The following is a 56,141-nucleotide window of genomic DNA, read 5'->3' as shown; positions in this document are numbered from 1 at the left end:
GAGGCAGCCGAGGCCGAGGACGCCATCGCATGGCATCCGCGCGCCGAAGTCACCGCGCGTGACCGCAGCCCGCACGGCGTATCTGCCACGCTGGCCGACGGCACGAAGCTGGAAGCCGCGCTGATGATCGCAGCCGAGGGGCGCGGCAGCCCCACGCGCGACAATGCCGGCATCACCATCGCCAAGTGGGATTACAGCCACCGCGCCATCATCGCGGGCCTCTCGCACGAGCGTCCGCATGACGGGACGGCGTGGGAAATCTTCTATTCCGACGGCCCCTTCGCCCTGCTGCCCCTGCTGGACGACGAAGACGGCACGCATCGCAGCGCGCTGGTCTGGACTGTATCCGAAAGCGATGCGGCAGGCGTGCTGAAGCTGGGCGAGCGCGCCTTTGCGGCCGAAGTGGCCAAGCGCATGCATGGCGTGTTTGGCGCGGTCGAGGTCACCTCGGCGCGCAGCTCCTATCCGCTCGGCTTCCACCATACGGCCAAGATTACGGGCGACCGGCTGGCGCTGGTGGGCGACGCGGCGCACGGCATCCACCCGATTGCAGGGCAAGGCCTGAACCTTGGCCTGCGCGATGTGGGTGCATTGGTCGAAGTGCTGTCCGACGGCCGCCGCATCGGGCTGGAGCCGGGCGATGCGCAATTGCTGGACCGTTACGAGAAATGGCGCGGGCTGGATGCATTCAGCGTGGCACTGGCAACCGACGGGCTGACCCGCATCTTCGGTATTCCCGGGCGCGTGCCATCGGCCATCCGGCGGCTGGGCATGGGCGCGATCCAGCGCACGCCGCGCCTGAAAAGCTGGTTCATGGATGAAGCGCGCGGCGTGACCGGCGATGTGCCAGAGCTGCTGAAAGCTTGAACTGAGTCGGCCTCAGCTGCGCGGCAGGGTCTGCGCGGCGCCCGGCGTTTCCACCTCTTCGCCGCTGCCATCCTTCAGCCCGCGCGTTTCCAGCACGGCTGCCGTTTCGATCACGTCCAGCGCCTGCTGCACACGCCCATAGCGCCCGGCATCGGAAATCCAGTCTGCCGCCGCCACGGCATTGGGCAGGGCCTTCACCTCAGCCACCGCCTTATCAACATCGCCCACTTCCAGATACATGCGCGCCCGCTCCAGCCGGCGCTGCGGCAGCGGTGAGGGCGTATCCTCGCTGCGGATCCTGAAGAGCGAGCCCATCTCGCGCGAAAGCCAGGGGAACACGCCCTCATCGCCCGGCGATTCCTGCAGGGCGGCGGAAAGGCTGTCCAGACGGGTCAGAAGGTCGGTCTTGGTGACCGGGTCCTGCTCGAAATCCAGGATGGCCTGCACGGCATTGGGCTTGCTCTCACCAAAGCGCAGGCGAAGCTGGTCGGCGAGGTAGCCGAGCGGTGCGCCGCGATCGAGCGCGCGGCGGGTGGCAAAGGCGATCAGCAGCCCCTCCGCGCGCGCGGCATTGCCGGCGGCAGCTTCTGCCCGAAGGTCCAGGCTGGACAGGCGCTGCTCCAGCGCGGCGAGCCGCTGGTCCAGTCCGCCCTGCTGGGTGATGACGTTCTCGACCAGCGCATCGTCCGTGGCGCCGGTCCGGGCAGGCAGCGTCGCAGCCGCAGCGGGCGACATGCCATCGCTGCGCACGCGGAAGATCGTGCCATCGCCGAAATGATCGGAATCCCATGTCATCACGCCGATGGCGACAGCGCCGAGCAAGAAGCTGCCCAGCGCGACCAGCGTCATCAGGCGCGCGGTCCCGGCTGGGCCACGTTCACGGGCGGCACTCGGCCGCGCACTGCTGGCGGAATACATGTCCATACTTCTCTCGCGACCCCTGGCTGCCGTTATGACAGCGGCGCGTTTAGGCCCGATGAATGGCACATTTGCGCCACCAGCGCCAACAAAGCCTGATCCGAAGGTGTGGATGCGATCGCGACTTCGGCCCAGCCCGGTCCAGCCGCCTGCGCAATCCGCTGGCCCAGCGCGGCGATGCGCACATCCCCGCGCCGGCCGCCGATCCGCTCGAGCTGATCGGCGAAATGGCTGGCAGCGCGAGCCGAATGCAGCATCACCACCGGATTCTCACCCATCCTGCCTGCGGCGTCATCCGGCAAGGACAGCGCGCGGCTGCGATAGACGACCGCCTCCTTCATGCTGACGCCGTCCGGCAGGTCCAGCGGGACGCGGTCCTCGCCGGCCAGCCGCAACAGTCGCCGCGCTTCTGCGGCTTGGCTGTCCAGCACGCCCTGCAATCCGCCCTGCCCGGTCGCCTCCACCGCGAAGCCCGCGTCTTCGGCTGCCTGCGCCGTTGCCTTACCCACGGCGAGGACCGGAAGGCCCGTCAGCACGCCAAGTCCCTCGCCGCCATGGCGAAAGGCATTCGCGCTGCCTGCGAGCACGGCATCGAAGGCCGCCGGCTCCGGGACATCCCAGGCGACGGGCTCCACAGCGAACAACGGCAGCGCGGTAATCTCCAGTCTCAGCTCCCGGCCCGCCGCCACGCTGGCCGCGCATCCCGGCTCCGGACGAATGCAGAGGATGCTGCCGGTCACGGTTCGCCCCCGAACAGGGCGCGGATTGCAGGCGTGGCGCGTGCGAGCAGGTCGCGGCCCAGCGCACGCGGCGCGTCTAGGTCGCCAGCTGCAAAGCGTGCCTCGCCCTCTGTCCGGTCCGCACCATCCGCGCTGTAAATCGCGGCCCGCATGGCCAGCGCGTCACCATCCTGCTCGCACAGCACGGCGATGGGGCTGTGGCAGGTGCCGCCAAGCGCCTCCAGCAGGGCGCGTTCCGCCAGCACTTCGGCCCGCGTGGCAGCGTGATCGATTGCCGACAGGAGGGCGCGCACCTCCTGGTCATCGCTGCGGCATTCCACGGCAATCGCACCTTGCGATGGCGCGGGCAGCCAGTCCTGCGCATCAAGGGGCGTGCCGACACCGCTCTCGCCCAGCCGCTCCAGCCCGGCGGCGGCGAGGAAGGTTGCATCAGCCTCTCCCGAAGCCAGCTTGGCCATGCGGGTCGCCACATTGCCGCGAAAGGTCACGACCTTGCAGTCCGGCCTTGCATGCAGCAGCTGCGCGGCGCGGCGCGGTGCGCTCGTCCCGACCACTGCGCCCTGCGGGATGGCCCGGATGGAGGCTGCGCCCAGCAGCCGGTCGCGCCGGTCGGCCCGCTCCAGTATCGCTCCGAGCGTGAACTGCTCGGGCCGCAAGGTCTCGACATCCTTCAGCGAATGCACGCTGGCGTCGATCTCGCCGGCTGCCAGCCAGGCATCCAGCTCTTTCGTCCACAGCGCCTTGCCGCCGATTTCGGCCAGCGGACGGTCCTGGATCTTGTCGCCGCTGGCCACCACGGGGACCAGCTCCACGGCCCCTTCCGCCCAGCCATGCGCGGCGCACAGGCGGTTGGCGGTCTCGCGCGCCTGCGCCATCGCCAGCGGGCTCTGCCGGGTCCCAAGGCGCAGGACGGGGTGGTTGCGGGGTATATCGGCCATGTTCGCGGCTTGCCCTAACGGCGCTTTTTGTCCAGTGGAACCCTCATGCCAATAGTGCTCGGGATCGAGAGTTCATGCGATGAAACCGCCGCCGCCCTCGTGGACGGCGATCGGCGTGTGCTGGCCCAGCGTATTGCCAGCCAGGACGATCACCATGCGCCCTATGGCGGCGTGGTGCCCGAAATCGCCGCCCGCGCCCATGCGGAGCGGCTCGCGCCGCTGGTGCAGGCCGTGCTGGACGATGCGGGCAAGGAACTGGCCGATTGCGACGCGATTGCCGCGACGGCAGGCCCCGGCCTGATCGGCGGCGTGATGGTGGGGCTGGTGACGGCCAAGGCGCTGGCCATGGCGAGCGACGTGCCGCTGCTGGCCATCAACCATCTGGAAGGCCACGCGCTCAGCCCGCGCCTGGCGGACGCGAAGCTCGACTTTCCATACGCCCTGCTGCTGGTGAGCGGCGGACATTGCCAGATCCTGCGCGTCGGCGGGGTCGGCCAGTACACCCGTCTTGCTACCACGATCGACGATGCGCTGGGCGAGGCTTACGACAAGACCGCCAAGATCCTGGGCCTCGGCTTCCCGGGCGGCCCGGCGGTGGAGAAGCTGGCGCGCGAGGGCGATCCGCACGCCGTTCCCCTCCCCCGACCGTTGAAGGGCAGCGCGGAGCCGCATTTCAGCTTTGCTGGCCTGAAGAGCGCCGTAATGCGCGCGCACCAGTCCGGCGAGCACGCGGCGGCGGACATTGCCGCCAGTTTCCAGCAGGCCGCAGTCGACTGCCTGATAGACCGGATGACGCGGGCGCTGGACACGATGGAGCCTGTCACCGCGCTGGTGGTGGCCGGCGGCGTGGCGGCAAACGCCACGGTTCGCGGGGCGCTGGAAGGGCTGGCCGAGAAAAACGGCCTCGATTTTGTCGCCCCGCCCTTGGCGCTGTGCACGGACAATGCGGCGATGATCGCATGGGCCGGGATCGAGCGCCTGCCGCTGGGCGAATTCGCGCCGCTGGACGTATCCGCACGCCCGCGTTGGCCACTGGACCCGGATGCGGAAGCGGTGCGCGGAGCAGGGGTAAAGGCATGACCGACGAACGGCGCAACCGGGACCGCGAAGGCCGCACCGTCGGCGTGATCGGCGCAGGCGCGTGGGGCACGGCGCTGGCGCAGATGCTGGCGAGCGACGGCCGCGATGTGCTGCTGTGGGCGTTCGAGCCCGAAGTGGTCGAGCAGGTCAATTCGGCGCATCGCAACGCGACATTCCTGCCCTCGGCCGAACTTTCGCCATCGATCAAGGCCACCGGCAACCTAGAAGACCTCGCCGCGCTGGACATCGCCCTGGTGGTAACGCCCGCACAGCTGATCCGCCGCGTCCTGGGATCGATGGAGGGCACGCCGCGCGACCTCGTAATCTGTTCCAAGGGCATAGAGGCCGGGACGCTGCTGCCTGCCAATGACGTGGTCAGCGAGGTCAAGCCGGACGCCGAAGTGGCCGTCCTGTCCGGCCCCACATTCGCGCATGAGGTTGCCGCAGGACTGCCCACCGCCGTCACGCTGGCCTGCGGCGGCGCAGAGGAGCAGTGGCAGCGCCTCGCCCCCGCGATCGCCCGCCCGGCCTTCCGCCCCTATTACAGCGACGATGTTGCCGGTGCGGAAATCGGCGGCGCGGTGAAAAACGTGCTCGCCATCGCCTGCGGCGTGGTGGACGGTCTGGGTCTTGGCCAGAACGCCCGCGCCGCCCTAATCGCGCGCGGCTATGCGGAAATGACGCGCTTCGGCCTGGCGCTGGGCGCGCGCTCCGAAACGCTGGCCGGCCTGTGCGGCATGGGCGACCTCGTCCTCACCTGCTCCAGCACGGCCAGCCGCAATTTCTCGCTCGGCAAGGCGCTGGGCGAAGGGCAATCGCCTGCCGACCTGCTGAGCAACCGCGTGACCGTGGCCGAGGGCGCGCACACCTGCCCTGTGCTAAATGAACTGGCGGCCAGGCACGGCGTGGAAATGCCCATCGCCGCTGCCGTGGCGCAGCTGCTGGACGGCGCCCCTGCGCGCGATGTCGTCTCCGACTTGCTGGCCCGCCCGCTCAAGCCAGAAGGGGCGCAGAGGTGAGCACGCAGCCCCCGGCCCAGCCGCCCGGTGCGCCCGCAGCGCCCGGAAATGGCACTGACAATGGCGAGGATATCGCCACGCTGGCCAAGGGTGGCCGCACGAATTTCTTCGGCTTCCTGCTGCGGCTGGCTGCGCGCCTGCCCTTCCTGTTCATCGCGGGCCGGCTTTACGGGCCAGAGAACCTTGGCCGCTTCGCCAGCGCGCTGGTGGTGGTCGAACTCATCGCGCTCGTCTGCGCGCTCGGCGAAAAGCGCGGCCTTGCCCAGCGGCTGAGCGAGGCGGAGGATGTGCGCCCGGCAAATACCGTGTTCGACGGCATCCTGCTGACCACGGTCCTCTCCGTCCTCGCAGCATTGTTCTTCTGGGCCGTGCCTGCACCCATGTTCCCCAACGGCATGAACGGCCCGCTGGATATCTGGCTTGTCACGGGCATTCCGGCGTTTGCGCTGACGGAGATCCTGCTGGCCGCGCAGGCCTGCCGCCACGATATCGGCACCACCGTGCGCAGCCGCGCCATCGTGGAGCCGTGGACCATCTCCATCATGGCAGGCGTACTGTATTACATCGTGCCCGATAGCGGGCTAGCGCTGGCTTACATCGCCTCGGTCTATGCCGGGCTGATCGTGGCCGTGATCCCCTTCCTGCGCGATTATGGCTTGCCCCGGGGTTGGCGGCCGCATCCTGTCGCGCTGTGGAAGCAGGCGAGCCGCGCCTTCCCGCTGGCCACTGCCGACGCGGTGGAATGGGGCACAAGGCGCGTCGACATCTTCATATTGGGCCTGTTCGCATCGCCCGTCGCGGTGGGCATCTATTATGTCGCCCAGCAGGTCGCCAGCCTGCCGCAGAAGCTGAAGACGAGCTTCGAGCCGATCCTCGGCCCGGTCATCACCAAGAACCTGAAGACGAAGAATTACCAGGCCATCGCCAAGCAGGTCAGCCAGGTGGGCTTCTGGATCATCGCCGCGCAGGCCGGCATCGGGCTGGCGCTGCTGCTGCCGGGCGAGGCGGTGATGCGTCTGGTGGGTCCGGACTTCGTAGGCGGCACGGGCGCGCTGACATTCCTGCTGACGGCGGAAGTCGTGGCGGCCACCGCCGTCGTGTCCGAAGCCGTGCTGGTTTACATCGCCCGCAAACGGAATCTGGCCCTTTCGCTTGGGACAATCGCCTTTCAGGTGGTCCTGACGATCGGGCTGATCAAACTGGTCGAACACCTCGGGTATGACGAGGGATACAAGGCGGCCGCTGCGGCCATCGCCCTGATGGTGGCGCTGGGCACGGCATCCTTCGTGAAGGCGCGCCTGCTGGCTCGCCTGCTGGAAGCGCCAATCAACAACTTCCGCTGGGCGCTGGTCTGGGCAGCGGCTCCCGCTGGCCTGGTGGGCTGGATCGTCACCCAGTTCCCGGACTGGTTCGAGCTGACCATCGGCATCCCGGCCATCCTGGTAGCTTACGGCATCGTCATCTGGAAACGCGGCTTCGGGCCGGAAGACCGCGTGCTGTTTCGCAAGGGGAACACGCCGGACAAGGACCTGCCCGAAGACCCGGTTGCCAGCACACCTTCGGAGGTGCGGTAGATGCGCGCGATAACCCATTTCCTGCAGCGCCCGACGCTGGCGCTAGCCCTGGGCGTGTTCGCCGTTTTCATGCTCGCCATTCTCGGCGGGAGGCTGACCGGCGCGCCCATTGCGGCAGCGCTTGAGGAGGAGGCCGCACGCGCCATCGCGGCAGTGGACGGCACGCCCGTGAAGGCCGAGTTTGCCTCCCCCAATGGCCTGCCCTCGCGCCACCCGCGTCTGACGGGCGGCGAAGACCTGGCCGAGAGCAAGCGCGCGGAGATTGCCCGCGCCGTGGCGGCCGTGCATGGCGTCGGCGGCCCGGTATGGGCGGACGGGACGATGCAGGCCGAAAGCAGCGTGCCGCAAGTCGATCCGCTGCATTGCCAGGACGATGTGCAGGCACTGCTGCGCGCACGCTCCCTGCGGTTCGAGGAAGGCAGCGCCCGTATCGACGAAGGCAGTAGCGCGCTGGTGGCCGAAGTCGCCGATGCGCTGCGGCCCTGCCTAGGCGCGATCATCGCCATCACCGGGCATACGGACAGCTCCGGGCCTGAGCCGGGCAACCTTGCCCTGTCGCGCGAACGGGCCGACGCCGTGCGGCAGGCGCTGATCGCGCGCGGCATCCCGGCCGACGGCTTGCGCGCCCGCGGTGTCGGCTCGCGCGAGCCCGTGCCGGACCTGCCGCCGCAGGACCCGGCCAACCGCCGCATAGAATTTCGCGTTGTGGCGACCAATCCCATCGTGCCCACACCCGTAGATACGCCCGGCCCGCGCTGAGCGCATAACGGGGCTTGGCGCGGCGGCACGCTTTACCTAGGAACATTGCGCAATGCCCATCTGGCTCGAACTGTTCGTGATACTCCTGCTCGCCTTCGTGGCGGGCCTCGCGATCGGCTGGGCCATCTGGGGCCGGGGTAGCCTGTAGGGGAACGAGGCAATGGAACAGATCCTGATGGAAAACTGGTGGCTGGTGGTCATCGCACTGGTCATCGGCCTGCTGGTCGCTTGGTGGATTTTCGCCGCGACGCGCAAGACGACTGTCGAGAGGCAGGACGAAGACGGGGGCAAGGACGGCGGCGAAGCAGCACCTGCCAAGCGCAACCAGGCGCTGATCGATGCGCCATCGGCCATGTCGGTCCAGCCCACCGTTCCGCCCGCCACCCCCGCCGGCCTTGCCGGGGCGGGAACAGCCGTGGCCGCAGCGGCGGACGAGGCCGCGCGCGAGGCCCAAATGGCAGAGGCCGAGGCAGAACCTGCGCCCGCTGCAACACCCGAACCCACACCTGCGCCAGCGCCCGCGCCAACCGCGGCAGCGTCGGACGATCTCAAGCGCATCAAGGGCGTAGGCCCGAAACTGGAAACCATGCTCAAGGACATGGGCGTCACCAGCTACGCGCAGATTGCCGCCTGGGACGATGCGGAGATCGACCGGATCGACAGCCAGCTCGGCCGCTTCGAGGGGCGCATCCGCCGCGACAATTGGACGGAGCAGGCACGCTTCCTGGCCGCCGGTGACGAGGCAGGCTTTTCCGGCAAGTTCGGCAACGGCTGAGCCAGCTTGATATTAGTTGGGAACGCTCCCGCGCGATGCCCGTTGACTCCCCTGCCCACGCGACCGGGCGAGACAGACGGGGACCTGACATGGCAAGCCAAGCGGCAACCGGCGAACAGCCGAACGTTCTTATCGTGGAGGACGAGTTCATCGTCGCCCTCGACTTGTCCGAAACCGTTCGCGACCTCGGCTACAAGGTCGAAGGGCCCTTCGCCAACAAGGACCACGCCTTCATCGCCATCGACCAGCGCATGCCGGACATTGCGATCCTGGACGTGCAGACTGCCGATGGCGAGGTGTATCCGCTGGCCGATGCGCTCAGTGAGGCAGGTGTCCCGCTGGTATTCCACAGCGGCCATGCCACGCCCGAGGAACTGCGCGAACGCTATCCCGATGCCATCGCCTGCAGCAAGCCATGCCCGCCCGACCAGCTGATCGGCATGCTGGCCCGCGCCAAGGAAGGCGCGCACTGAGCAAGCAGCCCGCTCTGGGCTTTTCCGTCGACACATTGCTGCCCTTCGCCCGTGAGGGCGGACGGCTGAAGATGGGCCTGAAGGCCCTCACCGAGCACGACTGGCTACAAGGCGAACCCGATCTCGCCGCACGGCGAGCCGCTTTCGCCGCCCATCCCGGCAGCGCGGCGCTGCTACCGCAGGCAGAACCGGCAGGCGCGGAACTGGCAGCCATGCTGGGCGTGGACGGCAGCCTGGCCGATGCCGCACTCACCACCTGGGAGGACATGTGCCTGCTGCTGCGCTCCGATGGCGAGGACATGTACCGCCTGTCAGGCGCGGCCGTCGCCTTCCCGACCGACTGGCATCCGGCGGAGAAGCTGGGCCTGCCGCTGATTGCGCTGCACGCGCCGATCCATGGCTATGAACAGCAGCTGGCCACCGGGGTCGACCGGTTCATGGAGACGCTGAAGCCGGGGAAGATCTATGGCCGCGCGAACTGGTTCGTCGCGCCAACAGGTGCCCCGCGCTGGATGGCGGACGAGCTGCCTGCCGATCCCTTCGCCGGTGTAACCGCCGAAAATGCGGGCGCGCGCCTGTTCGTGCGCTGCGAGCGGCAGACCCTGCGAAAGCTGCCGGAAAGCGGCGCGATCCTTTTCACGATCGGCATATATACGAGTGCGCTCGGTGACCTCACGCTTGCCAATATCACGCGCATGTCCCGCGCCATTGCGACCATACCCCGCGAGGAAGCCGAGCGGCGCGGGTCCGGCGATTACGCCCTTGCCTTGGCGACCTATGCTGCGTCACGATGCGGACCGGACTACGACTTGCCGGAGGGGACCACCACGCCATGACCACGCTTGCAACGCTCACGCTTCTCATCGCCGCCGCGCCTGCGCCTGCTCAGGAATGGAATTGCGAAAACCCGCTCACCCAGTCGGAAATGAATTACTGCGCGCATCAGGATTACAAGAAATCCGATGCGCGGCTGAACGAGGTCTGGTCCAGGGCCGCTGCCGACGCGAAGGCGCGCGATGCTGACAATACCGACATGGACGATGGCCGCCCCGGCTATTTCGAGACCCTGCTGGAAGGGCAGCGCAGCTGGCTGGCTTACCGTGACGCGCACTGCCGCATGGAAGGGTATGAGGCGCGCGGCGGATCGCTGGAGCCGCTGCTGGTGGCAACCTGCAAGGATCACCTGACCCAGCTGCGCAGCGCAGAGCTGGAAGCCCTGCTGGAAACCTATTAGGCGACAGCCTCTTCGGCCGGCACGTAATCGTAGCCGAGGTCGCGCGCGACGGCTTCGTAAGTGACTTTCCCGTTCCACACATTCAGGCCCGCCAGCAGGTGCGGATCGTCGGCCAGTGCCTGCTTCCAGCCCTTGTTGGCGATGCGCATGGCGTGCGGCAGCGTCACATTGTTGAGCGCATAGGTGCTGGTGCGGCAGACCGCGCCAGGCATATTTGCGACGCAGTAATGCACGATGCCATCCACGGTGTACGTCGGGTCCGCATGCGTGGTGGCCTTGCTAGTTTCGAAACAGCCGCCCTGGTCGATGGCAACGTCCACCAGCACTGCGCCCGGCAGCATCGTGCCCAGCATTTCGCGCGTCACCAGCTTGGGTGCGGCCGCGCCGGGGATGAGGACCGCGCCGATCACCAGGTCCGCATCGGCCACGCTGTCTGCAAGGTTGGCGACGCTGGAGAAGCGCGTCTTGGCGCGGCTTTCGAAATGGATCGCCAGCTTTTCAAGCACGGCGGGATTGCGATCGAGGATGGTGACGTCCGCACCCAGCCCGGCCGCCATCTGCGCCGCGTTGAAGCCGACCACGCCGCCGCCGATCACGGCAACCTTGGCCGGCAGCACGCCGGGCACGCCGCCCAGCAGCACGCCGCGGCCGCCCTGCGCCTTCTCCAGCGCGGTGGCACCCGCCTGGATGGACATGCGCCCGGCCACCTGGCTCATCGGCTTCAGAAGCGGCAGGCCGCCATCGTCATCGGTAACCGTCTCATACGCAATGCAGATCGCGCCGGACTTCACCAAATCCTTCGTCTGCTCCGGATCGGGGGCGAGGTGGAGGTACGTGTAGAGGATCTGGCCTTCGCGCAGCATGGCGCGTTCCACCGCCTGCGGCTCCTTGACCTTCACGATCATTTCCGCACGCTCGAAAACCTCGGCAGCCGCCGGGACCAATTCCGCGCCGGCATTCTCGTATTCCGCGTCCAACGCGCCGATGCCATGGCCCGCGCCCTGCTCCACGAGCACCTGGTGGCCATGCGAGGTCAGTTCCCGCGCGCTCTCCGGCGTAAGGCCCACGCGATATTCGTGGTTCTTGATTTCGCGTACGGTGCCGACGATCATTTTGCGCTACTCGTTTCGATTGATACCGGTCACGGCCATAAAGCTGGCTTTGCGGCTTGTCCCGCGATTTTGGCCGGACGAAACGATAGGTGCGCGCAGACGTTGAGCGCGCAAGGAAAGGAAAGCCCATGACCCTGATAATTCGCGGATATTGGCGCAGCGGAACCTCCCACCGCACGCGAATCGCGCTGGAGCTGAAGGGGCTGGAATACAGGCAGGAGCCGGTCGACCTGCGCGCCGGGGCGCATAAGGACGAAGGCTTTACCGCGCAAAATCCGCAAGGGCTGGTCCCCGTGCTGGAGACGCCGGACGGCGCGCAGCTGAGCCAGTCCATGGCCATTATCGAATGGCTGGAGGAGACGTATCCAGAACCCGCGCTGCTACCCGCAGGCACCACGGAACGAGCGATTGCCCGCGGCATGGCGGACCTGATCGCTTGCGACGTCCACCCGCTGAACAATCTACGCGTGCTGAAGCAGCTCGTCGGCCCGCTGGGTGCGAGTGAGGAGCAGAAGCTGGAATGGATCGCGCGCTGGATCCAGGATGGGTTTGCCGCGCTGGAGGTGCTGGTGGAGCGCCACGGCGGCGCGTTCTGCTATGGCGATACGCCGGGCATCGCCGATTGCTGCTTGATCCCGCAGATCTACTCCGCGCGCCGTTTCGGCGTGGACCTCGGCGCATTCCCGCGCCTGCTGGCAATCGACGCGCGCGCGGCCGAGCACGAGGCCTTCATCCGCGCCGCGCCGGAAAACCAGCCCGACGCGGATTGAGGCAAAAGGTCAGGCTTCGACGACTGTCTGGTCGATCTCGCCGAAGATGGAATTGCCATCGGCATCGTCCATCCAGATCTTCACCGTGTCGCCGGGCCGCATGAAGCGGGTCTTGGCCTCGCCGTCATAGATCGTCTCGATCATGCGGATTTCGGCGATGCAGCTGTAACCACGGCCGCCTTCGGCCACCGGCTTGCCCGGGCCGCCATCCTCGCCCTTGTTGGAAATCGTGCCGCTGCCGATGATGCAGCCTGCACCCAGGTTCCGCGTCTTGGCCGCGTGGGCGACAAGGTCGGCGAGGTTGAAGGTCGCATCGTCTTCCACCTGTGCGCGGCCGAAGGGCTCGCCATTGTAATCGACCTTCAGCGGCAGGTGGATCAGGCTGTCGTTCCAGGCATCGCCCAGCTCGTCCGGCGTGATGGCGACAGGGCTGAATGCCGTGGCAGGCTTCGACTGGAAGAAGCCGAAGCCCTTGGCCAGCTCGCCCGGGATCAGGCCGCGTAGCGAAACGTCGTTCAGGACGACCAGCAGCTTGATGTGCTTCGCCGCTTCTTCGCTCGATACGCCCATGGGCACATCGTCGGTGATGCAGGCGACTTCGCCTTCCATGTCGCAGCCCCATTTCACATCGCCCAGGGGGATGTCGGCACGCGGGGGCAGGAAATCGTCAGAACCACCTTGGTACATCAGGGGATCATGATAGAAGCTTTCCGGTACAACGGCATCACGCGCCTTACGCACCAGCTCCACGTGGTTGATATAGGCGGAACCGTCCGCCCACTGGTAAGCGCGCGGGAGCGGGGAATGGGCCTGCGCCTGGTCGAATGGCTGGCTCTTCACCTCGCCATCGTTCAGCATTTCATACAGGGCCTTCAGCTTGGGCTCTGCTTCTGCCCAATTATCCAGCGCCGCCTGCATGGTGGGGGCGATATCGCCGGCATCGGCGTAGCTGGACAGGTCCTTGCTGACCACGACGAGCTTGCCGTCGCGGCCATGTTTCAGGGATGCGAGTTTCAAAGGTTATGCTCCTTGCGGGCAATTTCGTGCAGCCAATCCGCATGGCGCGGGGCTTTCTTGGTTTCAGACCATTCGTCCAGCATCGGCATGGCAACACGTTTCAGCTCGGCATATTGCTCGTCCGTGCCGATATCGGCGGCGAGCTCCACGCGGTGGCCGTTGGGATCGAAGAAATAGATCGACTTGAAGATGCCGTGATGCGTCGGGCCGAGCACATCGATACCGAGGCCTTCCACATGCTCCTTCGCGGCCAGCAGCTCCTCTTCGGAGGCAACGCGGAAGGCCAGGTGCTGCACCCATTTCGGCGTGTTCTCGTCCCGGCCCATGTCCTTCTGGTTGGGCAGTTCGAAGAAGGCCAGGATGTTGCCGTTCCCGGCATCCAGGAAGACATGCATGTACGGATCGTACTCGCCCGTGGAAGGAACGTGGTCTTCGGAGAATGCGCTGGTGTAATCCATGCCCAGCACGCGCTGGTACCACTCCACCGTCTCCTTGGCGTCGCGGCAGCGATAGGCGGCGTGATGGACGCCGCCCAGCTTGACGGGATGGTTTGCCAGGTCGTTCATTCGGCAGGCTCCTCGATGGGCTGCGGCTTCACGCCATCGCCCAGCACGCCGCGCTTCACCTGGTCACGCTCGATGCTTTCGAACAGCGCCTTGAAGTTGCCTTCGCCGAAGCCATCGTCACCCTTACGCTGGATGAATTCGAAGAAGACCGGGCCGACCTGAGCTTCTGCGAAGATCTGCAGCAGCAGGCGCGGCTGGCCGCCTTCCGTGGTGCCGTCCAGCAGGATGCCGCGCATCTTCAGTTGGTCCGCCGGCTCGCCATGGCCTGGCAGGCGTTCGTCCAGCATTTCGTAATAGGTTTCCGGCGGCGCGGTCATGAAGGGCACGCCGAGGTCCTTCAAACGGTCCCACGCGCCAAGCAGGTCGTCGGTGATCAGGGCGATGTGCTGGATACCCTCGCCGTTGAATTCGCGCAGGAATTCCTCGATCTGGCCCTTGCCGCCCTCGCCTTCCTCGTTCAGCGGGATCTTGATCTTGCCGTCCGGCGCGGTCAGCGCCTTGGACGTCAGGCCGGTATATTCGCCCTTGATGTCGAAGAAGCGGATTTCGCGGAAGTTGAACAACGTCTCGTAGTAATCGGCCCAATAGGCCATGCGGCCCGTGTAGACGTTGTGCGTCAGGTGGTCGATCAGCTGGAAGCCCGCGCCTTCCGGGTTCTTGTCCACGCCGGGCAGATATTCGAAATCGATGTCATAGATCGACAGGCCCTCGCCATTCTCGTCCGGATAGCGGTCAATCAGGTAAAGGATAGCACCGCCGATGCCGCGGATGGCGGGAATGGCCAGCTCCATCGGGCCGGTTTCGACCTGCACCGGCTCTGCGCCCGCATCCATCAGGTGCTCCCAGGCGGAGGCGGCATTCTTCACGCGGAAGGCCATGCCGCAGGCGCTGGGGCCATGCTCACGCGCGAAATACCATGCGGCGCTGCGCGGTTCGTAATTGGCGATCAGATTGATTGCGCCCTGCCGCCACAGGTGCACATCCTTGCTGCGATGCGTGGCGACGTGGGTGAAGCCCATCGCTTCGAAGACCGGTTCCAGCATGCCCTTCTCGGGCGCGCAGAATTCGACGAATTCGAAGCCATCGAGGCCGGCGGGATTTTCAAACAGATCGGACATGGAAACTCCTGAGACGATTTAGTTACACTTGTAACCAATATCGCCCGCAAATTCAAGCGTGCCCTTTCTGAATGACCGGGCGCTTAGCGAAGTTCCGTCTTGGCAGGTTTAGTCCGTCAGATGCGGCGCCAGTCCGGCAAGGTCGTACCCGGCAGCCGCAGCGCGTTCCAGCCGCTCATCGACCGTCAGGCCCTGCGGATTGGCCAGCGTTTCCATGGTGATGCAGCGCGTGCCTGACCGGCAATAGGCCAGCATCGGGCCACCTGCTTCGCGCCGGACACTGGCAAATTGTTCAAGCGCGTCGGGCGGGAAAGCGCCGCCGCTGACCGGCACATGGTGAAACGCAAGGCCCGCCTCCTGCGCCGCTGCGCGCATGGTGGCAGCGTCAGGCTGGCCCGGCTCCTCCCCATCGGGGCGATTGCACATCACCGCGACGAAGCCTGCATCGGCCAGCGCCTGCATGTCCTGCGGCTGGACCTGCGGGGCCACAGCGAAATTCTCGTCAACCCGGCGCAGATCCATCGTCATTCCCTTCACGCAGTGCCACGCCGCGATGCGCGGCGGCCATGGGGCAACCATGGCGTGCGCCGCATCGGGCGACAAGCCGCAAAAGGGTCAGCGCGAAACCGGCGGCCGCGTCAGAAGGAGCACTCGGTCCCTTCGCCCAGCTCCACCCGTTCGATGGTGGCGAAGCGAATAGTGACCGGCCCAGCAGACTTCATTTCCAGCATGTTGCCAAGGTCCGCCAGGCACTGCTTCGTCAGCACCATCTCGCGGTAGCCCTTGCCTTCCGCGATGCTGAGGCCCTGCGCGATATTCAGCGTGCTGCTGCCGCTGGTGACGGTGAAGGCTGCGGAAGGCCGCTGGTCGATCGCGTAAGTGATGCGATAGGCATTACCCTCGCCCTCACCCTCGATCCGCAGCATGGACCCGGCGGAGAAGGTCACTTCGCGCGCATCTTCCTGCGCATTCCGGTCCACGCCGCGCGCGCGGATGCCGCCCGTGTTGCCCGTGAAGTTGATCAGGCCCTGTTCGCCTGCGCTCACGGTCACGCCATCGGCAAGGCGGCCCTGCCCGAACCATTCGGAGGATGGCCCCATCATCAGCGCCGAGCATTCCTCGCTCAGCTGCGGGGTTGCGGAGGTATCGGTCAGCGCGCGGCCATAGCCGAAGTTGAACAGCGCGCCTTCAGGCCCGTTCACCGGCGTGCCGCCGCAATCGGCGGGCCAGGAGAAGGACAGCCGGCCGGTCGCCGGGCGCCTGCCCGTCAGCACATCGGCCACGCCCGCACCTTCGCTGCCCGGCAACCAGGATGCGACGAAGGCGCTCGATGCATTCATCTCGCGGTTCATCCACAGCGGGCGTCCCGAAAGGAATACGGCGACCGTGGGAATGCCCTGCGCCTGGAACTGGCGCAACAGTGTGAGCCCTTCCTCGTCCCGGAAGACGAGATCGGGCTTGTCGCCGGCAAATTCCGCGTAAGGCTTCTCGCCGAACACCACCACGGCGACATCGGGCCGCGTGGTGAAGCTGCCATCGGCAGACAGAACGGCCTTGCCGCCATCGGCGGTCACTGCATCGCGCAGCCCGTCCCAAATGCTGGTGGTGCCGGGGAACAGCGCATCGTCGGCCTCTGCCATGCCCTGCCATTCCAGCGTCCAGCCGCCGGACGAAATGCCGACATTGTCCGCCGCGCTGCCCGCCACCAGCACGTTCGCGCCCTTGGCCAGCGGCAGCACGCCGTTGTTCTTCAGGATGACCTGCGACTTCGCCACAGCCTCGCGCGCAATGGCACGGTGCTCCGGGGAGCCCAGCATCTCGAATCGGCCGCCATATCCGCGCTCGGATGGGCGCTTCACATCCGGGCCAAGCAGGCCGGCTCGGTATTTCACGCGCAGCACGCTGGTCACTGCCTCGTCCAGCCGGGCCATGGGGATGGTGCCGTTCTCGACCTGAATCACCAACGTCTGCATCAGGCCGCGCCAGTCGTCGGGCACCATGTAGATGTCCAGACCCGCCAGCAGCGATTGCGGGCAATCGGTAACAGTGCAGCCCTGCACCTGCCCGTGGCCATTCCAGTCACCCACGACCAGCCCGTCAAAGCCCATTTCACCGCGCAGCACGCCGGTGAGAAGCTCCTCATTACCGTGCATCTTGCGCCCGTTGATCGAGTTGAAGCTGGCCATGATGCTTTCCACGCCCGCATCGATGGCGGCGGGATAAGGCACGGCATGGATCGACTTCAGCGCGCCGATATCGCCCGTAACCTCGCCCTGGTCGACACCGTTATCGGTCCCGCCATCGCCGAAGAAGTGCTTGGCCGTCGCGATAACGCGTCCGGTGCCGAGGAAATCTTCGCTGCCTTTCTTGCCCTGCAGGCCCTCCACCAGCGCCGCACCCATGGTGGCGACCAGCTGCGGATCCTCGGAATAGCTTTCGTAAGTCCGGCCCCAGCGATCGTCCTGCGCCACCGCAACCGTGGGCGAGAAGTTCCAGTCGATGCCGGTAACCTCGATCTCGATCGCGGTGGCATGGCCGATCCGGCGGACAAGTTCGGCATCGCGCGTCGCGCCAAGGCCGATGTTGTGCGGGAAGATGGTGGCGCCGACCACATTGGTGTGCCCGTGCACCGCGTCCGTGCCCCACATGGTGGGGATCACCGGCTGGCCATCGGGCAGCGGCTGGACAGACGCGGCATACATCTCGTCCGCATAGCGCAGCCATTCCGGGCCGGGTGCGAACTCGTCACCATAGGGGCCGCCATTGCCGCCGTTGAGGTAACTGCCGAAGCGATAGCGCGCCATGTCTTCTGGCGTGAAGGAATTGATCTGCGGCTGGATCAGCTGCGCGACCTTCTGTTCGGTCGTCATGCGCGAGACGATGTCTGCGATATACGCATCCTCGTCCATCACCGCGCTGGTCGTGCCTGGCGCGGCGTCCATCTGCACGCAGGCAGCCGTCGTCATGGTGGCGATCCCGCATGCGGTGGCCAGCAGCAGTTTTTTCATCGTATCCCTCGTCCCTTGCGCCAGTTCGGCGACGCATACCTATTCTTGCCGGATCAACGCGCGCAAACCCTAAAAGGGGGCCGGCGCGGTCCCGTGCACGGCGATGCTATGCGTCATTGTGAGCGTTCACAAGTCCAAAGTGAGCGTTCACTTGATGCAGTCGCTATGCTAGTTGGGCGCAGGGATTGGAGAGACGGGCAGGATGGCCAGCAAATCGCGGGTGACGATCGAGGATGTGGCCGAAGTCGCGCGCGTTTCGCGCCAGACGGTCAGCCGCGTCATCAATCGTGGCCCCAACGTAAAACCGGAAGTGAAGGAGCGGGTCGAGCAGGCAATCGCCGAGCTTGGTTATGTCCCCAACCTTTCGGCGCGCCGGATGGGCGGCGGCAAGTCCTTCCTGATCATGGCCATCAATGATCGCCAGCGCACGCTGGAAAACTGGGAAGCGGGCAGCGGCAACGATTGGGTCGACCAGATGCTGTATGGCGGCATGACCGAATGCGAAAAGCATGGCTATGCGCTGGTCTTCCGCCTGATCGATGCAGAACGGGACAAGGCGCGCAAGCAATTGTCCGACGTCCTGTCCTCCATCATGCCGGACGGGGTGATCCTGACGCCGCCGCACAGCGCGAATGACGACCTGGTGGAGCTGCTGAAGGAACGCGGCATTGCCTGCGCGCGCGTGGGCAAGCGCGATGGCGGGCATTGCGTGGACGTCGCCATGCACGAGGAAGCCGCCTCTGCCGAGGCAACGCGCCTGTTGCTGGAAACCGGCCATCGCCGCCTTGCGTATCTTGCTGGTGCAGATGGCTACGGGCCCAGCCGCCGCCGCGTCGAAGCGTTTCGCGAGACAGTCTCGGCCGAATGCGCCGATTGCGAGATGACGGTGCTGGACGGGCAGTTCAGTTTCGAGATCGCAGTCGACCTGCTGAACGACGTCCTCGCTCGCGAAGACCGCCCGACGGGGATCATCGCGGATAACGACCAGATGGCATTTGCCGCCATGCACGTGGCAGACCGGCTGGGCATCCAGGTGCCCGAAGCACTCTCGGTCATCACCTTCGAGGATACGCCGGGCGTGCGCTTCAGCGTGCCGCCGCTGACCGCGATCCGCCAGCCCACGGCGGCCATGATTGCCAAGGCCTGCGAGAAACTGATCGAGATCAGGCGCGATGGCGGGACGGGCGATGCCTTCATCCTGCCGCACCGCCTGGTGGAGCGCGACAGCACCATGCGCCGCCCCGGCGGCTGAAGACCGCGCCCTTGCCCGCACCAGCAACAGATACAGGTACCGACACAGCTTCAGGGGCAATGTCCGGCCCCGCGGGCGGCTGGGGGGAGGCGCGATACGCCCTCGCCTCGCTTGGGGCGCATCTTGGCTTCATGCCGCTGCTGGTCCTGCTGCTGCCGCGGCGGGTGGAGGCGCTGTCCGCCCAGCCGGAAATCGACCTCAGCATCCTGCTCGTCATCGGCGGGTTGACGGCGAGCGGGGCGCATATTGCGGCAGGCGCGTGGAGCGACCGCTGGCTGGCGCGCAGAGGCACCCGGCGCGGACTAATCGCCATCGGCACGGCGGCACTGGCCGCGACATACCTGCTGTTCGCCGCGGCAGAGACATTGCTGCTGCTGGGCGCGGCCCTCGTCACCTTCCAGCTGGCGCTGAATGTCATGTTCGCCCCGCTGGGCGCGCTGCTGGCCGATCATGTGCCCGATACGCGCAAGGGCCGGGTGGCGGGCATGCTGAACGCCGCCCTCCCCTTCAGCTATGGCGGCGTATCCGTGCTGGGCTGGCTGTTCCCGCGCGATGCGGCGGGCGCATTCCTGCTGCTGGCGATTGCGGTCCCGCTGCTGATGCTGCCACTGCTGCTGCGCTGGCCATTCGCAGGGCTGGTCAGCCGGGCAGAGGGCGATGTGGCGATTGCGGACATCACCCGCTGGCATCGCCGCGACTTCATGCTGGCATGGTGGGCGCGGCTGTTCGTGCAGGCTGGCGCCGCGCTCGTGACCGGATACATCTTCCTGTACCTGACAGCGCTGCAAGGTCGCCTCGGCACGCCGCCGGGCGGGACGGCGACAGACTTCCTGGCCGGCATATCCTTGGCCGCCCTGTGCTGTTCCTTCGTCGCCGCAATCGGCGGGGGCTGGCTGTCGGACAGGCTGGGCAGGCGCAAGGCGCCGCTCTGCATCTTCGCCCTCGCCCTTGCCGCATGCCTGCTGGCCATGGGACAGGGCGGAGGATGGCTGGTGCTGGCCGTGGCCTATCCGCTGTTCGGCGGCTTCCTCGCCGCTTTCCTGGCGATCGACGCGGCGCTGGTGGGCCAGCTGCTGACAGGGCACCCATCGCGCGGGACGCTGCTGGGGGTCATGAACCTGACCAACACCCTGCCGGGCGTGATGATACCCGCCTTCGCCCTCGTCCTGCTGGACGGCAGCTCCATTGCTGCGGCCTTCGATACGCTGCTGCTGGGCGTGGCCATCGCCGCCGCGCTCGCGGGCATTCTGGTGCTGGCCATCCGCTCCCAGCGATAAGCGTCAATAGGTCCTGATGATGGCCGAGAAATCGAGCCCGTCATTACCCGCCCCGGCAAAATCCTCGTACAGCGCCGCAGCCCGTGCACCCAGCGGAACGGCCGCATCGGAGGTCTCGGCCGCATCCATCGCCAGCCGCAGGTCCTTCAGCATCAGCCCGGTGGCAAATCCGCCCTGGTAATCATTGTCCGACGGGGATTGCGGGCCGACGCCGGGCACGGGGCAATAGCTGGTCATGGACCAGTTCTGCCCGCTGCTGACGCTGGAAATGTCGTAGAAGGTCTGCGGGTCCAGCCCCAGCTTCTGCGCCATGGCGAAGGCTTCGCTGGTGCCGATCATGTGGATCGCCAGCAGCATATTGTTGCAGATCTTTGCCGCCTGGCCATTGCCCGCATCGCCTGCGTGGATCACCGCCTTGCCCATGGCGGACAGCACGGTCTCGGCGCGCTTGAACGCCTCCTCGCTGCCGCCGACCATGAAGGTGAGCGTGCCGCCATTGGCCGCCGCGATCCCGCCCGATACGGGCGCATCGACCATGGCATAGCCTGCCTCTTCGGCCTTGGCAGCCACCTCGCGCGCGGTGGCCACGTCGATGGTGGAGCAATCAATGAAGATCGCTCCGTCCGGCGCCGCGCCAATCACCTCGCCCGTATAGGCGGACAGCACGATCTGGCCGTTGGGCAGCATGGAGACGACGGCCTCCGCACCCTCGCACGCCTCGGGGATGCTGGCGCAGGGCGTGCAGCCATTGTCCCTCGCCTTTGCGAGCGCATCCGGGCTGAGATCGAAAGCGCGGACTTCATGCCCCGCATTCACCAGGTTCGCGGCCATCCCGCCGCCCATGTTTCCGAGCCCGATAAAGGCGATTTTCATACTGAAATCCTTAGTAACTGCGAAATGTAGCGACGGCCCCGACAACGATTGACGCGATAGCCGCTAAGGAAAATTGCACCGCCGTCAGATTTGCATTGATCCGGTTCAACCCACGAGCGATCTTCGAACCTCGGCTACCAGCAGCAATCGACCTGTCGGAAAAATAGCCTCTCTTCTCGCGTCGATCTCTTAGTTCCAATGCCGCGAGCCACGCGAGCGCCAAGCCAGCGCCGATGAGTGTCAATCCTAAAGTCACCGCCCCTTCCAGTTCGCCTCGCGCTTCTCGACGAAGGCTTTCATGCCCTCGACCTTGTCCTCGGTCGCGGTGAGGATCTGGAACAGGCGGCGTTCCAGCAGCAGGCCCTGCTCCAGCGTGGTCTCGAACGCCTTGTCGACCATTTCCTTATTCACCATGGCTGCCATGGCGGGCATGCCGGCGATGGCTTCGGCGGCTTTCATGGCCTCTTCCATCAGGCCATCCAGCGGCACGACGCGGCTGACGAGCCCGCTCCGCTCGGCTTCCTCGGCATCCATCATGCGCCCCGTCAGGCACATGTCCATGGCCTTCGCCTTACCCACCGCGCGGGTCAGGCGCTGGCTGCCGCCCATGCCGGGCGCGACGCCCAGCTTGATTTCCGGCTGGCCGAATTTCGCCGTGTCTGCCGCAATGATGAAGTCCGCCATCATGGCGAGCTCGCACCCGCCGCCCAGCGCGAACCCGTTGACCGCCGCGATCCAAGGCTTGCGCGTGCGGCTGACGAGGTCGGACTGCCAGCCGGAGAAATGATCGTCGAGGAAGAAATCGACCGATGGCTTGTCCACCATCTCCTTGATGTCGGCGCCGGCTGCAAAGGCCTTCTCACCGCTGCCGGTCAGCACTGCGCAGCGCTGGCTGTCATCGGCCTGGAAAGCGGCGAACGCGTCGATCAGCTCGCCCAGCACGGCAGAGTTCAACGCATTCAGCGCCTGCGGACGGTTCAGCGTCACAAGCGTAACCGCGCCGCGCTGTTCGACCAGGATGTTTTCGTAAGTGCTCATTGTGTCTCCGGCTCTGTTCTCGTGCGGCCCAGCACGCGCTCGTCATAGAGGCGCTGCGCGACCTTTGTATCGTTCCTGTCATACCAGCGCGGAGCGGGCATCCCGCGTTCCCAGGCCAGCAATTCCACCAGCGTTCCCTGCGCGCTAGGCACGCGCGGCACAAGGCCCGCGATGGGGTCGGCATAGGCCTCGTCGGCACTGATGATGGTCCAGCCATCGGCGCGAAGGGCATCGATCAGCGCGCCGAGGTGCATCGCGGTCAAATCCGCCTCGTGCAGCAGCATGACATGCGCGGGGGAACGGCCGAGCGTCCGGCGCGCCAGCCCGTCGTAGAAATTCGCCGCGCCGACATGGCTCTCCACGAACAGGTCGCGCAGGGCCAGCGCATCGAAGGGCTCGCCTGCCTTCATCGTGCGGGACATCTGCTGGTCCCAGAACCAGTCGCTCGCATCCACGGTGACGTAGCCATGGCTCAGCCCCCGCTCCGCCAGACCGGCGAACACGGCATCGCGGCGCGCGGTTTCGCGGCGGCCCTCGTCGAGGAAGGGATAGCGGAACCACGGGCGATAACCCGGCCGTCCCCGCAACCAGTCTTCGGCCCGGTCGATATCGGCGAGGTAATCCGGCGCTTCCATTTCGGACAGATGCGGGTGCGACCAGGTGTGGTTGGCGATGACGTGCCCTGCCGCGACATAGCGCGCGATGTGGCCCTCACCCTCCGGCATTCGTTCGAGATTGCCGGGCGTCAGGAAGAATACCGCCTGTTTCACCTTGCGATCCGCCAGGGTGGCGATGATCAGCTGGACGCGCTCCTCTCGGCTCATCAGCGCGCCCCCATGGCGCGGGATATCGTCGAAACTAAGCGCGATACGCTTGGCCCGCGCGCCCTCCTCGGCGCCGCTTGCAGCAATGGGGGCGGCCACGCTGCACGCGGCCAGCCATAGGGCTCCCAACACGGTGAGGGCGAGGGCGCGGACGCCTCGCCCGCACCCGACCCCGGCGGAGTGCAGGAAGCCCTGCCCGCTCAATCGCAACGCCTGTCGTAAACGGTCGTGCCCTGCTCCCACATATCGTAGACCAGCACGGTCCCTTCGCCCCGGATCCGCAAGGTCAGCTTGAAGGGCTCGCCCTCAAAATCGCTCGTCGTGTACGCGCCGGTCGCCTGGTAATTGTAATTGTCGATCCGCTCGAAATCGGACAGCTTGGTCACGGCTCCGTCCTGTAAGCGGACGCGGTCCTTCTCGACCACGATATCGTCAATGTCGTTCGCCGTGCAGGCGGCTTCTGACTCGACGCTCCAGCGGCCGCGATATTTGGCCGGGATGCCGCTGTCGGCCTCTGCCTGAAGCCGTTCGAGCTCGGCCTTGGATCGCGGTTTGCCGGCGCAACGTACGTAGTTCATGCCGGACATCTGCGGAAAGCTGACGGTCAGATTTTGGCCATTGGCGGAAAGGGTGAGGCCGAAACGCTGGTCCTCTCCCGGATATTCCGGGTCCGGCGCATATTCCAGCTCGACGGAATTGCCGCCGACATCCTGTGCCGTGACCACCGCCTCCGGCGCGCCGCCCTGCCTGCTGATCCAGTCCGGGCCGATCGACATGAAAGTATCCGGATTCTGGCAGGCCGTGCTCGAATTGTAATCGAACTGGCCCTGGAAGCGGCGCGGGATCAGGGGCTTTTCGGCGGGGCCAGCTGCAGGCGTCGCCGGGGGAGATGCCTCCGCGGCGCTGGCTCCTGCCGCCGGCGCGGGTTCTTCGCTCGCCGTCGCGTCGCTGTTGCCGCAAGCCGCCAGTGCCAATGCGGACACCGCAAGGACGCATTTCGAAACTTCACTCATTCTCATCCCCCAAGTCGGATTGGCGCGACCCTGGCCAAGCCTAATTGGCGATCTCGCGAAAGGCAAAGTGGCGGTTTTCTCAGCCTTGCGGGCAGCGCTTGCGGGGATAGTCGTCCGTCAGGTTTTCCTTGGTCGCATCCGTGACAAACAAGCGATCTCCGTTTTCCGACAATTGCAGGCGGGTGCTCTGGAACCACTCTTCGCCCTCACCGCTCATGGCGAGATCGACGATGGCGGCATCGCCGTCCTGGCCGGTCGACGTTACCTGCCCGTCGGACTCGTAGAAGCGGACTTCGCGGGCCGAGATGTCCATCCGCATGTCCGAGGCCGGGTCGCACGTTCCCTCGATGTAATCCCACACGCCGCGGAAACGAGCCGGGATCTCACCCTTCGCAAGGTCCGGATCGGTGATGGCATCGTCTGCCACGCCGTCGGCAGCCTGCTCCGCCAGCAATTCCGGCAGCGGGGTCGCGCCATCTCCGATGCCGCCATCGGGCTCTACCGGCATCATGGTCTCTGACGGAGTGGGCTCTGGCGAGTCGCCGGATTGGCAGGCGACAAGCGCAAGCGACGACATCGCAATCAGAAGAACCTTCATCGCATTCACCCCATCGTCGGAATCACGAAGGCATTGCTGCCATCGCCGCCGCCATCGGGCCAGCGCTGCGTCACCTTCTTGGTCTTGGTCCAGAAGCGCAGGCCTTCCTGGCCGTACTGGTCGATGTCGCCGAAGCCGCTGCGCTTCCAGCCGCCGAAGCTGTGATAGCTGACAGGCACGGGGATCGGCACGTTGATGCCAACCATGCCCACATTCACCCGGTGCGCGAATTCACGCGCGGCGTGACCGTTGCGGGTGAAGATGGCGACGCCGTTGCCATACTGGTGCTCGCTGGGCAAGCGCACGGCCTCCTCGAAATCCTTCGCGCGCACGATCTGCAGCACGGGCCCGAAGATTTCTTCCTTGTAGCTTTCCATGTCGGTAGTGACTCGGTCCAGCAGCGTCGGGCCGACGAAGAAGCCGTCCTCATGCCCCTGCAGGGTGAAGCCGCGCCCGTCGATCACGACTTCGGCGCCCTCCTTTTCGGCCGTGTCGATCCAGCCCTCCACGCGCGCCTTGTGCTCGGGCGTCACGACCGGGCCGTAATGCGCCTCGGGATCGTTCGACACGCCAACGCGCAGGGCATTGATCGCGGGGATCAGCTTCTCGCGCAGCTTGTCGGCGGTATCCTCGCCCACCGGGACGACCACGGGCAGCGCCATGCAGCGTTCCCCGGCAGAGCCGAAAGCTGCCCCGGCAAGGTCGTTCACAACCTGGTCCAGATCGGCATCCGGCATGACGATGCCGTGGTTCTTGGCCCCGCCGAAGGCCTGCACGCGCTTGCCGTTATCGACCCCGCGCGAATAGATGTACTGCGCGATATCGCTGCTGCCGACGAAGCTGATCGCGGCGATGTCGCGGTGGTCCAGGATGGCATCGACCATCTCCTTGTCGCCGTGGACAACCTGTAGCAGCCCCTCCGGCGCGCCAGCTTCCAGGAACAGCTCTGCCAGGCGCACCGGCACGCTGGGATCGCGCTCCGAAGGCTTCAGGATGAAGGCGTTGCCCGCCGCAATCGCCATGCCGAACATCCACATCGGGATCATGGCCGGGAAGTTGAACGGCGTGATGCCAGCGCCGATGCCCAGCGGCTGGCGCATGGAATAGACATCGATGCCCGGGCCTGCGCCGTTCGTATACTCACCCTTCAGCGCCTGCGGGATGCCGCAGGCATATTCGATGACTTCCAGCCCGCGCTGCACATCGCCATGCGCATCGTCCACCACCTTGCCGTGTTCGGAGCTGAGCAGCTCTGCCAGCTCCTGCTTGTGCGCTTCCACCAGCCGCTTGAATTCGAACATCACGCGGGCGCGGCGCTGCGGGTTGGTGGCGGCCCATTCCGGCTGCACTTCCTTGGCCTTGGCAATTGCGCGGTCCAGCAGGGCGGCATCGCCCAGCGGCACTTCCGCCTGCACTTCGCCGGTCGAGGGGTTCCAGATCTTGTGCGTGCGGCCGCTGCCGGCACCGCCCGCCCCGCCCGAAATGAAATGGTCGACCTGCCGCATGCGAAATCCTTTCGACTGAAACTATCTTGGCAAATCACCTGCCCACCTGCGCTGCCGATTGCAAGCGCACCCGGTCAATGCACCGCGCGCACGCGAAGTTTCGCATTTCCCGCCAACGCGGCATTGGCCTTGGCCGCGCGGCACGCTAGGGGCGGTTTCAAAGGAGACTATATCGATGGCAGGCATGGTGCCTTTCGACTGGGCCGATCCACTGAACCTGGAAGACCAGCTGGGCGAAGAAGAGCGGATGATCCGCGATTCCGCACACGCGTTCGCGCAGGACACGCTGCAATCGCGCGTGATCGAGGACTTCGCGAACGAGGTCGATGCGCGCGAATTGTTCCCCGCGATGGGAGAGGCCGGCATGCTGGGCGTCACCATCCCCGAGGAATTCGGCGGATCGGGCGCAAGCTATGTCGCCTATGGCCTCGTCGCGCGCGAGATCGAGCGGGTGGACAGCGGATACCGCTCCATGGCCAGCGTCCAGTCCAGCCTCGTGATGTATCCCATCCACGCCTATGGTTCGGACGAACAGCACCGCAAATACCTGCCCGGCCTCGCCTCGGGTGAGCTGATCGGCTGCTTCGGCCTGACCGAACCGGACGCGGGCAGCGATCCCGCCGGCATGCGCACCGTCGCGAAGAAGGATGGCGATGGCTATTCCATCAGCGGCGCGAAGACCTGGATCTCCAACTCCCCCTTCGCGGACGTCTTCGTGGTCTGGGCCAAGTCCGAAGCGCATGGCGGCAAGGTCCGCGGCTTCGTGCTGGAAAAGGGCATGAAGGGGCTGGAAGCGCCCAAGATCGAAGGCAAGCTGTCGCTGCGCGCCAGCACCACCGGCATGATCCAAATGGACGAGGTCAAGGTGGGCGCGGATGCGCTGCTGCCCAATGTCGAGGGCATGAAGGGCCCGTTCGGCTGCCTCAACCGTGCCCGTTACGGCATCAGCTGGGGCAGCATGGGCGCGGCCGAATTCTGCTACCACGCGGCGCGGCAATACGGGCTCGACCGGCACCAGTTCGAAGTGCCGCTGGCCTCCAAGCAGCTGTACCAGTTGAAGCTGGCCGACATGGCAACCGAGATCTCGCTCGGCCTGCAGGCATCCTTGCGCGTCGGGCGGCTGATGGATGCCGGCAATTTCGCGCCGGAGATGATCTCCATCGTGAAGCGCAACAATGTCGGCAAGGCGCTGAACATCGCCCGCGCGGCGCGCGACATGCATGGCGGCAACGGCATTTCGGGCGAATACCAGGTGATGCGCCACATGCTGAACCTGGAAACGGTCAACACCTATGAAGGCACGCACGATGTGCACGCCCTGATCCTGGGCCGCGCCATCACGGGGATCGCCGCCTTCTGATGCCGACGGACGCGCCGCCCCTTGCCGGCCTGAAGGTCGTGGAGCTGGCGCGTATCCTGGCAGGGCCATGGGCCGGACAGGTGTTGGCGGACCTTGGGGCAGAGGTCATCAAGGTCGAAAGCCCGGACGGTGACGACACCCGCCGCTGGGGCCCGCCCTTCATCACCAATCCCGATGGGTCCGAGGACGCGGCCTATTTCCACGCGGCCAATCGCGGGAAGACCAGCGAAGTGGTCGATTTTGGCACGCCGGAAGGCCAGGCCCGCGTGCGCGAGCTGATCGCGGATGCGGACGTGGTGATCGAGAACTTCAAGGTCGGCGGCCTCGCCAAATATGGCCTCGATTACGCCAGCCTGGCCCAGCTCAACCCGCGCCTCGTCTATTGCTCCATTACCGGCTTCGGACAGGACGGGCCGTATGCGGGCCGCGCGGGATATGATTTCATCATCCAGGGCATGTCCGGCATCATGGATTTGACGGGCGATCCGGCGGGCGCGCCGCAGAAGATCGGCGTTGCCTATGCCGACATACTGACCGGCCTTTACGCCGTGATCGGCATCCAGGCCGCTTTGGCAGAGCGGGAGGTCAGCGGGCGCGGGCAGCAGGTCGACATGGCGCTGCTGGACGTGATGGTCGGCACGCTGGCCAACCAGGCGATGAATTACCTCGCCAGCGGCAAGGCACCCACGCGGCTGGGCAATGCGCACCCCAATATCGCGCCTTACGAGGCCTTTGCCTGCGATGATGGCTGGCTGATCCTCGCCGTAGGGAATGACCGGCAATTCCAGCGCTTCTGCGAAGTGGCAGACATTACGCCGCGCGCCGAATGGGCGAGCAATGCGAGCCGCGTGGAGCACCGCGCAGCGCTGAGCCAGACCATCGCCGATGCGCTTGCAAGCTGGAAGCGCGCCGACCTGCTCACCGCTCTGGAATCTGCAAATGTCCCGGCGGGGCCGATCAACAATGTGGCAGAGGCGCTGGCCGATCCGCAGGTCCGCCACCGGGCGATGCAGCTGGAGATGGAGCGCGGCGACGGAGCCGGCGTTCCCGGCATCGGCCTGCCAATCCGCTTCTCGCGCTCCGGCTTGGCCGCCCCGAAGCCTTCGCCGCCCAAGGGCGGCTAAGCCGGCTTAGGGGAGCTCGTCCGGAACATCCGCAACCGCCCCGCGACCGAACAGCAGGGCGACTTCCGCCCTCGCGCTGTTGATCCGGTCGAAGCGGCCCCGCGCAAGGTCTGTATCCTGGAACGGCCAGCCGGTGGCATTGGCGTCGTAGCGCTGGAGGAAGGCCCAGGCATCGTCCAGCCCGCGCCCGTCCTCGGTCGTGGCCGACCATAAATCCAGCCCCACGCATTCGCCGATAGTGGCCAGCTTCGCTGCGCCTTCGACCACGAAGTGCGAATAATGCCAGCTGCGCGTGCGCTTCAGCTCGCTGATGAAGCGACCCTGCTTGTCCATCTGCTGGCCGATCCGGTATTCCGGGAAGGCCGTCACGATATTGGTGGCGACCCCCGGATCGCCCGCGAACAGGCCGAAATGCGACAACAGGAAATCGTAGAACACGCCGTGATTGTTTGTGGCGCGCATTTCCTGCTCGCCATTCTCGCTGGTCGCCATCCAGATCGCCAGATCCCTGAACCAGCCACGGAGCCCGGCGCGCAGGTTCTTGTCGAAAGCTGCGGAGGGCGCGAGGACGCCGAACGATTCCACCATGGTGGAGAAATCCATCGCCTCGATAATGCCGTATCCGCGCCCATCGACCTTGCCAGGCACACCCTGCGCGAAATTCAGGTTCGGGTTCATCCGCGTGGCCGGATCAATGAAGAACGTGCGCGCCAGCATCGCGCCATGCTCGGCAAACCGCTCGTCGCCCGTGATGTAGAAAGCGAGCGCCAGGTCTTCCATTGCGTTTGCGAGGTTGCGGATGCGGCTGCGGTCGAATTCCGGGCCGTCGCGTTCCGGGTTCACCTCCCCATCGCGGCGCACGTAGGGCAGCCCGTCCTTCTTCTTGGGATCCGGCCACCAATAGGGGCCGATGCTGGCATAATCATTGGCCGAGGCGCCGGGCGGCAACTTTGGCTTGTCCGTTACGCTGATGGGCCCGACCTCCAGCGCCTTCTCACCATCGCGCACGATCTTGCCGCGTACCTTTTCATCGGCCTGCGCGCGGGCCGCCATGCCTTCCAGCCAGACCGGCCGCCACAGGAAGGTGCGACGCCCGTCGAAATCCTGCGCATAGCCTTGCACGCCTCGGCATTGCGCCACGCCTTCCGCAGGCTCGAAAGCCGGGACCGTTTGCGCGCTCGCTGCAACAGGCTGTGCCGCCATCGCGGCGGCAGAGAACGTCAGCAAACTTTTAGCGACGGACATCCCGCGCTCCTTCCATAGCAAGATCGAGTTCGGTGCGGCTGACAGTGGTGATGTCGCCGGGCCGGTAATGCTTGATGGCGGCAAGCGCGCTGCCGCTGCGCACGGCGAGGTCCAGGTCCGCGCTGTCCGTCAGCCAGCCGTGCAGCACGCCTGCGGCAAAGGCATCGCCCGTGCCGATCCGGTCGAGGATGCCCGTCAGCCTGCGTTCCGGCGCTTCGGCACTGCTCTCTGCCGTATCGATCCGGGCGGTGATGGAATGCGTGCTAGAATCGTGGACGTGCCGCGCGGTGGAGGCGATGGCCTTGAGGTTCGGGAAGGCTTCCAGCGCGGCCAAGGCCGCCTCGCGCCGGCGTTCCGGCCCGTCGCCGGAGAATTCGGCTTCCAGCAGCAGCGCGATGTCCTTGTGATTGCCAAAGAACAGGTCGGCCATGGACACCAGCCGTCCGATCAGCGGGCGCGGGCGGCGGCTGGTCCGGGCCCACAAGGCGGGGCGGAAATTGCCGTCAAAACTTATCGCGATGCCCTTGCGGCCCGCCAGTTCGGCAAGCGCGATGGCGGCCTCTGCGCTTTCCTCGCTCACCGCCAGGTTGATGCCGGACAGGTGCAGGTGGCCCGCCCCATCCAGCGTTGCTTCCATGTCGTAGGCGCGGCGGCCGGCCATGGCGAAGGCGCTGCCCTCACGGTCATAGGTCACGCCAGCAGCGACAGGCCCGGCGGGCGGATCGTAGAAATAGGCGCCCATGCGCCCGCCATTGCGAACGATGGATGCGCAGTCGACCCCGTGGGCGCGCAGTTCGCGCAGGGCCCGGTCGCCGACGGGATTGTCCGGCACGGTGGAGACCATGCGGGCGGGATGGCCCAGGCTGGCCAGCGCCGCGGCGACATTCGCCTCCGCCCCGCCGACATGCACTTCCATCGCATCGCTGCTTGCCAGGGAGCGGCCACCCATGGGCGAGTAGCGCAGCAGGATTTCCCCAAAACAGGCGACCGAGGGACCGCTCACCGCGCCAGCCATCCGCCGTCGACGGCAAGAATGTGCCCCTGCACGTAATCGGCCGCACTGCTGGACAGGAACACTGCCGCCCCGCCGATATCCGCCGGATCGCCCCAGCGCCCTTCGGGAATGCGCTCCATGATCTGGCGGTTGCGGGTTTCATCCGCCTGCAAGGCGGCAGTATTGTTGGTGGCGATATAGCCTGGCGCAATGGCGTTCACGTTCACGCCCTTGGCCGCCCATTCATTGGCCATCAGCTTGGTCAGCCCGCCCACACCGCTCTTGCTGGCGGTATAGCTGGGTACGCGGATGCCGCCCTGGAAAGTCAGCATGCTGGCGATGTTCACGATCTTGCCCCGCGCGCCATCCTGGCTGGACCAGCCGGTCATGTGGCGTGCCACGGCCTGGCTCAGGAAGAACAGGACCTTCAGGTTGACGTCCATCACCGCATCCCAATCCTCTTCCGAGAAATCGAGTGCGTCCTCGCGCCGGATGATGCCCGCATTGTTGACCAGGATATCCACCTTGCCGAACGCGGCCACGGTCTCCTCGACGATGCGCTGGCACGGTTCGATGCTGGAGAGGTCCGCCATCACGATATGCGCGCGTACGCCCTCGGCTTCCACCAGCTGGCGCGTTTCGGAGGGATCGCGCCGGGCGACCAACGCCACGTCCGCGCCCGCTTTCGCCAGCGCAACCGCGATGCCCTGCCCGATGCCGGTATTCGCGCCGGTGACCAGCGCGGCCTTGCCCGTCAGATCGAATGCATGCGCGGCCATTCTCACAGGCTCCGCAGGTAGTCGTTGATCGCCTCGTCCTGGGAATTGGCGTAGAACAGCTCGCCGAACTTCTCGCCCGCGATCGCGCTCTTCAGCAGGTCCTGGTCCACATTCTTCAGCACCGTCAGCATGTCGTGACAGGTCTTGGATTTCAGGTCTGCCAGCACGCCGCGGTTCTTGGCCATGATGGCGGCGCGTTCCTTGGGATAGCCCACCCCGCTCTCGCCTTCGAACAGCTTGCGATAGCAATCCTGCAGGTTCAGTTCCGCCGCCCAGCCGAAGCCCTTGGCATAGGGCATGGCAATGGCATTGCCGTCATTGATCTGGGCAAACAGGAAGGCGTCTGTCGGGTCGATGATCAGGCCGCAGAACACGCCCGGCATGGCGTTTGCCGCCAGCATGGAGCCGGTGCCGGTGCCGCAGCCCGTCACGACGAAGTCCGCTGCGCCTGAATTGAGCAGGATGCCAGTCAGCAGGCCCACCATGGGGTACGTCAGCTGCGCATCGTCCTCTGCCGCATACATGCCGTAATTGTGGACTTCATGGCCCAGCTCGCCCGCCACGGAAGTCAGCGCGTCATGGATGATGCCGTTCTTGGCGGCCTGGCTGTTCTCATTGATCAGGGCAATTTTCATGGATGTCTCGCTTGCTGGACTTGTTTGGTCGACAACCGGCGGGTCTGGCAGCTGGTTGCAATGGCTTGGCTATCAGGTAACCGGTGTCATATCCTGATGCAAGGGCGTTTCAGATGGCTGTTCCAGGCGCGCTGTATGCGGCGGCGCGCTCAGGACTTCGGGGCGACCACCGATGCGCGTTCAATCAGTTCGGACGGCAGCAACCAGCGTGGGTCGGGCTCCTCCCCTGCCGGGGCAACCAGCTTGCTGGCAGCCAGGTGCGCCATGTCCACGATCGGCCAGTGCACGGTGGTCAGCGCCGGCCAGACATGGCTGGAAAGCGGCGTATCGTCGAAGCCGATGATGGACAGGTCTTCCGGGATCAGCAGGCCGTGGCGGCGGGCCGCGATCATGGCGCCGATGGCCATTTCATCATTGCTGGCGAAAATGGCGGTCGGCGGGTTTGGCAGGTCGATCAATTGCTGGCCGGCGGAGACCCCGGACTCGAACGTGTATGTCCCGGAACTTACAAGCTCCTCGTCCACGCTCAGCCCGGCGGCGGCCATCGCTTCCTCGAAGCCGGCACGCCGTTCCCGCGGGCTGGTGAAGCCCTGCGGTCCTTCGATCAGGCCGATGCGTGTATGGCCCCGGTCGATCAGGTAAGTGACCGCCTTGCGCACGGCCTCCCGGTCGTTGGAGGCGACTGCCCGGTCATCGCTGTCCAGCTTCACCGATCCCATGCGCACGAAGCGGCAGCCATGCTCCTCGCACAGGCGCGCAATGTCATCGTTCTCGGAAATCGGCGGCAACAGCACCACCCCGTAAGGCCGCTGCCGTTCCAGGAAGGCGCGGATATCGTCCACGATGGTGGGGGAGTGGCGATCCACCGGCTGCACCATCAGCCCGAACTCGCTATCCTTGATTGCGCTCAGGATCCCCTGCTGCACCTTTACCAGGAACTGCGCATTGGGATTGTCATGGATTGCCGCGACGATGAAATTGCGGCGCAGCGCCAGCGCGCGCGCCTGCAGGTTCGGGACATATCCGATTTCGCGGATCACGCCTTCGACATGCTTGCGCGTCTTCTCGCTCAGCAAGGGCGATTTGTTGATGACCCGGCTGACGGTCTTTTTCGACACCTCGGCAATGCGCGCGACGTCGTTAATGGTGGGGCTACCCCTGCCGTTCGTACCGTTCGGGCCGTTCATTCCTGTCCTATCGGCGCAAAACGCACCGCTGTGCAAGTCTCGGCTCGTCGCGGCGCCTTTTGACAGAAGATCAGGCGGGGAAAGCGCGCGGCAAGGCCAGCGAAAGGTCCGGCCAGAATGTCACCAGCACCAGCGCCGCGATCAGCGTCAGGTAGAACGGCCAGATCGTGCGCACCAGCTCCGGTATCGCGATATTGCCAACAGCGGACCCGACAAACAGGACGGAGCCGACCGGGGGCGTCACCAGACCGATGCCCAGGTTCAGCATCAGGATGATCCCGAAATGCACCGGGTCCACGCCGGTCGCCATGGCCACTGGCAGGAAGATCGGCGTGCAGATCACGATCAGCGGGGCCATGTCCATGAAAGTGCCCAGCACCAGCAGCATGACGTTGATGATTAGCAGCGTCAGGATGGGATTGTCCGTCATCAGCCCGATCAGTGCTGCCAGCTCCGCCGGCACCTCCAGCAGCGCAAGCGCGAAGCCGAAGGCCGTGGCGGCAGCGATGATGAACAGCACCATGCTGGCCGTCCGGACGGATTTCTGCGCCGCTTCGAAAAAGCCCTTCAGGCCCAGCGAACGATAGACCAGCGCGCCCACCAGCACCGTGTAGATCACCGCGATGGCGGAGCTTTCGGTGGCGGTGAAGATGCCGGACAGGATGCCGCCCATGATGATGACGCCGGTCATCACGCCGGGAATCGCATAGACCAGCGCGCGGAAGAACGCCCGCCAGCCGGGGAATGTGCCGGTGGGCAGGTTGCGTTTGCGGGCCACCAGCCATGCGGTCACCATCAACATAAAGCCGGTCAGAAGGCCGGGCACGATCCCCGCCAGGAACAGGTCACCGATGGATACGCCGATGCCCGAAGCGGCGGCGTAGATGATCATGTTGTGCGAGGGCGGGATCAGCAGGCCGACCACCGCCGCAGTGACGGTGACATTGACGGAGTAATCGCGGTCGTAGCCCTTCTCGTCCATCAGCGGGACCATGGTGGAGCCGATGGCGGAGGCGCTGGCGATGGCGGAACCCGATACGGCACCAAACATCATGCTCGCGCCGACATCGACGAGGCCGAGCCCGCCGCGCACGCGCCCGAAGGCAGCATCGGCCACGCGGACCAGCCGGTCCGCAATCCCTGCGCGGTACATCAGGTCGCCCGCAAAGATGAAGAACGGTATTGCCATCAGCGTGAAGATACTGATGCCCGCCGCCATGCGCTGCACCGCCACGATCAGCGGGATGTCGATGACCGCGAAAACCGCCAGTGCCGCGCCGAACAGGGCAAAGGCCACCGGCACGCCCAGCGCGAGGAGCAGGAAGAGGACTGCGAAGAGGACCAGGATCTCCATCAGGTCTTCTCCGTCCAGCGCTTGTGTATCCGCCCCAGCGAGAACAGCACCATCAGCGCGCCCGCCAGCATCAGCGGGACATACGCCCAGCTACGGCTGAGCCCGAGCGAAGGGATGACATTGTCGTGCACCAGCCAGGCCAGCATTCCGCCATAGACCGCGATGGCGAGGCTCAGCAGCGCAATCAGGGCATGGATGGCAATCCGCAGCTTGCGCACATTGGCGGCCTGCATGCGGTGTTCGAGGATTTCGATGCGGATATGGAACCGCTCCCACACGCCGGCCGCAGCGGCAAAGAACACATACCATACCATCAGCAGCAGCGCGGTCTGTTCGGACCATGACGGGCTGGAATCGAGCACGAAGCGCCCGAACACCTGCCATCCGATCACGGCCGTCATGGCAATCAGGCCAAGGGCGGCCAGATTGATCAGCATCGTTGAGATACGCTGCATCTCAGCCCCCCTGCCTGTTTGCCAGGATGGCATCGACCAGGCGGCGCTGGTCCGGCGTGGTGATGAACTCGGCCCACATGCCCTTCATCCGGTCGGTGAATGCTGCCGGGTCCACCTCGTTCACTTCCACGCCCGATGCCATGATGACCTCCTGGCTGCGGGCGACCTGCGCATCCCACAGCTGGCGCATGATCGGCACGCTGTCCTTGGCGGACTGGCGCACGATGGCCTGCTCCTCAGGCGACAGCTTGTCCCAGCTCTGCTTGCTCATCACGAAGACTTCGGGCGCCAGCAGGTGGCGGGTCAGGCTGTAGAAGCGCGCCACTTCGAAATGGCGGCCCTGCTCGAAACTGGGCCAGTTGTTTTCCGCCCCGTCGATCACGCCTTGCGCCAGCGACTGGTAAACTTCGTCCAGCGGCATGGGCACGGCATCCGCGCCCAGCGACTTCACCATGGCCACGAACAGGTCCGACCCGGGGACGCGGAGCTTCAGCCCCTTCATGTCCTCCGGAGTGCGGATGGGCCCGCGCGTGTTGTAGAAGCTGCGCGCACCGGAATCGTAAAAGCACAGGCCGATCAAATTGTGCTGCTCCAGGCTAGCGAGGATCTCCTCGCCAATCGGCCCGTCCAGCGTGCTGCGCATGTGCTGCGTGCTCTCGAAGATGAAGGGCAGCGCGGCCACCGTGGTCAGCGGCTCGATGGAATTGAGCGGCGCTAGGTTGACGCGGTTGAAGTCGATCCCGCCAAAGCTCGTGATCTCCAGCGTGTCGCGCTCATTGCCCAGCTGCCCGCCGGCATACATGCTGAGGCCGAACTTGCCGCCGGACCGCTCCGTCAGCATCTCGCCGAAGCGCACGACGGCCTGCACCGTGGGGTAATCCAGCGGGTGGGTGTCGCAGGCGGTGAAATTGTCGCCGAGCCGCATCGAGCATGCCCCGGCCAGCGCGGCGCTGCCGGCAATCGCCATGCGGCGGGTAACATGTGGGCCGTTTGTCATATGCTTGGCGCTCAGTCCGCGCCAGCTGCGTCGACGAGCTCTATCTTCAGGCTTCCCAGCCCCATGAACTCGATCTCGCCGACGGCACCCACAGGGCATTCATGCACGCCCGTCAGCGCTCCGCATGACACCAGCGTGCCGGGCACGAGGGGGATGCGGCGCGATGCCAGGTTCTCGCGCAGGAAATTTGCCGATCGTTCCACGCCTTCGCGCACGCTGGCGACAGTCGTGCGGCCGATTTCCTGCCCGTCGATCACCGTCACCACTTCGATATCCGTCAAGCCGCGCCAGTCTTGCACCTCTGCCCCCACCAGCAGGCCGTTGTTGTTGCCGAAATCGCTGATGATTGCACCTGGCCCGTAATCGTTGAGGTCGGGAACGGGGCTGCTGGCGATTTCCGCGCCGATATACAGCCGGTCATCCTCGCCATCGTCGCCGATGCGCAGGACAAACTCCGCCTCGATGGCGGCGAAGCCCCCGGCATAGACCGGCATTTTTGAAACAGCGCCGTCCTGCGTGAAGCGACGCGCGCTTTCAAAGATCGGGCCGACCAGCCAGTCCGCCGGATAGGCCTCTCGCCGCGCGGGCGGAATACCGCCGACCTTCCAGCCGACGACATTGCCCGCCCAGGCGGCCAGTGACTGCGATTGCAGGGCATAGGCCTCCGCAAGCGTGGCCGGCACGGAGCCGGGAAACCCGGGCAAGGCGCGGGCATTGCGCCTCGCCCGGATCAACTTGGCCGACACCTCGCGGTGTTCGGCCGGGAGAATTCCATCGCTTGCTATATCGGCCACTCCCACGATCAGAACCGGGCTCGCAGCCCGACGAAATACCGCGTGCCCGAATAGCTTGCCTCGGCGAGGCTGTCGCGCGTCGGGCGGTACAGCAATGCGGGTTCGTCGGTCAGGTTAAGCGCCTGGAAGCGCAGCTGCACGCCATCCAGCAGGTTCAGGCTGGCGGAGAAGTCCAGGAAGCCTTCCGGCCCGCCATAGCGGTTCGCGGCACTGCGGAACGGCTTGTAGTATTGCGAACGCCACTTGTAAGCGAGGCGCGCCGTGAACGGGCCATTTTCATAGAACAGCTGCCCGTTGAAGGAATGGCGCGAATAGCCCGGGATGTTCGCCGGACGGGTGAAGTCGGCCAGCGGCTGGCCGTTCTGCACGGTCGGGTCCGGGAATTCGAAGTCGGAGTCCGCGAAGTTGTACGCCACCTGGAAGCCCAGCCCGTCGAGCCCGGCGGGCAGGTAATCCATGGTGTGGTTGAAGGCGACTTCGAAGCCGAAGAGGCTGCTTTCCCGATCGGAATTCACCGTCCGGCCGATCGTCACCGGGGTCGCGGTGCCGTTCACATCCAGCGAGATGGTGCTGATATCGGTGTCGAAGCCGGTCTGCAGGCGCTTGTAGTAAATCGCCACCGCCACGGAATCGGTCGGCGATGCATACCATTCGTAGGAGAAGTCCACGTTCCAGCTGTCGAGCGGCTCCAGGAAGGGGTTGCCGCTGGCGCTGACTGCATCGCCCACATTCACTACCTCGTCGTCGCTGAAAGTCAGCGCCGCGCTCATCGCCTCCGGATCGGGGCGGGCGATGGCCTTGTATGCGGCAAAGCGCATCAGCATGTCGTCCCGGATTTCCAGCGTCAGGTTTGCACTCGGCAGGTAATTCCAGAAGGAATTGCGCTCGATATTCTCCGTGGTCGGGCCAGTCGGGACCAGCTCCACCGTTCCGGCTGTCGCACCCGGAATGGTCACGATGGCAGAGCTGATACCGAGCGATTCGATCTCCGTTCGGATCACGCGGACACCAATATTGCCGTATGCCGGTATGTCCCCGATCGAAGTCGAGAAGTTCGCCTGCACGTAACCGGCATAAGTCGTCTCGGTCACATCGGCATCGTCGGGCGAAAGCGTGGAGCCCATCGGCAGGCCGGCATCGTCACTGCCGGTCAGCGCGCGGAACAGGGCATTGGGCTCCCAATATGCGAATGTCAGGCCGCACATCTGGCTGTCGGACCCGCAATACAGGTCTTCCACGATGAACTCGCTCTCGCGCGCGGCGATTGCCTCTGCGCTGTCATAGCCATTTACCAGCGCGACCGTCGCGTCGATGCCGTCATCGCGAACACGGCGACGCTCGCCGAAGCGGAAGCCCGCCTGCATGGAGGTGAAGAAGCCGTCCATCTCGTACTGGCCATCCAGCCGTACCGCGAAGATATCGTCGTCGATATTCTCGAGGCGGCGACGGGCACGCGCGCCATTGTCGTACAGATCATGGTTGTCGAGATCGAACAGCAGGCCGGTATCGCTTTCGACGCGCGCCACATTGTCGAAGGTCAGGTTCGGGATGGTCGTACCGCGCGTATCGACCGTGAAGAACACGCGCTGGTTCGTGCGAATGCGCATGTCCTTTTCGTCCTGCCGGCGCTCGGTCTGCGAATAGGAGACATCGGCGGCGATAGTCAGGCGGTCACCGCTCCATGCGATATTGCCGCCCAGGCCCAGGTAGGTTTCTTCGCGCTGGCGCCACACGCTCTGGTTTTCCAGCCGCGTCTCGCCGCGCCATGCCAGCAACGCGCCGGTCGGGGATATCTCGATGGGCTCGATATCGCGGCGACCATCGGCGATCACAAGATTGCCGCGCTCCTCGACATCGTTGCGATAGGAATATTGCGCATCCAGATTGATATCGAGGCTGGAAGTCGGCTTCCACTGCAGCGTGCCGATCACCGCATCGCGGTCCGCCTGGGTGGCCATCGCGCGGTAGATATACTGGTTCGACACGAAATAGGTGTTCGCAGCGCCAGTCGGGTTGCCCGCCGCATCGGTGCGGAAGTTGCAATTGTTGGAATTGTCCACGCCTTCGATCGTGTTGCACGGCCGGTACGTGGAGCTGGAGGTGTAGAAATCTTCCGGCGCCGTGTCGCGGCGGATCTGGCCGCCGATGGCGATGCCAAGCTCTCCGTCACCAAGCTGGAACTGATCGACATAGCTTCCGGTGATCCGGTAATTGAAAGGCTCGCCGTCGCGCACCTTGTCCTCGTAAGGCGAATAGCCGCCGAGGAACTGCAGCTGCAGGCGGCGCTTACCGTAATCCAGCGGGCGCAGGGTCTGCAATTCGATGATGCCGGACACGCCGCCTTCGATGAAACTGGCCTGCTGCGTCTTGTAGATGACGGCGCCATTGATCAGCTCGCTGGGGAACTGGCCATAATTGACGTCGCGCCCGTCACTGCCGGACGAAATCTCGCGCCCGTTGAGATAGCTTGCGCCAAGGAACGCGCCGAGGCCGCGCACGGACAGTTCGGAGGAGCCGCCCTTGAAGCGGTCGGATGTGACGCCCACGACCCGCTCCAGCGTCTCCGCCACGGAAAGGTCGGGAAGGTCGCCGATCTCATCGCCCACGATGGCATCGCCGATCACGGGAAGGGCGCGCTTCGCATCCAGGGAATTCTCGATTGTCCGGCTGATTTCACCGGTCACGACGATTTCATCGCCTTCCGATACAGGCGGCAAGTCGACCGCATCGGGCTCACCGACGTCCTGCGCCAGCGCAGCGCCGTGCGGGGCAATGGCGATGGCAGAGGCCAGCAGCGCGGCCTTCATGAATGCGTGGGTGCTGCGCGCGGGGCGCATCTCATCTGTAGATTGCTGAAGCATGTTTCCTCCCAAAAGGTGTCTGTCGGCGGATCTGACGCCCGCTCTTACGATGCCATCGGTAAGTAATGACACCGGTTGACCGATTTGTTGACACCGGTGACAATCGAGGTCAAGACCAATCGGGAAATTTCTTGGGAGTGGGACGCAATGGCCACATTCGGCATGGGCAAGGTGATGAAATTCGGCGTGCTTGGCGGTGCGGTGTCCGCAGCGGCGCTGGGCATGGCGGCGGCAGCAGGCGCGGCGGCAGGCCCGGGCATCCCCAAGTTGCTGACCGACCCGAAGACCATCGCGGACAATTACCTGCCGGACTTCTCCTATGCCGGTTACGGCTATGGCGTGAAGCCCATTCCGCGCGTGGACGCGATGATCGACGTGGCGGATTACGGGGCGATACCCGATGACGGATTGGATGACAGCGTAGCCCTGAAGGCCGCCCTTGCCGCCGCGCACGAGGCCGAGGGCCCGGTTCGGGTGCAGATGCATTCCGGCCGTTACCAGCTGACCGAGATCCTCTGGATCGAGAAGAGCGGCATCGTGCTTGCCGGCATGGGCAGCGGCGCTGGCGGCACGCAATTGTACATGCCCCGCCCGCTGAACCAGATCGACGGGGGCGGCGCCTTCGACGAAATCAAGGAATACCTCGTCCGCTATGACAAGCGGGAGCGGCAGAAAGGCCAGAATCTGGATGTGCTGTTCTCGCCCTATAGCTGGACGGGCGGCTTCATCTGGACCCGCTTCCCCGGCGGTCGCCATGCGACATATCTGGAAGAGCTCGATCGCCCGATCGAGAATCTCGGCAATATCGCACGCGGGAAGCGCGGGACCATGGAACTGACGCTGGGCGGCACTGGCAATGTCTCAGTGGGCGACGTGGTGCAGATCAACTGGCACAACCGGGCGGGCGAGAACGGCCCGCTGATCCAGGCCATCTATGGCGATTTCGACGGGACTATCGGCTCGCGCCACTGGGAATTTCCGGAGCGCCCGCTCGTGCGGCAGGCCACGAAGATCACCGCCGTGAAGGGCAACCGCATCACCATCGCGGACCCGCTGCTGCACGACATTTCCTCCGCCGTGCCGGCCAATTTCGCGCGCTGGGACCACATCAGCGAAGTCGGCCTGCAGGACTTCAGCCTGATCTTCCCGGATAACCCCTATTTCGGGCACCATAACGAAGCCGGCTATAACGGCGTCTATTTCACCGGCGTCTACAATGGCTGGATCAGCAATGTGCATATCAAGGATGCCGACAGCGCCGTCCTGACGGACGACCTGGCCAACGTCACCATCCGCAACATCCTGACTTATGGCGACCACAAGGCGCATTACGCGGTGCATGTCGGTAATGTGCACAATGTGCTGGTGGACAACATGACCGTGCGCAATCCCACGCAGCACACCTTCAGCTTCAATACCCAGTCCACCAAGTCGGTCTACAAGGATTCCGAAGGCTGGCACGAACCGACGCTGGACCAGCATGCCGGCGCCAACCACCAGAACCTGTATGACAATATCACCGTTCATGTTCGGCCGGACGGCACGGCGGAAGACGGCAGCCCGCAGGTCTACCTGTTCCGGGCCGGGGGCGCGGGATATTGGAAGCCGGGCCATGGCGGCTTTAACACCATCTGGAACCTGAAGGTGCTGGCCGAAGGCGACGTTGCTCCGGGGCAGGAGCTGGTGGTGCTGGAGGATTCCGGCGGCCCGATGGCCCGTGTGGTCGGCCTGCATGGCAACCGCCCGCTGCGCCTGGATTACCGCCCGGACCCCTATACCGAGATGCTGGGCATGAAGGTGACGAGCGTGCCCTCGCTCTACGAATGGCAACGCGCGCGCCGCTGACCCGGCGCGGCGGGGTCAGCCTTCCATGTCCTCCAGCTCGCGGCCGCGGGTTTCCTTCACCATCATCCACACGAAGACGACAGAGATCGCCGCGCTGATGGCATAGAAGCCGTAGGCCCCCGTCAGGCCGATCGTCGCCAGCATGATGGGGAAGGTCATGGTAATGCCGAAATTGGCGATCCACTGGGCAAAGCCGCTCACCGCCAGGCCGGATCCGCGGATCTGGTTGGGGAACATCTCGCCCAGCATCACCCACATCACCGGGCCCCAGCTGAAGTTGAAGAAGGCAACATAGACATTGGCAGCAACAAGCGCGGCAACACCCGCATTGTCCGACAGCTCAAGCGTGCCGTCCACCAGCGAGCCGCTCATGAAGGCTAGCGCCATGATGGTGAGCGTGATGGCCATGCCGACCGAGCCGATCAGCAGCAGCGGCTTGCGCCCGATCCGGTCGATCAATGCGATGGCGGCGAGGCATGCCGCGATGGAGATGGAGCCGGACAGGATGTTGATCTTCAGCGCATCGCTCTCGCTGAAGCCTACCGCCTGCCAAAGCACGGCGCCGTAGTAGAAGACGACATTGATGCCGACGAGCTGCTGGAACACGGCCAGCCCGATGCCGACCCACACGATGGTGCGGATCTTGCCGCTGCCACGATCCAGCAGGTCGGACAGGCGCGGCTTGTGGTCGCTGGCGAGGGATTGCTCGATCTCGCCCAACTTACGCCGCGCGAAGTCACCTCCGAACAGGCGGCTGAGCACGCCTTCGGCCTTCGCCTTTTCCTCGCGCGAGACGAGGTAGCGCGGGCTTTCGGGGATGAAGAGCAGCGCGACCAGGAAGATCGTGGCGGGCAGCAGTTCGATCCAGAACATCCAGCGCCAGGCTTCGTAACCCATCCAGAACTGGGCGGTCGAGGCACCGGCAAATTCTGCCAGCAGGTAATTGGACAGGAAGGCGACAGTCAGGCCGATGATGATCATGATCTGCTGCACGCTGGAGAGCCGCCCGCGCAAGTGCGCGGGCGTCACTTCGGAGATATAGGCCGGGGCCAGCACGCTCGCCGCGCCCACCGCGAAACCGCCGATGATCCGGTAAATTACGAATTCGGTAGAGGAGCCGGCAATGCCCGAACCCCACGCGCTGACGATGAAGCAGGCCGCCGCGATCAGCAGCGTCTTCTTGCGCCCGATCACATCGGCCAGCCGGCCGGCCACGAAAGCACCGACTGCGCAGCCCAGCAGCATGGATGCGACGTTGAAACCCGTTCCGACATCGTCGGAATCGAACGCAAGGCGCAGGCCATCCACGGTCCCGTTGATCACGCCGCTGTCGAAACCGAACAGGAAGCCACCGATCGTCGCGACCGATACGATCGCGATCACCAGCGGCATGTTCGTCGTCTTGCCGGATTCCATATTGTCCCTCTCCCGGTGCGCCGTTTGCGGGCTACACCATTTTTATCCCGGCAACGATATTCGCGGGAATTGCCGTGGCGGCAAGCAGGGATTTGCCGTGCAGACCTATTCAGGCAGCAGCATTTTCCCGTTCCGCCGGTGCGGCAGGCGCGCCAGAGCCGCATCCTGCAAGTCAGCCGGAAGCAGTGACTGGGGCACGCCCTGATAGCAGATGGGGCGCAGGAAGCGCGCGATGGCAAGGCTCCCGACGGAGGTCGTTCGGCCGTCACTGGTGGCAGGGAACGGACCGCCGTGGATGATGGCATCCGCCACTTCCACCCCCGTGCCGAAGCCGTTGAAGATTACGCGGCCCGTCGTCTCCTCCAGGATCCGCGCCACAGCGCGCGCCGCGTCCAGGTCGCTATCCGCCACGTGCACGGCCCCGGTCAGCTGCCCTTCGAGCGAGTGCAGCACGCGGTGGAGCTCCGCCTCGTTACGACACATGACCAGCAGCGATGCCGCACCGAACAGCTCATGCGAAAGCGCATCGTCGCCCAAGAAGGTCTCGGCATTGGTCTGCAGCAGCGTGGGACGGCTCGTGAATTGCGCACCTTCGGGTGCCTGCGCGGCAATGCGGACGCCGGCATGATCCGCCATGCGCGATAGGCCCTCGCAATAGGCCGCATGGATGCCGCGTGTCAGCATCGGGGCCGGCTCCATCGCGGCATAGGCCTGCGCGACCCCTTCGATAAAGCGTGTCACACCCTCGCCTTCCAGCGCCACCACGAGGCCAGGGTTGGTGCAGAACTGGCCAGCCCCATTCGTCTGCGCGGCCGCAAAGGCCTGTCCGATGTCCGCGCCGCGCTCTGCCAGCGCGCCGGGCATCAGGACCACCGGATTGATCGCACTCATCTCGGCATAGACGGGGATCGGTTCCGTCCGCGACTGCGCAATCTGCATGAGTGCCAGCCCGCCCTTGCGCGACCCGGTGAAGCCCACGGCCCTGATCCTTTCGTCGGCAACCAGCGCCTGGCCGATCTCGATACCGGCTTCGAAAAGCAGGGAGAACACCCCGCCCGGAAGCCCGCATTCGGCCACGGCCTGCTGGATCGCGCGCCCGGCCAGCTCGGACGTGGCAGGGTGCGCCGGATGCGCCTTCACCACCACCGGGCAGCCAGCCGCCAGCGCCGATGCAGTGTCGCCGCCCGCCACGCTGAAGGCGAGCGGGAAGTTGCTTGCGCCGAACACGGCCACTGGCCCCAGCGGACGATTGATAACGCGCAGATCGGGCCTGGGGGGCGCACGATCGGGCAAGGCATCATCCACGCGAATGTCGAGGTAAGCGCCGTCCGTCAGAACGCCGGAAAACAGCCGCAGCTGCGAAATGGTCCGCGCCAGTTCGCCGCGGATGCGCGCTTCCGGAAGGCCGGTCTCGCTGGTGGCATGGACGACGATGGCATCTTCCATATTGCCCAGATTGGCGGCGATCGTCTCGAGCAAGCGCGCGCGCAGGGCCCGGTCGCTGTCGGCAAACACGCGCGCCGCTTGATGCGCCCCGGCGCAGGCCTGCTCCAGGAGCTCGCTGGTGGCGGAGCGGTACTGCGGCGTTCTCTCCTCGCCGCGCCCGGTGTCGAAAGCTGTGAACGCTTCGCCCTCCCCCTGCACACTGGCGGCGCCAATCAGGTTCCTGGCCTGCAATTCCATCAAAAGCTCCGGGTCATATTGCGTTGCGTGGGGCGCCTATACCACGCCCGCCGGATATGGGCAGGCGGGCCTTGACACCATCCCCGGGGCGGTCACCCCATGCGGCGAAACCGATGCCCCACATCGCCCGCCTCGTTCAGCGGTATGCCGTCATGCTCCACCCAGGCATGGGCCGCGAATGGTTCACCTTCCGGCGCCGCCCCGATGACCAGTTCGTGCGGGATGCCAGCCCGCACCAGCGTCCGCGACAGGGCAAGCGAGCGCGAGAGGCAGTTCCCCGCAAGCAAGCGCGGCATGCGGCGCTCTATGGCATGGACATGGCTGGCAATGCGGCGGGACTCGCGCAGCGCATCATTCCCGCCGGTCCCTTCCGGGGCGCCGATCCAGCCCTGCACCCGCGCCAGCCCGACCAGGCGAACCGCGCCATGCATGGCCAGCACGCGCGCCCACATCCGCAGGACCGCGAGCTTTCGCCGGATATCTGGAGTGGTCAAATCAACTTCTCCCAATCGGGTTGGGAAATGGCGGAGCGGGTGGGATTCGAACCCACGATACGGGGTTACCGTATACACACTTTCCAGGCGTGCGCCTTCGACCACTCGGCCACCGCTCCGCATGCCTGACTTGGCAGAGGCGTGCCCCTAGCCGCCCTTTGCGCCCTTCGCAAGAGACCGCGGCGCTGCTATTTCGCCCGGCATGAGACAGCCGTTCGGAACCGCGCCCTCGCTGGCGCAGATGCAGGCCATGGCAGACGCCGCGCTGGCCGCCCTGCCTCCGCAATTTGCCGCGCATCTGGGCGACATCGTCACGCAGGTGCAGGACTTCGCGGAAGAGGATGTGCTGGCCGAGCTGGAGCTGGAAAGCGCCTATGAGCTTTCGGGCCTCTATTCCGGCATTGCCATGACCGAAAAGAGCGTCGAGCATTCCGGCGCCATGCCGGACCGTGTCTTCCTCTACCGCATCCCCATCCTGCTGGAATGGGCCGAGCGCGGCGACGTGACGCTGGAGCATCTGGTTCACCATGTGCTGGTGCACGAGATCGGCCATCACTTCGGCCTGTCGGACGAGGACATGCACGCGCTGGAGGATATGGCTGGTTAGGGGCGGATAAGGGCGGAATGCCCTTGCAACGCCGCGCCTGCCTGTCAGGATGCGTGGCCATGACGAAACGCCTGCTCGCCGCCGCTGCGGCCTCCGCCCTGTCCCTTGCCATCTGCGCCCCGATTGCCGCGCAGGACGCGCCGGAACCGCCCACGCCAAACAGCGTGATCGCCGAGGCGACGGCAGAGGAATGGCGCGCCATCGACCCGGCGGACCTGCTGGTCATGCGGCTGTCCGATGCGCCCGACGGATCGCGGCGCGAAGTGGTGATCCAGCTGCTGCCCGAACCCTTCAGCGCGGGCTGGACGCAGAACATCCGCAGCCTTGCCGCCGCCCGCTTCTGGGACGGGACGAGCGTGTACCGCGTGGTCGATAACTGGGTGGCGCAATGGGGCGACGGCGAGGATGACAAGGCGCTGGCCAAGCCCCTGCCCGATACGCTCACCGTGGTGCCGGAAAGCGATTACGTGACCGCCACGATCCGCGATCCCGAAGGCGTGCGCGACTATGTGATGGTGCCTTCCGATAACGGCCCGCGCCGCGCGGAGATCGTCATCAATCCGTATATCGACAGCTACAGCATCACCGGCTTCGTCGATGGCTGGCCGGTGGGCCTGGATGACGAAGGCGGGCGCACCGCCTGGCCCGTCCACTGCTATGCCAGCGTGGGCGTGGCGCGCGACCTGACGCCCAATACCGGGACAGGCGCCGAGCTCTACGCCGTCATCGGCCACGGCCCGCGCCAGCTCGACCGCAACATCGCGGTGGTTGGCCGGGTGATCGAGGGGGTGGAACATCTCGCCATGCTGCCACGCGGCAGCGGCGGAGCCGGCGTCTATGCCGAGGGCGAGCCGCACACTCCCATCGAATGGGTCCGCATGGGCGACGAGCTTGAAGCCGGCCTCTACGATTTCGAATATCTCGACACCGCCAGCGAAACCTTCGGCAAATATGTGAGCGTGCGCGCCAACCGCACGGACAGTTTCTACATCCAGCCCGCAGGCGGCGTGGACCTGTGCAACATCCAAGTCCCCATCCGCCGCACCGCTGGATGAGCGAGACGCTGACGCAGACAGGGCCGCTCTGGCGCTGGCAGGCGGAAGCTGGCGGGAGCTGGCATTTCCTCACCGTGGACGGCGACGGGGCGCATCAGGTCGCGGCGCATGAAGCGCAACGGCGGCTGGAACTGGGCAGGGCCCGCGGCTCCGGATCGGTGAAAGTGCGTGCGCGGTGCGGGGCCAGCGAGTGGCAGACCTCGCTATTCCCCAGCAAGGAGCACGCGGGCTATTTGCTGCCGGTAAAGAAGTCGGTGCGCACGGCCGAAGGCGTGGCCGCCGGCGATGAGATGACGGTCCACCTCACGCTCGTATAGGCGGGCTCGCGCTGCCCGGTAGCCTCAGGCCCGGTCCGCCTGCGACACCGCGTCGCTGGCGCGCAGGGCGGAGAGGATGCGGGTGAGGTGCGCGAGGTCCTGCACTTCCAGGTCCAGCTCGTACGTGTGGAACGGGTCGTCGCGCTGGGTCAGCTCCAGATGCGTGACATTGGCGTGGCTGCTGGCGAAGATACCGGCCATTTCCGCCAGCGTGCCCGGGCGGTTATGCAGCACCACGCGCAGGCGGCTGGTCGCGCCCTGGCTGCGTTCGCCCCATGACAGGTCCACCCAGTCCGCATCGATGCCGCTCGCCAGTTCGAAGCAGTCGATGGCGTGCACCTGCACCCCCTCGCCCGGCTTGCGGACGCCCACGATCCGGTCGCCCGGCAGCGGGTGGCAGCATTCCGCCAGGCTGAAGCCCATGCCCGGCGTCAGCCCGCGGATCGAAATCGCCTGTTCCTGCTTGGGAAGCTCCGGCATGTCGGCGGTGGAGCCGGGGACCAGCGCCTCCATCACTTCGCGGTCGGAAACCTTGGCCGCGCCGATGGCGAACATCAGCTCTTCCTCGTCCTCCATTTCCAGCCGTTTCACCGCATCGCGCAGCGCCTTCTTGCCGATCTTCGCGGGCAGGCGAGCGGAGATATCGTCGAATAGCATGCGGCCGATCTCGGCCACCTCGTCGCGTTCCTTCAGGCGCACGGCGCGGCGAATGCTGGCGCGCGCCTTGCCGGTGGCGACGAAGCCCAGCCAGCTCAGCTGCGGCGCGGCGTCCGGCCCCTTGATGATCTCCACCACATCGCCATTGTCAAGCACGGTGCGCAGCGGCACGTGGCGGCCGTTGATCTTCGCGCCCACGGTCTGCGCGCCAAGGTCCGTATGCACGGCAAAGGCGAAGTCCACCGGCGTCGCACCCTTGGGCAGCTGGAACAGCGCACCCTTAGGCGTGAAGGCGAATATGCGGTCCTGGTAGACCGCCATTCGGGTATGCTCCAGCAGCTCTTCCGCATCGTGGCTGGCATCGACGATCTCGATCAGGTCGCGCAGCCAGCCGACCTGGCCATCGGGCCGGTCCACCTGCTTGTACGCCCAATGCGCGGCCAGCCCGAATTCGTTCAGCCGGTGCATGTCGCGCGTGCGGATCTGCACCTCCACGCGCATGGAGTTTTCGTAGATCAGGCTGGTGTGGATGGAGCGATAGCCATTGTTCTTGGGCGTGGAGATGTAATCCTTGAAGCGCCCGGGAATGAACTGCCACACCGTATGCAGCACGCCCAGCGCAGCGTAGCAGTCGGCCTCGCTCTCGCAGATGACGCGGAAGGCGAAGATGTCCGTGATCTGCTCGAAGGAGACGTGCCGCTCGGCCATCTTGCGCCAGATGGAGAAAGGCTGCTTCTCGCGCCCCGAAACCTCCACCTGCAGGCCCGTATCGGCCAGCGCGTGCTTGATGGTCAGCGCGATGGCATCAACCTGCCCGCCGTCCTGCTCGCGGATCTGCTCCAGCCGCTTGGTCAGCGTGGCATAGCCTTCCGGCTCCAGCTGCTCGAAGGCAAGCGACTGCATTTCGCGCATATATTCATACATGCCCACCCGCTCCGCCAGCGGGGCGTAGATATCCATCGTCTCGCGCGCGATGCGGCGGCGTTTTTCCGGGTTCTTGATGAAATGCAGCGTGCGCATGTTGTGCAGCCGGTCCGCCAGCTTCACCAGCAGCACGCGCAGGTCTTCGGACATGGCGAGCAGGAACTTGCGCAGGTTTTCCGCCGCGCGCTCGTTCTCCGGCATCTGCTCGATCTTGCTGAGCTTGGTGACGCCGTCCACCAGCCGCGCGACGTCCGGCCCGAAATTGTCCTCGATATCCTGGATGGTGGCGAGCGTATCTTCCACCGTATCGTGCAGCAGCGCGGTGGCGATGGTTTCCTGGTCCAGCTTCAGATCCGTCATCAGGCCCGCGACCTCGATCGGATGGCTGAAATACGGATCGCCGCTGGCGCGCTTCTGGCTGCCATGCTTCTGCACCGTGAACACATAGGCGCGGTTCAGCATCGCCTCGTCGGCGTCCGGGTCATAGGCCTTGACCCGTTCGATAAGTTCATACTGGCGCAGCATCGCGGCGCACTATCTGTGCAAACGGTGGTGCAATGCAACGCGAAAAGCGTGGGCGCAGTGATCGCGTCAGGCGATTGTCACGCCGCTTGCGCTCAATCCATCGCGGCGAAGGCCTCGATCTGTTCGATGTGGCCGGAGATGACCAGCACGTCGCCGGGCAGGATCAGCGTGTCGGGCACGGCGTGGATGAAATCTTCGCCTTCCCGCTTCACGCCCACCACGGTCACGTCGAATCTCTTGCGGCAATCGCTGGTCATCAGCGGCAGGCCCACCACGGGGGCTGGCGCGGCAAGCTTGGCGATGCCGTAATTGTCGCCGAAGTCGATGAAGTCCATCAGCCGCTCATTCAGCAGCCGCGCGACGCGCTCGCCCATGCGGCTTTCGGGATAGACCACGTGATGCGCGCCGGTCCGCTCCAGTATGCGGCCGTGCTTCTCGTTCGTCGCCTTGGCCCAGATGTTGGGCACGCCAAGGTCGGTGAGCGCCAGCACGGTCAGCACGCTCGCTTCGATATCGCTGCCGATGCCCACCACGGCGCTCTCGAACTCCGCCGCGCCCAGGCGCTGCAGGCAGGTGAAGTCGGTGCAATCCGCCTCCACCACCTGCGTCAGCCCTTCGGCATGTCCCTGCACGAGCTCCGCGCTCACATCGGCGCCCAGCACTTCGTGGCCCATCCGCTCCAGCGTGGTGGCAACGGCGCTGCCGAAGCGGCCGAGGCCGATGACCAGGACGGGCTTTCGTTTGTCAGCCGACAATGGGATTCTCCTCTGGATAGCGCCACGGACGGCGCTGTGCGCCAAGGGCAAGCGCCGTGGCGACGGTGATGGTTCCCACCCGCCCCACGAACATCAGCATGATGATGGCGATCTGGCCGGCAGGCGGCAGGTCTGCCGTGATGCCGGTGGACAGGCCCACGGTGGAAAAGGCGCTGATGACCTCGAACAGCACATCCTCCATGGGCAGGCGCGTAATGGCCAACAGGTACATGGTCGTGCCGATGATCAGCGTGGATGCCGCCACCGCCACGGTCAGCGCCTGCCGTTCGATCCCGTGGCCGAAGCGCCGGCCGAACAGCGCGGCATCCTTCTGCCGGCGGATTTCGGAATAGACGATGGCCAGCAGCACCACGAAGGTGGTCACCTTGATGCCGCCTGCCGTGCCCGCGCTGCCGCCGCCGATGAACATCAGCGCGTAATTGGTCATCAGCGTTTCGTCATAGAAGCTGCCGACATCCAGGCTGTTGAAGCCGGCCGTACGCGGCATGACCGAATGGAACATGGCGTTCAGCGCCTTTGCGCCCACGCCCATCGGGCCGAGTGTGTCGGGATTGTGCCATTCCTGCGCCAGGATCAGCAGGAAGCCCGCAGCCAGCAATACCAGCGTGGCCGACACGGTGATCTTGCTGTGCAACGTCCAGCGGCGCCAGCGCAGGCGGTTGTGCCGCAAATCCTGCATGACCGGGAAGCCGAGCGCGGTCAGGATCACCGCCAGCATCACCGGGCCGAGCACGACCGGATCGTTCTGGAAGCCCATCAGGCTGTCCGAATTGACGGAGAAGCCGGCATTGTTGAACGCGCTGACCGAATGGAACAGGCCCTGCCATGCGGCCGTGCCCCATTCCATGCCGTGCTGGGTTGCGAAGCGGACCGTCAGGATGGCGGCCACGATCGCTTCCACCACCACAGTGATCAGCAGGATCATTTTCAGTACCGATCCGGCATCGCCCAGTGCCAGCCGGTCCCGCTCCACCTGCGTCGCCATCTTCTCGCGCAGGCTGAAACCGCGTCCGGCCATCAGGCCGAACAGCGTCGCCGCCGTCATGATGCCGAAGCCGCCGATCTGGAACAGGATCATGATCGTGACCTGGCCGAACATGGACCAGTAAGTAGGCGTGTCCACGGTGATGAGGCCCGTGACCGCCACCGCGCTGGTGCTGGTGAACAGGGCGGTGATGAAGGGCGCCTGCGTCCCGTCCGCCGTCGCGATGGGCAGCCACAGCAGCAGCGTACCTGCGGCAATGAAGCCGAGGAACAGCAGCGGGATCAGCCGCACGGGATCGCGAAGGGCTGTCATCGCGGCGGGTTTACTATCGCAAATCGCAGCGCGCTATGGGATTTGCCACGCCATGCGCAATTGTCAGGTCTCGGGGCAGTCGCCCTCCCCCATTGCCCAGGATATGCCGCCCTCGATATGCTGGCGCATGGCAGGCTCTGCGTAGCTTTCTTCGGTGTGACCAAGCGCGCTGTAGAAGGACCGGCCCTGCGCCAGACATCGCGCCCATGCGATGGGATGATCCTCACCCATTACCAGCGACACGCCATCTTTCCATGTGCCCGGAACATACGTTGTCTCGTCCAGAGTGGCGAGGACGTGGAACTTGCCGCGCACGCTGCGGTCGAAGGAATACCATTCGTCTACGCGGTGCCAGCGGGCGGGTAGGTGAGCGGTGGCCGGGTGCGCCCGATCTTCCACGGCGATCGTGCCGGACCGTACGCCGGGATTAAGCGGATGCCCGATAAAGCGCGCCCCGACCAGCTCCTGCGCATACCACGGCCAGACATGCGTCGCGTCGCCAGCGGAATGCAGGCCCACATAGCCGCCACCATTTTCGACAAAAGCGCGAAACGCTGCCTTTTGAGAAGGCGACAGCGTGTCGCCATTCGCCTGAGCCCAGATCACCGCGTCGAATTGCACCAGCCCGTCCGCCTCGAACCAGGCCGGGTCCTCCGTAAATGTGACAGACCACCCGCGTGCATGAGCGATGGTGGCGATGGCAGCCCATGCCTCGTCGATGGAATCGTGCCGCCACCCGCCGGTGCGGCTGTAGACAAGCAGTGTCGCGGCGGGCGCGGCGACTTGCACGTCATCCGCCGCATCCTGCGCGCTGGCCAGCGGCGCTGCGAGTGCGGCCAGCAGGCTCAGCGCGAGAAGGCGCAAGCGGCGCACGCCCTGCCCCTCAGCTTTCCGCTGCTTCCGCCTCGCCTTCATACCCCAGCATCGCGTCCACATTGCTGCGGGTATAGGCGTGATAGCCACCGCGCGTATCGGCATAGATGCGCTGGGCAATCGGCTTGCCCCAGTCCGTGCCGTTCAGCGCGGCGAACAGCGGCGCGACGAACTTGTTGCGGCCAACGCGGCCCAGGAAGGCTTCAGCCTGCGGCACGGCGGGCTGGTATTCGTTGCGCAGCGCAGCCTCCAGCCACAGGAACAGCACTTCGTTATTGCCGGTCTTGGACAGGCCCAGCGTGCTGTCGAGCGCGGCAAGCTGTTCTGCCGTCAGCTCTTCGGGCAGCTCTTCCAGGAAGCGGCGCTGTTCGGCGGCGGTCCACTTGCTCCACGCATCGGCGCCCGGCAGCGTGCCGTCGGCGGCATAGGCCGCGGCTGCGCTGTCCACGGCGGCAAAGGCCTCCGCGCTCGGCTTCCAGGCGTTTTCCGGCAGGCCGGTGCCATAGACCCATTCGTCCAGCATCAGGCGCTCTTCCAGCTCCTCGTCGCCCTGCACCAGGTTCTCGCGCATGTCGGCCAGCATCATTTCGGAGGTGACGGGCTGGAAGGCGTGACGGTCGAACCAGCTGGTCAGCCAGGCATCGAACTTCTCGCGCCCGACGATGTTCTCTACCGTCTTCAGGAACACCGTGCCCTTGTCGTAAATCGCCACGCCCTGCGTATCGAAGGGGCTGATTTCATCGGGCGTGCGCATGGCGGTGTTGGGATTGTCTGCCCCAGCCTGCTCGATCCCTTCGGCCAGGCTGGCATAGCTCAGCGCATATTCCTGCTCTGCCCGCGCCTTGCCATAGACCTCTTCCGTGATGCGGCTCTCGATGTAGCTGGTGACGCCTTCGTTCAGCCAGCCATCGCGCCAGCTGGAATAGGTGGTGAGGTTGCCCGACCAGCTATGCGCCAGCTCATGCGCGATCAGGCCGTTGTTCGAACGATCGCCGGCGATGAAGGTGGGGGTGAGGAAGGTCATCACCGGGTTTTCCATGCCGCCGTAAGGGAAGGCGGGCGGCAGCACGATCATGTCGTAGCGGCCCCAGCGATATTCGCCGAACAGCTTCTCGCCCGCGTCGATCATTTCCTCGGTGTCGCCAACCTCCTCGGCGGCAGCTTCGAGAACCTCCGGCTCCGCCCAGACGCCGGAGCGCGGGCCGAGCTCGGCGAATTCGATGTTACCTGCGGCGATTGCGATCAGGTACGGCGGGACAGGCTTGTCCATCACGAAGGTGAAGGCGCGGCGGCCCTCGCCGGCGGCTTCCGGATCGCCTTCGACCACGCCGCTCATCACTATGTTGAGCGGTTCGGGCGCGGTGACGGTGGCTTCCCAGGTCTGGCGGATGCCGGGGCTGTCCTGCGTGGGGATCCATGTGCGGTTGTTGATCGCCTGGCCCTGGCTGAAGACGAAGGGATGCTCGCCGCCAGCGGTCTGCTCGGGGCTCAGCCATTGCAGCGCCTCGGCATCGGGCGCGCTGGTGTAAGTGACCACGATGCGATGCGTATTGGCCAGCTCGCCTTCCGGCAGGTCGGCCGGGCGTTCCAGCTTCGTGGCGGGCAGCTGCACCGTCAGCGGCGCGCCCTTGCCTTCCTCCATCTCGCCCATCTCGTATTCCAGCGCATTGCCTGCTTCATCCGCGATGGAGGCGATCTGCAATCCGTTGGAGTCGAGCACGATTTCGGTCGCATCGTCCGCCGCCAGCACGTCCAGCGTGGCCGTGCCGCCGATGGTCTTGGCATCGAAGTCCATCGCCAGGTCCAGGTCCACATGCGTCACACGCGCCACCTGCGGCTGGGCAAAGGTCTGGTCGTCAAAGGCCTGCTCGCTGGTCAGCAGCGGCGCGATGCCCATCCGCTCGCTCTCCTGCCCCGGGATCTGGGCGTTGCAGGCAGAAAGCACCAGCACGAGGGCGGCTGCGAATACGGGGGCGAGAAAACGCATGGAAAGCTCCGGATGGTCGGGAGGTCAGATTTCAGGCGAAACTACATGGATTGGCCGGACTTGCCAGCCCCTGAATGTATCAGTCCAATCGCTGGCGAGCGGTAGGCTCGCGGAGAAAATACCACGAAGCAAGGCCGGCAGCGCCTCCGAAAGTCGCTCCAGTCAAAGCAATCTGCTGATAGAGGCGGTCGTATCCAATGCTTGCTTGGAAAAAAGGTGGGCCGCCGCCCATAAGAAATGAAATCGAGACGGCGCCGACTGCCGCGCCGAGGATTAGCCCCAGCAAGGCAAGCCATCTGGATTGCGCCCACTTTCTAAAGAGCAAAGCACTAGGTACCCCGAGCGCGCATACCCCGATCGCCACAAAAGGCAGTCCGATGAGGGCCCAATACAGCCCGCCGAAAAGAAGAAGGCCATAGTCCCGCGAATCCGCAAGTGCGTCAGTGTCGGCCATGACGACGTGCCAAGTTATAAGTCCACCTATCAGGCTGCCCCAGAAAATCGCGTAGCCGGCAGGCGCGAGCCATCGTCGAAACTTTAGGCGATGATCGTCACTCACGACCAAGTCGCCTCGGGCGGAAGGCTCATCAGGATCGCGTCGATATTTCCGCCGGTCTTCAGGCCGAACAGCGTGCCGCGGTCGTATACCAGGTTGAATTCGGCATAGCGCCCGCGCCATTCGAGCTGCGTGGCCTTGTCCGCTTCGGTCCAGCCCGCCTCCATGCGGCGGCGCACGATCTTGGGGAAGGCGCTGAGGAAGGCCTCGCCCACATCGCGGGTGAAGGCGAAGTGGCGCTCGAAATCCGTCTCGTTTTCGCATTCCAGGTGGTCGTAGAATATCCCGCCCACGCCCCGGTGCACGCCGCGATGGGGGATGTAGAAATACTCTTCCGCCCATTTGCTGAAGCGGTCGTAATAGGTCGGGTTATGGGCCGCGCAGGCACCGCGCAGCTCGGCGTGGAAATCTGCCGTGTCATCCTCGTAGGGGATCGGCGGGTTCAGATCAGCCCCACCGCCGAACCACGCGGCCTGTGTTGTCAGGAAGCGGCAGTTCATGTGCACGGCAGGCACATGCGGATTGGCCATGTGGGCGACCAGGCTGATGCCGGTGGCGGTGAATTCGGGAAGCTCCTCGCTCGCGCCATTGACCTGCGCGGCGAATTGCGGGCTGAACTTGCCCTCCACGGTGGAGACGTTGACGCCGACCTTCTCGAAAACCTTGCCCTTCATCACCCCGCGAACGCCGCCGCCGCCATGGCTGCCCGCCTCGGCCTGATCGACGTCCGTGTCGCGGTCCCACGCGATGTAGTCGAAGGCCGCGTCCGATCCTGCCTCGCGCTCGATCGCCTCGAACTCCGCACAGATGCGGTCGCGCAGGCTCTCGAACCAGGTGCGGGCTTGCTGTGTCTGCTGGGTCCAGTCGGTCATGGGACACCCCTTGCCAAGGGCAGCGGACTGGGGCAAGTGGCGCGCATGGTTCCCGTTTCGTTCACACTGCCCTTCTGCGGGGAGGAATTCGTCCTCACGCGCTCGAATGCGGTCTACTGGCCGC

At 65.5% G+C, this 56,141-nt stretch carries 54 protein-coding genes and 1 tRNA gene (2 of these 55 only partly in view); 19 read left to right on the top strand and 36 right to left on the bottom strand.

Annotated features, from left to right (window positions below; all coding sequences use genetic code 11):
- Positions 1 to 867: the 3' portion of an FAD-dependent monooxygenase gene (locus A6F65_RS05210; RefSeq protein ID WP_083989591.1), read on the top strand. Its footprint begins 348 nt before the window's first position; the window shows 867 of its 1,215 coding nt (coding positions 349–1,215); the start codon falls outside the window, past its left edge; it ends in the stop codon at positions 865 to 867.
- A gap of 12 nt (positions 868 to 879) precedes the next feature.
- Here the strand turns inward: A6F65_RS05210 and A6F65_RS05205 are convergent, their stop codons facing one another.
- Genes A6F65_RS05205 through hemC form a run of 3 tightly spaced genes read right to left on the bottom strand, consistent with a single transcriptional unit; the run spans position 880 to position 3,463 of the window.
- A complete protein-coding gene (locus A6F65_RS05205; protein ID WP_157093065.1) occupies positions 880 to 1,791 on the bottom strand; it encodes a mitofilin family membrane protein in 912 nt (303 codons plus the stop codon).
- Between the two features lie 26 nt (positions 1,792 to 1,817).
- Complete coding sequence (locus A6F65_RS05200; protein WP_067786552.1) at positions 1,818 to 2,525, bottom strand: uroporphyrinogen-III synthase; 708 nt, start codon at positions 2,523 to 2,525, stop codon at positions 1,818 to 1,820.
- A complete protein-coding gene (gene hemC / locus A6F65_RS05195) occupies positions 2,522 to 3,463 on the bottom strand; it encodes a hydroxymethylbilane synthase (RefSeq protein ID WP_083989252.1) in 942 nt (313 codons plus the stop codon). Before hemC ends, A6F65_RS05200 begins: the two co-directional genes overlap by 4 nt.
- Positions 3,464 to 3,508: 45 nt before the next feature.
- Here hemC and tsaD point away from each other — a divergent pair, with 45 nt between their 5' ends.
- The 8 genes from tsaD (at position 3,509) to A6F65_RS05155 (ending at position 10,377) form a co-directional block, all read left to right on the top strand.
- A complete protein-coding gene (gene tsaD / locus A6F65_RS05190; RefSeq protein ID WP_067786548.1) occupies positions 3,509 to 4,543 on the top strand; it encodes a tRNA (adenosine(37)-N6)-threonylcarbamoyltransferase complex transferase subunit TsaD in 1,035 nt (344 codons plus the stop codon).
- On the top strand, positions 4,540 to 5,562 hold the full coding sequence (locus tag A6F65_RS05185; protein ID WP_067786547.1) for an NAD(P)H-dependent glycerol-3-phosphate dehydrogenase: 1,023 nt from the start codon (positions 4,540 to 4,542) through the stop codon (positions 5,560 to 5,562). Before tsaD ends, A6F65_RS05185 begins: the two co-directional genes overlap by 4 nt.
- Positions 5,559 to 7,136, top strand: coding sequence for a lipopolysaccharide biosynthesis protein (locus A6F65_RS05180; protein ID WP_083989250.1), 1,578 nt, complete (start codon positions 5,559 to 5,561; stop codon positions 7,134 to 7,136). Before A6F65_RS05185 ends, A6F65_RS05180 begins: the two co-directional genes overlap by 4 nt.
- Entirely contained in the window at positions 7,137 to 7,895 is a 759-nt protein-coding gene (locus A6F65_RS05175) for an OmpA family protein (RefSeq protein WP_237164892.1), read from the top strand.
- A gap of 160 nt (positions 7,896 to 8,055) precedes the next feature.
- Entirely contained in the window at positions 8,056 to 8,670 is a 615-nt protein-coding gene (locus A6F65_RS05170; RefSeq protein WP_067786544.1) for a hypothetical protein, read from the top strand.
- Between the two features lie 89 nt (positions 8,671 to 8,759).
- A complete protein-coding gene (locus A6F65_RS05165; RefSeq protein ID WP_067786542.1) occupies positions 8,760 to 9,143 on the top strand; it encodes a response regulator in 384 nt (127 codons plus the stop codon).
- 71 nt (positions 9,144 to 9,214) lie between these two features.
- Entirely contained in the window at positions 9,215 to 9,979 is a 765-nt protein-coding gene (locus A6F65_RS05160) for a heme-dependent oxidative N-demethylase family protein (protein ID WP_237164891.1), read from the top strand.
- A complete protein-coding gene (locus A6F65_RS05155) occupies positions 9,976 to 10,377 on the top strand; it encodes a lysozyme inhibitor LprI family protein (protein ID WP_067786540.1) in 402 nt (133 codons plus the stop codon). Before A6F65_RS05160 ends, A6F65_RS05155 begins: the two co-directional genes overlap by 4 nt.
- Here A6F65_RS05155 and ald read toward each other — a convergent pair.
- Positions 10,374 to 11,489: an alanine dehydrogenase gene (gene ald / locus A6F65_RS05150; RefSeq protein ID WP_067786538.1), complete on the bottom strand. Its 1,116-nt coding sequence runs from the start codon at positions 11,487 to 11,489 to the stop codon at positions 10,374 to 10,376. The genes A6F65_RS05155 and ald overlap by 4 nt on opposite strands.
- A 128-nt stretch (positions 11,490 to 11,617) precedes the next feature.
- Here ald and maiA point away from each other — a divergent pair, with 128 nt between their 5' ends.
- The gene (gene maiA / locus A6F65_RS05145) at positions 11,618 to 12,259 is read left to right on the top strand and encodes a maleylacetoacetate isomerase (protein ID WP_205631902.1); all 642 of its coding nucleotides are present in this window, start codon (positions 11,618 to 11,620) and stop codon (positions 12,257 to 12,259) included.
- Between the two features lie 9 nt (positions 12,260 to 12,268).
- On the opposite strand, the gene A6F65_RS05140 is transcribed toward maiA, so the two are convergent.
- The 5 genes from A6F65_RS05140 to A6F65_RS05120 all read right to left on the bottom strand — a co-directional run bounded on the left by A6F65_RS05140 (position 12,269) and on the right by A6F65_RS05120 (position 17,968).
- A complete protein-coding gene (locus A6F65_RS05140) occupies positions 12,269 to 13,276 on the bottom strand; it encodes a fumarylacetoacetate hydrolase family protein (protein ID WP_067786536.1) in 1,008 nt (335 codons plus the stop codon).
- Positions 13,273 to 13,842, bottom strand: coding sequence for a VOC family protein (locus A6F65_RS05135; protein WP_067786534.1), 570 nt, complete (start codon positions 13,840 to 13,842; stop codon positions 13,273 to 13,275). Before A6F65_RS05135 ends, A6F65_RS05140 begins: the two co-directional genes overlap by 4 nt.
- Positions 13,839 to 14,960, bottom strand: coding sequence for a 4-hydroxyphenylpyruvate dioxygenase (gene hppD, locus A6F65_RS05130; RefSeq protein WP_067786532.1), 1,122 nt, complete (start codon positions 14,958 to 14,960; stop codon positions 13,839 to 13,841). The genes A6F65_RS05135 and hppD overlap by 4 nt, the downstream gene beginning before the upstream one ends.
- Before the next feature lie 108 nt (positions 14,961 to 15,068).
- Positions 15,069 to 15,488, bottom strand: a complete 420-nt coding sequence (locus A6F65_RS05125; protein ID WP_237164906.1) for a protein tyrosine phosphatase family protein — start codon at positions 15,486 to 15,488, stop codon at positions 15,069 to 15,071.
- A 110-nt stretch (positions 15,489 to 15,598) separates the two neighbouring features.
- Positions 15,599 to 17,968 (bottom strand): glycoside hydrolase family 3 protein, encoded by a 2,370-nt coding sequence (locus A6F65_RS05120; RefSeq protein WP_083989246.1) that lies wholly within the window; start codon positions 17,966 to 17,968, stop codon positions 15,599 to 15,601.
- Positions 17,969 to 18,170: 202 nt separating this feature from the next.
- On the opposite strand from A6F65_RS05120, the gene A6F65_RS05115 reads away from it, so the two are divergent.
- A complete protein-coding gene (locus A6F65_RS05115) occupies positions 18,171 to 19,220 on the top strand; it encodes a LacI family DNA-binding transcriptional regulator (RefSeq protein ID WP_067786530.1) in 1,050 nt (349 codons plus the stop codon).
- A 59-nt stretch (positions 19,221 to 19,279) separates the two neighbouring features.
- Entirely contained in the window at positions 19,280 to 20,497 is a 1,218-nt protein-coding gene (locus A6F65_RS05110; protein WP_083989244.1) for an MFS transporter, read from the top strand.
- A 3-nt stretch (positions 20,498 to 20,500) separates the two neighbouring features.
- Here A6F65_RS05110 and mmsB read toward each other — a convergent pair whose 3' ends face one another.
- From mmsB to A6F65_RS05080, 6 genes are all read right to left on the bottom strand, one after another.
- Positions 20,501 to 21,370, bottom strand: coding sequence for a 3-hydroxyisobutyrate dehydrogenase (gene mmsB, locus A6F65_RS05105; RefSeq protein ID WP_067786526.1), 870 nt, complete (start codon positions 21,368 to 21,370; stop codon positions 20,501 to 20,503).
- A 252-nt stretch (positions 21,371 to 21,622) separates the two neighbouring features.
- Entirely contained in the window at positions 21,623 to 22,408 is a 786-nt protein-coding gene (locus A6F65_RS05100; RefSeq protein WP_067786524.1) for an enoyl-CoA hydratase-related protein, read from the bottom strand.
- Positions 22,405 to 23,436, bottom strand: coding sequence for a polysaccharide deacetylase family protein (locus A6F65_RS05095; protein WP_237164890.1), 1,032 nt, complete (start codon positions 23,434 to 23,436; stop codon positions 22,405 to 22,407). Before A6F65_RS05095 ends, A6F65_RS05100 begins: the two co-directional genes overlap by 4 nt.
- Positions 23,433 to 24,245 (bottom strand): hypothetical protein, encoded by an 813-nt coding sequence (locus tag A6F65_RS05090; protein ID WP_157093063.1) that lies wholly within the window; start codon positions 24,243 to 24,245, stop codon positions 23,433 to 23,435. The genes A6F65_RS05095 and A6F65_RS05090 overlap by 4 nt, the downstream gene beginning before the upstream one ends.
- 79 nt (positions 24,246 to 24,324) lie before the next feature.
- On the bottom strand, positions 24,325 to 24,843 hold the full coding sequence (locus A6F65_RS05085) for a hypothetical protein (protein ID WP_157093062.1): 519 nt from the start codon (positions 24,841 to 24,843) through the stop codon (positions 24,325 to 24,327).
- A gap of 5 nt (positions 24,844 to 24,848) precedes the next feature.
- The gene (locus tag A6F65_RS05080; RefSeq protein ID WP_067786518.1) at positions 24,849 to 26,348 is read right to left on the bottom strand and encodes a CoA-acylating methylmalonate-semialdehyde dehydrogenase; all 1,500 of its coding nucleotides are present in this window, start codon (positions 26,346 to 26,348) and stop codon (positions 24,849 to 24,851) included.
- Positions 26,349 to 26,532: 184 nt separating this feature from the next.
- On the opposite strand from A6F65_RS05080, the gene A6F65_RS05075 reads away from it, so the two are divergent.
- Positions 26,533 to 27,708: an acyl-CoA dehydrogenase gene (locus A6F65_RS05075; RefSeq protein ID WP_067790094.1), complete on the top strand. Its 1,176-nt coding sequence runs from the start codon at positions 26,533 to 26,535 to the stop codon at positions 27,706 to 27,708.
- A complete protein-coding gene (locus A6F65_RS05070) occupies positions 27,708 to 28,832 on the top strand; it encodes a CaiB/BaiF CoA transferase family protein (protein ID WP_067786516.1) in 1,125 nt (374 codons plus the stop codon). The genes A6F65_RS05075 and A6F65_RS05070 overlap by 1 nt, the downstream gene beginning before the upstream one ends.
- A 6-nt stretch (positions 28,833 to 28,838) precedes the next feature.
- On the opposite strand, the gene A6F65_RS05065 is transcribed toward A6F65_RS05070, so the two are convergent.
- The 10 genes from A6F65_RS05065 to A6F65_RS05020 all read right to left on the bottom strand — a co-directional run bounded on the left by A6F65_RS05065 (position 28,839) and on the right by A6F65_RS05020 (position 40,133).
- A complete protein-coding gene (locus A6F65_RS05065; RefSeq protein ID WP_083989242.1) occupies positions 28,839 to 30,077 on the bottom strand; it encodes an alginate lyase family protein in 1,239 nt (412 codons plus the stop codon).
- On the bottom strand, positions 30,064 to 31,080 hold the full coding sequence (locus tag A6F65_RS05060; protein ID WP_237164889.1) for a sugar kinase: 1,017 nt from the start codon (positions 31,078 to 31,080) through the stop codon (positions 30,064 to 30,066). Before A6F65_RS05060 ends, A6F65_RS05065 begins: the two co-directional genes overlap by 14 nt.
- Entirely contained in the window at positions 31,077 to 31,850 is a 774-nt protein-coding gene (gene kduD, locus A6F65_RS05055) for a 2-dehydro-3-deoxy-D-gluconate 5-dehydrogenase KduD (RefSeq protein ID WP_067786510.1), read from the bottom strand. The genes A6F65_RS05060 and kduD overlap by 4 nt, the downstream gene beginning before the upstream one ends.
- A gap of 2 nt (positions 31,851 to 31,852) precedes the next feature.
- Complete coding sequence (locus A6F65_RS05050) at positions 31,853 to 32,485, bottom strand: RpiB/LacA/LacB family sugar-phosphate isomerase (protein WP_067786508.1); 633 nt, start codon at positions 32,483 to 32,485, stop codon at positions 31,853 to 31,855.
- A gap of 149 nt (positions 32,486 to 32,634) precedes the next feature.
- Positions 32,635 to 33,672, bottom strand: coding sequence for a LacI family DNA-binding transcriptional regulator (locus A6F65_RS05045; protein ID WP_067786506.1), 1,038 nt, complete (start codon positions 33,670 to 33,672; stop codon positions 32,635 to 32,637).
- A 70-nt stretch (positions 33,673 to 33,742) separates the two neighbouring features.
- Positions 33,743 to 35,026: a TRAP transporter large permease gene (locus tag A6F65_RS05040; protein ID WP_067786504.1), complete on the bottom strand. Its 1,284-nt coding sequence runs from the start codon at positions 35,024 to 35,026 to the stop codon at positions 33,743 to 33,745.
- Positions 35,026 to 35,481 (bottom strand): TRAP transporter small permease, encoded by a 456-nt coding sequence (locus tag A6F65_RS05035; protein WP_067786502.1) that lies wholly within the window; start codon positions 35,479 to 35,481, stop codon positions 35,026 to 35,028. The genes A6F65_RS05040 and A6F65_RS05035 overlap by 1 nt, the downstream gene beginning before the upstream one ends.
- A gap of 1 nt (position 35,482) precedes the next feature.
- Complete coding sequence (locus A6F65_RS05030) at positions 35,483 to 36,478, bottom strand: TRAP transporter substrate-binding protein (RefSeq protein WP_067786500.1); 996 nt, start codon at positions 36,476 to 36,478, stop codon at positions 35,483 to 35,485.
- An 11-nt stretch (positions 36,479 to 36,489) separates the two neighbouring features.
- A complete protein-coding gene (locus A6F65_RS05025) occupies positions 36,490 to 37,272 on the bottom strand; it encodes a 2-keto-4-pentenoate hydratase (RefSeq protein ID WP_067786498.1) in 783 nt (260 codons plus the stop codon).
- 8 nt (positions 37,273 to 37,280) lie between these two features.
- Positions 37,281 to 40,133 carry a TonB-dependent receptor gene (locus A6F65_RS05020; protein ID WP_169817007.1) on the bottom strand — a complete coding sequence of 951 codons (2,853 nt, stop codon included), beginning with the start codon at positions 40,131 to 40,133 and terminating at the stop codon, positions 37,281 to 37,283.
- Between the two features lie 147 nt (positions 40,134 to 40,280).
- Between A6F65_RS05020 and A6F65_RS12690 the strand changes: the two genes are divergently transcribed.
- Positions 40,281 to 41,978: a glycosyl hydrolase family 28-related protein gene (locus A6F65_RS12690; protein ID WP_169817006.1), complete on the top strand. Its 1,698-nt coding sequence runs from the start codon at positions 40,281 to 40,283 to the stop codon at positions 41,976 to 41,978.
- A 15-nt stretch (positions 41,979 to 41,993) separates the two neighbouring features.
- Here A6F65_RS12690 and A6F65_RS05010 read toward each other — a convergent pair whose 3' ends face one another.
- The 4 genes from A6F65_RS05010 to A6F65_RS04995 all read right to left on the bottom strand — a co-directional run bounded on the left by A6F65_RS05010 (position 41,994) and on the right by A6F65_RS04995 (position 45,690).
- Complete coding sequence (locus tag A6F65_RS05010) at positions 41,994 to 43,394, bottom strand: sugar porter family MFS transporter (protein ID WP_067786494.1); 1,401 nt, start codon at positions 43,392 to 43,394, stop codon at positions 41,994 to 41,996.
- Between the two features lie 105 nt (positions 43,395 to 43,499).
- Entirely contained in the window at positions 43,500 to 45,077 is a 1,578-nt protein-coding gene (locus A6F65_RS05005; protein ID WP_067786491.1) for an aldehyde dehydrogenase (NADP(+)), read from the bottom strand.
- A gap of 92 nt (positions 45,078 to 45,169) precedes the next feature.
- On the bottom strand, positions 45,170 to 45,571 hold the full coding sequence (locus A6F65_RS05000) for a lasso peptide biosynthesis B2 protein (protein WP_157093060.1): 402 nt from the start codon (positions 45,569 to 45,571) through the stop codon (positions 45,170 to 45,172).
- 28 nt (positions 45,572 to 45,599) lie between these two features.
- A tRNA-Ser gene (locus A6F65_RS04995) sits at positions 45,600 to 45,690 on the bottom strand.
- A gap of 83 nt (positions 45,691 to 45,773) precedes the next feature.
- On the opposite strand from A6F65_RS04995, the gene A6F65_RS04990 reads away from it, so the two are divergent.
- The 3 genes from A6F65_RS04990 to A6F65_RS04980 are packed head-to-tail and all read left to right on the top strand — an operon-like array spanning position 45,774 to position 47,550.
- On the top strand, positions 45,774 to 46,178 hold the full coding sequence (locus tag A6F65_RS04990) for a metallopeptidase family protein (RefSeq protein ID WP_067786487.1): 405 nt from the start codon (positions 45,774 to 45,776) through the stop codon (positions 46,176 to 46,178).
- 59 nt (positions 46,179 to 46,237) lie between these two features.
- A complete protein-coding gene (locus A6F65_RS04985; RefSeq protein ID WP_067790089.1) occupies positions 46,238 to 47,233 on the top strand; it encodes a peptidylprolyl isomerase in 996 nt (331 codons plus the stop codon).
- Complete coding sequence (locus tag A6F65_RS04980) at positions 47,230 to 47,550, top strand: DUF1905 domain-containing protein (RefSeq protein ID WP_067786485.1); 321 nt, start codon at positions 47,230 to 47,232, stop codon at positions 47,548 to 47,550. The genes A6F65_RS04985 and A6F65_RS04980 overlap by 4 nt, the downstream gene beginning before the upstream one ends.
- A gap of 24 nt (positions 47,551 to 47,574) precedes the next feature.
- Here the strand turns inward: A6F65_RS04980 and A6F65_RS04975 are convergent, their stop codons facing one another.
- The 7 genes from A6F65_RS04975 to hemF form a co-directional block, all read right to left on the bottom strand.
- Entirely contained in the window at positions 47,575 to 49,656 is a 2,082-nt protein-coding gene (locus tag A6F65_RS04975) for a RelA/SpoT family protein (protein WP_067786483.1), read from the bottom strand.
- 92 nt (positions 49,657 to 49,748) lie between these two features.
- Positions 49,749 to 50,411, bottom strand: coding sequence for a potassium channel family protein (locus A6F65_RS04970; RefSeq protein WP_067786481.1), 663 nt, complete (start codon positions 50,409 to 50,411; stop codon positions 49,749 to 49,751).
- The gene (locus A6F65_RS04965) at positions 50,401 to 51,729 is read right to left on the bottom strand and encodes a TrkH family potassium uptake protein (protein ID WP_067786479.1); all 1,329 of its coding nucleotides are present in this window, start codon (positions 51,727 to 51,729) and stop codon (positions 50,401 to 50,403) included. The genes A6F65_RS04970 and A6F65_RS04965 overlap by 11 nt, the downstream gene beginning before the upstream one ends.
- Positions 51,730 to 51,792: 63 nt before the next feature.
- Positions 51,793 to 52,602: a ThuA domain-containing protein gene (locus A6F65_RS04960; RefSeq protein WP_169817005.1), complete on the bottom strand. Its 810-nt coding sequence runs from the start codon at positions 52,600 to 52,602 to the stop codon at positions 51,793 to 51,795.
- A 10-nt stretch (positions 52,603 to 52,612) separates the two neighbouring features.
- Positions 52,613 to 54,589: a M1 family metallopeptidase gene (locus tag A6F65_RS04955; protein WP_067786477.1), complete on the bottom strand. Its 1,977-nt coding sequence runs from the start codon at positions 54,587 to 54,589 to the stop codon at positions 52,613 to 52,615.
- Positions 54,590 to 54,668: 79 nt separating this feature from the next.
- Entirely contained in the window at positions 54,669 to 55,043 is a 375-nt protein-coding gene (locus A6F65_RS04950) for a hypothetical protein (protein WP_067786475.1), read from the bottom strand.
- Positions 55,044 to 55,144: 101 nt separating this feature from the next.
- Complete coding sequence (gene hemF, locus A6F65_RS04945; RefSeq protein ID WP_067786473.1) at positions 55,145 to 56,017, bottom strand: oxygen-dependent coproporphyrinogen oxidase; 873 nt, start codon at positions 56,015 to 56,017, stop codon at positions 55,145 to 55,147.
- Between the two features lie 45 nt (positions 56,018 to 56,062).
- On the opposite strand from hemF, the gene pdeM reads away from it, so the two are divergent.
- On the top strand, positions 56,063 to 56,141 hold the 5' end (the start) of the coding sequence (pdeM, locus tag A6F65_RS04940) for a ligase-associated DNA damage response endonuclease PdeM (protein WP_067786471.1). It continues 629 nt past the right edge of the window; 79 of the gene's 708 nt are visible here — the first part of the coding sequence; its start codon is at positions 56,063 to 56,065; its stop codon lies off the right edge, out of view.

Source organism: Paraurantiacibacter namhicola, from assembly GCF_001687545.1.
Classification (GTDB): Bacteria; Pseudomonadota; Alphaproteobacteria; order Sphingomonadales; family Sphingomonadaceae; genus Paraurantiacibacter; species Paraurantiacibacter namhicola.
Note: the sequence above shows the minus strand (reverse complement) of the source record. Positions and strands in the feature narration are given on the sequence as shown.

What these genes read in the sequence shown, in the direction of transcription:
- A6F65_RS05185 (WP_067786547.1), top strand. Translation starts at nt 4,540, where the DNA reads ATGACCGACGAACGGCGCAACCGGGACCGCGAAGGCCGCACCGTCGGC.
- mmsB (WP_067786526.1), bottom strand. Translation starts at nt 21,370, where the DNA reads ATGAAAATCGCCTTTATCGGGCTCGGAAACATGGGCGGCGGGATGGCC.
- A6F65_RS05005 (WP_067786491.1), bottom strand. Translation starts at nt 45,077, where the DNA reads ATGGAATTGCAGGCCAGGAACCTGATTGGCGCCGCCAGTGTGCAGGGG.
- A6F65_RS05065 (WP_083989242.1), bottom strand. Translation starts at nt 30,077, where the DNA reads ATGTCCGTCGCTAAAAGTTTGCTGACGTTCTCTGCCGCCGCGATGGCG.
- A6F65_RS05090 (WP_157093063.1), bottom strand. Translation starts at nt 24,245, where the DNA reads ATGAGTGAAGTTTCGAAATGCGTCCTTGCGGTGTCCGCATTGGCACTG.
- A6F65_RS05125 (WP_237164906.1), bottom strand. Translation starts at nt 15,488, where the DNA reads ATGACGATGGATCTGCGCCGGGTTGACGAGAATTTCGCTGTGGCCCCG.
- A6F65_RS04980 (WP_067786485.1), top strand. Translation starts at nt 47,230, where the DNA reads ATGAGCGAGACGCTGACGCAGACAGGGCCGCTCTGGCGCTGGCAGGCG.
- A6F65_RS05115 (WP_067786530.1), top strand. Translation starts at nt 18,171, where the DNA reads ATGGCCAGCAAATCGCGGGTGACGATCGAGGATGTGGCCGAAGTCGCG.
- kduD (WP_067786510.1), bottom strand. Translation starts at nt 31,850, where the DNA reads ATGGCCGCGCATGCATTCGATCTGACGGGCAAGGCCGCGCTGGTCACC.
- A6F65_RS05205 (WP_157093065.1), bottom strand. Translation starts at nt 1,791, where the DNA reads ATGGACATGTATTCCGCCAGCAGTGCGCGGCCGAGTGCCGCCCGTGAA.
- A6F65_RS05170 (WP_067786544.1), top strand. Translation starts at nt 8,056, where the DNA reads ATGGAACAGATCCTGATGGAAAACTGGTGGCTGGTGGTCATCGCACTG.
- A6F65_RS05160 (WP_237164891.1), top strand. Translation starts at nt 9,215, where the DNA reads ATGGGCCTGAAGGCCCTCACCGAGCACGACTGGCTACAAGGCGAACCC.
- A6F65_RS04950 (WP_067786475.1), bottom strand. Translation starts at nt 55,043, where the DNA reads ATGGCCGACACTGACGCACTTGCGGATTCGCGGGACTATGGCCTTCTT.
- A6F65_RS05135 (WP_067786534.1), bottom strand. Translation starts at nt 13,842, where the DNA reads ATGAACGACCTGGCAAACCATCCCGTCAAGCTGGGCGGCGTCCATCAC.
- A6F65_RS05035 (WP_067786502.1), bottom strand. Translation starts at nt 35,481, where the DNA reads ATGCAGCGTATCTCAACGATGCTGATCAATCTGGCCGCCCTTGGCCTG.
- ald (WP_067786538.1), bottom strand. Translation starts at nt 11,489, where the DNA reads ATGATCGTCGGCACCGTACGCGAAATCAAGAACCACGAATATCGCGTG.
- A6F65_RS05010 (WP_067786494.1), bottom strand. Translation starts at nt 43,394, where the DNA reads ATGGAATCCGGCAAGACGACGAACATGCCGCTGGTGATCGCGATCGTA.
- hemC (WP_083989252.1), bottom strand. Translation starts at nt 3,463, where the DNA reads ATGGCCGATATACCCCGCAACCACCCCGTCCTGCGCCTTGGGACCCGG.
- hemF (WP_067786473.1), bottom strand. Translation starts at nt 56,017, where the DNA reads ATGACCGACTGGACCCAGCAGACACAGCAAGCCCGCACCTGGTTCGAG.
- A6F65_RS05040 (WP_067786504.1), bottom strand. Translation starts at nt 35,026, where the DNA reads ATGGAGATCCTGGTCCTCTTCGCAGTCCTCTTCCTGCTCCTCGCGCTG.
- A6F65_RS05030 (WP_067786500.1), bottom strand. Translation starts at nt 36,478, where the DNA reads ATGACAAACGGCCCACATGTTACCCGCCGCATGGCGATTGCCGGCAGC.
- A6F65_RS04990 (WP_067786487.1), top strand. Translation starts at nt 45,774, where the DNA reads ATGAGACAGCCGTTCGGAACCGCGCCCTCGCTGGCGCAGATGCAGGCC.
- A6F65_RS05110 (WP_083989244.1), top strand. Translation starts at nt 19,280, where the DNA reads ATGTCCGGCCCCGCGGGCGGCTGGGGGGAGGCGCGATACGCCCTCGCC.
- maiA (WP_205631902.1), top strand. Translation starts at nt 11,618, where the DNA reads ATGACCCTGATAATTCGCGGATATTGGCGCAGCGGAACCTCCCACCGC.
- A6F65_RS05085 (WP_157093062.1), bottom strand. Translation starts at nt 24,843, where the DNA reads ATGAAGGTTCTTCTGATTGCGATGTCGTCGCTTGCGCTTGTCGCCTGC.
- A6F65_RS12690 (WP_169817006.1), top strand. Translation starts at nt 40,281, where the DNA reads ATGGCCACATTCGGCATGGGCAAGGTGATGAAATTCGGCGTGCTTGGC.
- A6F65_RS04985 (WP_067790089.1), top strand. Translation starts at nt 46,238, where the DNA reads ATGACGAAACGCCTGCTCGCCGCCGCTGCGGCCTCCGCCCTGTCCCTT.
- A6F65_RS05100 (WP_067786524.1), bottom strand. Translation starts at nt 22,408, where the DNA reads ATGAGCACTTACGAAAACATCCTGGTCGAACAGCGCGGCGCGGTTACG.
- A6F65_RS05175 (WP_237164892.1), top strand. Translation starts at nt 7,137, where the DNA reads ATGCGCGCGATAACCCATTTCCTGCAGCGCCCGACGCTGGCGCTAGCC.
- A6F65_RS04975 (WP_067786483.1), bottom strand. Translation starts at nt 49,656, where the DNA reads ATGCTGCGCCAGTATGAACTTATCGAACGGGTCAAGGCCTATGACCCG.
- A6F65_RS04955 (WP_067786477.1), bottom strand. Translation starts at nt 54,589, where the DNA reads ATGCGTTTTCTCGCCCCCGTATTCGCAGCCGCCCTCGTGCTGGTGCTT.
- A6F65_RS05050 (WP_067786508.1), bottom strand. Translation starts at nt 32,485, where the DNA reads ATGAAAATTGCCCTGATCAATGAGAACAGCCAGGCCGCCAAGAACGGC.
- A6F65_RS05080 (WP_067786518.1), bottom strand. Translation starts at nt 26,348, where the DNA reads ATGCGGCAGGTCGACCATTTCATTTCGGGCGGGGCGGGCGGTGCCGGC.
- A6F65_RS05165 (WP_067786542.1), top strand. Translation starts at nt 8,760, where the DNA reads ATGGCAAGCCAAGCGGCAACCGGCGAACAGCCGAACGTTCTTATCGTG.
- A6F65_RS05120 (WP_083989246.1), bottom strand. Translation starts at nt 17,968, where the DNA reads ATGAAAAAACTGCTGCTGGCCACCGCATGCGGGATCGCCACCATGACG.
- tsaD (WP_067786548.1), top strand. Translation starts at nt 3,509, where the DNA reads ATGCCAATAGTGCTCGGGATCGAGAGTTCATGCGATGAAACCGCCGCC.
- A6F65_RS05155 (WP_067786540.1), top strand. Translation starts at nt 9,976, where the DNA reads ATGACCACGCTTGCAACGCTCACGCTTCTCATCGCCGCCGCGCCTGCG.
- A6F65_RS05075 (WP_067790094.1), top strand. Translation starts at nt 26,533, where the DNA reads ATGGTGCCTTTCGACTGGGCCGATCCACTGAACCTGGAAGACCAGCTG.
- A6F65_RS05045 (WP_067786506.1), bottom strand. Translation starts at nt 33,672, where the DNA reads ATGAACGGCCCGAACGGTACGAACGGCAGGGGTAGCCCCACCATTAAC.
- hppD (WP_067786532.1), bottom strand. Translation starts at nt 14,960, where the DNA reads ATGTCCGATCTGTTTGAAAATCCCGCCGGCCTCGATGGCTTCGAATTC.
- A6F65_RS05020 (WP_169817007.1), bottom strand. Translation starts at nt 40,133, where the DNA reads ATGCTTCAGCAATCTACAGATGAGATGCGCCCCGCGCGCAGCACCCAC.
- A6F65_RS05070 (WP_067786516.1), top strand. Translation starts at nt 27,708, where the DNA reads ATGCCGACGGACGCGCCGCCCCTTGCCGGCCTGAAGGTCGTGGAGCTG.
- A6F65_RS04965 (WP_067786479.1), bottom strand. Translation starts at nt 51,729, where the DNA reads ATGACAGCCCTTCGCGATCCCGTGCGGCTGATCCCGCTGCTGTTCCTC.